The 55,271-nt window shown below is 64.5% G+C and carries 44 protein-coding genes (1 of these 44 cut by a window edge); 27 read left to right on the top strand and 17 right to left on the bottom strand.

From position 1 onward, the window contains the following. The first annotated feature begins 61 nt into the window (after positions 1-61). The 6 genes from B0E49_RS15945 (at position 62) to B0E49_RS15920 (ending at position 6,332) form a co-directional block, all read left to right on the top strand. Positions 62-973, top strand: a complete 912-nt coding sequence (locus tag B0E49_RS15945; protein ID WP_077563240.1) for an ABC transporter permease — start codon at positions 62-64, stop codon at positions 971-973. A 4-nt stretch (positions 974-977) separates the two neighbouring features. Next, complete coding sequence (locus tag B0E49_RS15940) at positions 978-1,955, top strand: ABC transporter ATP-binding protein (RefSeq protein ID WP_077563238.1); 978 nt, start codon at positions 978-980, stop codon at positions 1,953-1,955. Further along, the gene (locus B0E49_RS15935; protein ID WP_286138057.1) at positions 1,952-3,076 is read left to right on the top strand and encodes an ABC transporter ATP-binding protein; all 1,125 of its coding nucleotides are present in this window, start codon (positions 1,952-1,954) and stop codon (positions 3,074-3,076) included. The genes B0E49_RS15940 and B0E49_RS15935 overlap by 4 nt, the downstream gene beginning before the upstream one ends. Positions 3,077-3,400: 324 nt before the next feature. Continuing rightward, complete coding sequence (locus B0E49_RS15930) at positions 3,401-3,643, top strand: hypothetical protein (protein WP_077563236.1); 243 nt, start codon at positions 3,401-3,403, stop codon at positions 3,641-3,643. Further along, a complete protein-coding gene (locus B0E49_RS15925; protein ID WP_077563234.1) occupies positions 3,640-4,605 on the top strand; it encodes a c-type cytochrome in 966 nt (321 codons plus the stop codon). The genes B0E49_RS15930 and B0E49_RS15925 overlap by 4 nt, the downstream gene beginning before the upstream one ends. Next, positions 4,605-6,332: a cbb3-type cytochrome c oxidase subunit I gene (locus B0E49_RS15920; protein ID WP_077563232.1), complete on the top strand. Its 1,728-nt coding sequence runs from the start codon at positions 4,605-4,607 to the stop codon at positions 6,330-6,332. The genes B0E49_RS15925 and B0E49_RS15920 overlap by 1 nt, the downstream gene beginning before the upstream one ends. A gap of 87 nt (positions 6,333-6,419) precedes the next feature. Here the strand turns inward: B0E49_RS15920 and B0E49_RS20935 are convergent, their stop codons facing one another. The 6 genes from B0E49_RS20935 to zwf form a co-directional block, all read right to left on the bottom strand. Then, positions 6,420-6,908: a transposase gene (locus B0E49_RS20935; protein ID WP_077563231.1), complete on the bottom strand. Its 489-nt coding sequence runs from the start codon at positions 6,906-6,908 to the stop codon at positions 6,420-6,422. A 64-nt stretch (positions 6,909-6,972) separates the two neighbouring features. Beyond that, the gene (locus B0E49_RS20320; protein ID WP_144264593.1) at positions 6,973-7,335 is read right to left on the bottom strand and encodes a hypothetical protein; all 363 of its coding nucleotides are present in this window, start codon (positions 7,333-7,335) and stop codon (positions 6,973-6,975) included. Next, a complete protein-coding gene (locus B0E49_RS20315) occupies positions 7,332-15,494 on the bottom strand; it encodes a two-partner secretion domain-containing protein (RefSeq protein ID WP_144264592.1) in 8,163 nt (2,720 codons plus the stop codon). The genes B0E49_RS20320 and B0E49_RS20315 overlap by 4 nt, the downstream gene beginning before the upstream one ends. 50 nt (positions 15,495-15,544) lie before the next feature. Then, entirely contained in the window at positions 15,545-17,251 is a 1,707-nt protein-coding gene (locus B0E49_RS15875) for a ShlB/FhaC/HecB family hemolysin secretion/activation protein (protein WP_144264591.1), read from the bottom strand. 409 nt (positions 17,252-17,660) lie between these two features. Further along, positions 17,661-18,521 (bottom strand): MurR/RpiR family transcriptional regulator, encoded by an 861-nt coding sequence (locus B0E49_RS15870; protein ID WP_077563227.1) that lies wholly within the window; start codon positions 18,519-18,521, stop codon positions 17,661-17,663. A 157-nt stretch (positions 18,522-18,678) separates the two neighbouring features. Further along, positions 18,679-20,145, bottom strand: a complete 1,467-nt coding sequence (zwf, locus tag B0E49_RS15865; RefSeq protein WP_077563225.1) for a glucose-6-phosphate dehydrogenase — start codon at positions 20,143-20,145, stop codon at positions 18,679-18,681. Positions 20,146-20,207: 62 nt separating this feature from the next. Between zwf and tal the strand changes: the two genes are divergently transcribed. Both tal and pgi read left to right on the top strand, forming a co-directional pair. Further along, on the top strand, positions 20,208-21,155 hold the full coding sequence (tal, locus tag B0E49_RS15860) for a transaldolase (RefSeq protein WP_077563223.1): 948 nt from the start codon (positions 20,208-20,210) through the stop codon (positions 21,153-21,155). Between the two features lie 2 nt (positions 21,156-21,157). Next, entirely contained in the window at positions 21,158-22,753 is a 1,596-nt protein-coding gene (gene pgi, locus B0E49_RS15855; RefSeq protein WP_077563221.1) for a glucose-6-phosphate isomerase, read from the top strand. An 81-nt stretch (positions 22,754-22,834) separates the two neighbouring features. Here the strand turns inward: pgi and B0E49_RS15850 are convergent, their stop codons facing one another. The 3 genes from B0E49_RS15850 to B0E49_RS15840 all read right to left on the bottom strand — a co-directional run bounded on the left by B0E49_RS15850 (position 22,835) and on the right by B0E49_RS15840 (position 25,713). Next, on the bottom strand, positions 22,835-23,695 hold the full coding sequence (locus B0E49_RS15850) for an ABC transporter permease (protein WP_077563219.1): 861 nt from the start codon (positions 23,693-23,695) through the stop codon (positions 22,835-22,837). 198 nt (positions 23,696-23,893) lie between these two features. Further along, positions 23,894-24,700 (bottom strand): ABC transporter ATP-binding protein, encoded by an 807-nt coding sequence (locus B0E49_RS15845; RefSeq protein WP_077563217.1) that lies wholly within the window; start codon positions 24,698-24,700, stop codon positions 23,894-23,896. Between the two features lie 2 nt (positions 24,701-24,702). Next, positions 24,703-25,713 (bottom strand): ABC transporter substrate-binding protein, encoded by a 1,011-nt coding sequence (locus tag B0E49_RS15840; protein ID WP_077563215.1) that lies wholly within the window; start codon positions 25,711-25,713, stop codon positions 24,703-24,705. Positions 25,714-25,870: 157 nt separating this feature from the next. Here B0E49_RS15840 and B0E49_RS15835 point away from each other — a divergent pair, with 157 nt between their 5' ends. Further along, positions 25,871-26,545, top strand: coding sequence for a response regulator transcription factor (locus B0E49_RS15835; RefSeq protein WP_077563213.1), 675 nt, complete (start codon positions 25,871-25,873; stop codon positions 26,543-26,545). Continuing rightward, a complete protein-coding gene (locus B0E49_RS15830) occupies positions 26,538-27,956 on the top strand; it encodes a sensor histidine kinase (RefSeq protein WP_077563211.1) in 1,419 nt (472 codons plus the stop codon). Before B0E49_RS15835 ends, B0E49_RS15830 begins: the two co-directional genes overlap by 8 nt. Positions 27,957-28,037: 81 nt before the next feature. Here the strand turns inward: B0E49_RS15830 and groL are convergent, their stop codons facing one another. The 3 genes from groL to metK form a co-directional block, all read right to left on the bottom strand. Then, complete coding sequence (gene groL / locus B0E49_RS15825) at positions 28,038-29,693, bottom strand: chaperonin GroEL (RefSeq protein WP_077563209.1); 1,656 nt, start codon at positions 29,691-29,693, stop codon at positions 28,038-28,040. A gap of 49 nt (positions 29,694-29,742) precedes the next feature. After that, a complete protein-coding gene (gene groES, locus B0E49_RS15820; protein ID WP_077563207.1) occupies positions 29,743-30,033 on the bottom strand; it encodes a co-chaperone GroES in 291 nt (96 codons plus the stop codon). A 225-nt stretch (positions 30,034-30,258) separates the two neighbouring features. Beyond that, a complete protein-coding gene (gene metK, locus B0E49_RS15815; protein ID WP_077563206.1) occupies positions 30,259-31,440 on the bottom strand; it encodes a methionine adenosyltransferase in 1,182 nt (393 codons plus the stop codon). A 181-nt stretch (positions 31,441-31,621) separates the two neighbouring features. On the opposite strand from metK, the gene B0E49_RS15810 reads away from it, so the two are divergent. Both B0E49_RS15810 and B0E49_RS15805 read left to right on the top strand, forming a co-directional pair. After that, complete coding sequence (locus B0E49_RS15810; protein ID WP_077563204.1) at positions 31,622-32,461, top strand: lysophospholipid acyltransferase family protein; 840 nt, start codon at positions 31,622-31,624, stop codon at positions 32,459-32,461. Continuing rightward, a complete protein-coding gene (locus B0E49_RS15805) occupies positions 32,458-33,330 on the top strand; it encodes a lysophospholipid acyltransferase family protein (RefSeq protein WP_077563202.1) in 873 nt (290 codons plus the stop codon). Before B0E49_RS15810 ends, B0E49_RS15805 begins: the two co-directional genes overlap by 4 nt. Before the next feature lie 70 nt (positions 33,331-33,400). On the opposite strand, the gene B0E49_RS15800 is transcribed toward B0E49_RS15805, so the two are convergent. Both B0E49_RS15800 and yihA read right to left on the bottom strand, forming a co-directional pair. Further along, a complete protein-coding gene (locus B0E49_RS15800) occupies positions 33,401-34,336 on the bottom strand; it encodes an alpha/beta fold hydrolase (protein WP_077563200.1) in 936 nt (311 codons plus the stop codon). A 52-nt stretch (positions 34,337-34,388) separates the two neighbouring features. Beyond that, entirely contained in the window at positions 34,389-35,159 is a 771-nt protein-coding gene (yihA, locus tag B0E49_RS15795; protein ID WP_077563198.1) for a ribosome biogenesis GTP-binding protein YihA/YsxC, read from the bottom strand. A gap of 84 nt (positions 35,160-35,243) precedes the next feature. Between yihA and B0E49_RS15790 the strand changes: the two genes are divergently transcribed. From B0E49_RS15790 to msrQ, 5 genes are all read left to right on the top strand, one after another. Then, positions 35,244-35,897: a c-type cytochrome gene (locus tag B0E49_RS15790; RefSeq protein ID WP_077563197.1), complete on the top strand. Its 654-nt coding sequence runs from the start codon at positions 35,244-35,246 to the stop codon at positions 35,895-35,897. A gap of 167 nt (positions 35,898-36,064) precedes the next feature. Continuing rightward, complete coding sequence (locus tag B0E49_RS15785; RefSeq protein ID WP_077563196.1) at positions 36,065-38,191, top strand: cytochrome c biogenesis protein ResB; 2,127 nt, start codon at positions 36,065-36,067, stop codon at positions 38,189-38,191. 9 nt (positions 38,192-38,200) lie between these two features. Continuing rightward, positions 38,201-39,616, top strand: coding sequence for a c-type cytochrome biogenesis protein CcsB (gene ccsB, locus B0E49_RS15780; protein ID WP_077563195.1), 1,416 nt, complete (start codon positions 38,201-38,203; stop codon positions 39,614-39,616). 57 nt (positions 39,617-39,673) lie between these two features. Further along, positions 39,674-40,672, top strand: coding sequence for a protein-methionine-sulfoxide reductase catalytic subunit MsrP (msrP, locus tag B0E49_RS15775; RefSeq protein ID WP_077563193.1), 999 nt, complete (start codon positions 39,674-39,676; stop codon positions 40,670-40,672). Further along, positions 40,672-41,325, top strand: a complete 654-nt coding sequence (gene msrQ, locus B0E49_RS15770) for a protein-methionine-sulfoxide reductase heme-binding subunit MsrQ (RefSeq protein WP_174571108.1) — start codon at positions 40,672-40,674, stop codon at positions 41,323-41,325. The genes msrP and msrQ overlap by 1 nt, the downstream gene beginning before the upstream one ends. Positions 41,326-41,360: 35 nt before the next feature. On the opposite strand, the gene lysA is transcribed toward msrQ, so the two are convergent. Next, positions 41,361-42,659: a diaminopimelate decarboxylase gene (gene lysA, locus B0E49_RS15765; RefSeq protein ID WP_077563192.1), complete on the bottom strand. Its 1,299-nt coding sequence runs from the start codon at positions 42,657-42,659 to the stop codon at positions 41,361-41,363. After that, the gene (gene lptM / locus B0E49_RS20930) at positions 42,656-42,898 is read right to left on the bottom strand and encodes an LPS translocon maturation chaperone LptM (RefSeq protein ID WP_077563251.1); all 243 of its coding nucleotides are present in this window, start codon (positions 42,896-42,898) and stop codon (positions 42,656-42,658) included. The genes lysA and lptM overlap by 4 nt, the downstream gene beginning before the upstream one ends. Before the next feature lie 57 nt (positions 42,899-42,955). On the opposite strand from lptM, the gene cyaY reads away from it, so the two are divergent. Beyond that, on the top strand, positions 42,956-43,285 hold the full coding sequence (gene cyaY / locus B0E49_RS15755) for an iron donor protein CyaY (RefSeq protein WP_077563190.1): 330 nt from the start codon (positions 42,956-42,958) through the stop codon (positions 43,283-43,285). Between the two features lies 1 nt (position 43,286). Here cyaY and B0E49_RS15750 read toward each other — a convergent pair whose 3' ends face one another. Beyond that, positions 43,287-45,695 (bottom strand): penicillin-binding protein 1A, encoded by a 2,409-nt coding sequence (locus tag B0E49_RS15750; protein ID WP_077563188.1) that lies wholly within the window; start codon positions 45,693-45,695, stop codon positions 43,287-43,289. Between the two features lie 260 nt (positions 45,696-45,955). On the opposite strand from B0E49_RS15750, the gene B0E49_RS15745 reads away from it, so the two are divergent. The 9 genes from B0E49_RS15745 to B0E49_RS15705 all read left to right on the top strand — a co-directional run. Continuing rightward, positions 45,956-47,035, top strand: a complete 1,080-nt coding sequence (locus tag B0E49_RS15745; RefSeq protein WP_077563186.1) for a pilus assembly protein PilM — start codon at positions 45,956-45,958, stop codon at positions 47,033-47,035. Next, a complete protein-coding gene (locus B0E49_RS15740) occupies positions 47,032-47,673 on the top strand; it encodes a PilN domain-containing protein (protein WP_077563184.1) in 642 nt (213 codons plus the stop codon). Before B0E49_RS15745 ends, B0E49_RS15740 begins: the two co-directional genes overlap by 4 nt. A 12-nt stretch (positions 47,674-47,685) precedes the next feature. Next, positions 47,686-48,360 (top strand): type IV pilus inner membrane component PilO, encoded by a 675-nt coding sequence (locus B0E49_RS15735; protein WP_077563182.1) that lies wholly within the window; start codon positions 47,686-47,688, stop codon positions 48,358-48,360. Beyond that, the gene (locus B0E49_RS15730; RefSeq protein WP_077563180.1) at positions 48,357-48,899 is read left to right on the top strand and encodes a pilus assembly protein PilP; all 543 of its coding nucleotides are present in this window, start codon (positions 48,357-48,359) and stop codon (positions 48,897-48,899) included. The genes B0E49_RS15735 and B0E49_RS15730 overlap by 4 nt, the downstream gene beginning before the upstream one ends. After that, entirely contained in the window at positions 48,900-51,065 is a 2,166-nt protein-coding gene (locus B0E49_RS15725; protein WP_077563178.1) for a type IV pilus secretin PilQ, read from the top strand. Positions 51,066-51,100: 35 nt separating this feature from the next. Continuing rightward, complete coding sequence (locus B0E49_RS15720) at positions 51,101-52,699, top strand: Ig-like domain-containing protein (protein WP_077563177.1); 1,599 nt, start codon at positions 51,101-51,103, stop codon at positions 52,697-52,699. Between the two features lie 20 nt (positions 52,700-52,719). Beyond that, positions 52,720-53,244, top strand: coding sequence for a shikimate kinase (locus tag B0E49_RS20925; RefSeq protein ID WP_077563249.1), 525 nt, complete (start codon positions 52,720-52,722; stop codon positions 53,242-53,244). A gap of 57 nt (positions 53,245-53,301) precedes the next feature. Further along, positions 53,302-54,426 (top strand): 3-dehydroquinate synthase, encoded by a 1,125-nt coding sequence (gene aroB / locus B0E49_RS15710; RefSeq protein WP_077563175.1) that lies wholly within the window; start codon positions 53,302-53,304, stop codon positions 54,424-54,426. 70 nt (positions 54,427-54,496) lie between these two features. Continuing rightward, positions 54,497-55,271, top strand: partial view of a deoxyguanosinetriphosphate triphosphohydrolase gene (locus B0E49_RS15705; RefSeq protein ID WP_502688712.1) — the 5' portion only. 368 nt of this gene lie beyond the right edge of the window; only the first 775 of its 1,143 coding nucleotides appear in the window; its start codon is at positions 54,497-54,499; the stop codon falls past the right edge of the window.

Genomic DNA, 55,271 nt, shown 5'->3' with positions numbered 1-55,271 from the left:
CACCGCCCCCACCCCAACCCTCCCCCAAGGGGGGAGGGGGCAAACCCGGCCTTGTTAACGCATGATCAAAACTCTCCATCGCTGGTTCGACGGCGACGTTGGCTACAGCTTTCGCACTTCGCCCGTCGCGATCGCGGCGGCCGTGGTGGCCTTCCTGTGCGTTTTTTGCGCGACCTTTGCGGGCTGGGTGGCGCCGCACAACCCGTTCGACCTGAGCACGCTGGTGCTCTCCGACGCGCGGCTGCCGCCGGCCTGGAATGTGCACGGCACGGCCAAGTACCTGCTCGGCACCGACGACCAGGGGCGCGACATTCTGTCGGTCCTGTTTTACGGGGCGCGCATTTCGCTGGTGGTGGGCGTGGTGTCGGTCATTTTGTCCATGCTGGTGGGGGTTTTCCTGGGCTTGCTGGCGGGCTTTCGCGGCGGCTGGGTCGATTCGCTGCTGATGCGGCTGTGCGACGTCATGCTGTCGTTCCCGGCGATCCTGATTGCGCTCCTGATTGCCGGCGTTGGGCGCGCGCTGTTCCCTGATGCCCACGAATCTGTGGCGTTTGGTGTGTTGATTCTGTCGATCTCGCTGAGCGGGTGGGTCCAGTACGCGCGCACGGTGCGCGGCTCCACGCTGGTCGAGCGGCACAAGGAATATGTGCAGGCGGCGCGCGTCACGGGGGTGGCGCCGCTGCGCATCATGACCAAACACGTGCTGCCCAATGTGATGGGGCCGGTGCTGGTGCTGGCCACCATCCAGGTCGCGACCGCCATCATCACCGAGGCCACGCTGTCGTTTTTGGGGGTCGGCGCACCGCCGACCTCGCCCTCGCTGGGCACCCTGATCCGCGTCGGCAACGACTACATGTTCTCGGGCGAGTGGTGGATCGCCGTGTTTCCAGGCGTGATGCTGGTGGTGATTGCGCTGTCCGTGAACCTGCTGGGGGACTGGCTGCGCGACGCCATGAACCCCCGTCTTAGATAACCGCATGAGTCTTTTGCAAGTCAAGAATCTGGTGGTCGAGTTTCCCGGCCGTCGCGGTACGCTGCGCGCGCTGGACGATATCTCGTTCGACATCGCGCCCGGCGAAATCCTGGGCGTGGTGGGCGAGTCGGGGGCCGGCAAGTCGCTCACCGGGGCCGCCATCATCGGCCTGCTGGAGCCGCCCGGGCGCGTGGCGAGCGGGCAGATCCTGCTCGAAGGCCAGCGTATCGACCACTTGGGCTACGAGCAGATGCGGCATATTCGCGGGCGCCGGATCGGGGCCATTTTCCAGGACCCGCTGACCTCGCTGAACCCGCTCTACACCATCGGGCGGCAACTGGTGGAAACCATCCAGACCCATTTGCCGGTGACGGAGAAGGAGGCCAAGGCGCGCGCCATTTCGCTGCTCGACGACACCGGCATCCCGGCCGCCGCACAGCGCATCGACCACTACCCGCACCAGTTCTCGGGCGGCATGCGCCAGCGCGTGGTGATTGCGCTGGCGCTGGCTGCCGAGCCGAAACTGATCGTGGCCGACGAGCCGACCACCGCGCTCGACGTGTCGATCCAGGCGCAGATCATCACACTGCTCAAAAGCATCTGCAAGGAACGCGGCGCCGCCGTGATGCTGATCACCCACGACATGGGTGTGATTGCCGAGACCTGCGACCGCGTGGCCGTGATGTATGCGGGGCGCATCGCCGAAATCGGCCCGGTGCACGAGGTGATCAACCGGCCGGCGCACCCGTACACCGCGGGACTGATGGCGGCGATCCCTGACATCACGCTGGACCGTGAACGGCTGAACCAGATCGACGGCGCCATGCCGCGCCTGAACGCGATTCCGCGCGGCTGCGCCTTCAACCCGCGCTGCCCGCAAACCTTTGACCGCTGCACGCAGGAACGCCCTGATTTGATGAATGCCGGTGCCACGCGCGCGGCTTGCTGGCTGCACGATGCCCGCGCGGGAGTGCCTGCATGAGTGAGATGACCGTGCAAGGTGCGGACTCCTTCCCCGTTTGGGGGAAGGCAGGGATGGGGGTTACGGAGCATGACGTGGCGGCTGGCGCCGGCCCCCACCCCAGCCCTCCCCCAGCGGGGGAGGGAGCAGGCCAGCCGCTGGTGCAGGCCTACGACCTGGCGAAGACCTTCGACGTGTCCCCACCCTGGCTGAACCGCGTGCTCGAGCGCAAGCCGCGCCAGCTGCTGCGCGCCGTCGACGGTGTGAGCTTCGAGATCGAGAAGGGCAAGACGCTGGCGCTGGTCGGCGAGTCGGGCTGCGGCAAGAGCACCGTGGCGCGATTGCTGGTGGGGCTGTACGAGCCCACGCGCGGCGGCTTGACGTTTGACGGCCAGGATGCGCACGCGGCGTTCAAGACGCCCGCGGGGCGGCAGCTGCGCCGGCGCGTGCAGATGATCTTCCAGGACCCGTACGCCAGCCTGAATCCGCGCTGGCTGGTGGAAGACATTGTGGGCGAGCCGCTCAAGGAGCATGGCCTGATCACCAATGCGGCCGAGCTGAAGGCGCGCGTCGGCGCACTGCTGCAGTCGGTCGGCCTGTCGCCGCTCGACATGGTGAAGTACCCGCACCAGTTCTCGGGCGGGCAGCGCCAGCGCATCTCGATCGCGCGCGCGCTCGCCACCGAGCCCGAATTTCTGGTCTGTGACGAGCCGACCTCGGCGCTGGATGTGAGCGTGCAGGCGCAGGTCCTCAACATCATGAAGGACCTGCAGCGCACGCGCGGCCTGACCTATTTGTTCATCTCGCACAACCTCGCGGTGGTGCGCCATGTGAGCGACCAGGTCGGCGTGATGTACCTGGGCCGGCTGGTGGAGCTGGCCGACAAGCAGACGCTGTTCGCGACTCCAAGGCATCCCTACACGCGCATGCTGCTCGATGCGATCCCGAAGATGCACGACACCGGCCGCGCCCGCACGCCGGTGCAGGGCGAGGTGCCGAACCCCCTGAACCCGCCCACGGGCTGCACCTTCCACCCGCGCTGCCCGCACGTGAATGATCGCTGCCGGGCCGAGCGGCCCGCGCTGCTGGAGATCAAAGGCGTGAAGATTGCCTGCCACGCGGTGGAAGAGGGCCGCATCTAGTAGCTATCGTATCGATAGCGAATTGCGTAGATGTGGAGCCGACTACGGCCGTATTTCTTGCAGATTCCAGATCTGGAAATAGCCCGCGCCGTCCGCGCTGCAGCGTGAGTTGAATCCCGAAAATTGACGACATGACGGCCGGGCTGCGCCCGCCCGGCGTCGCCGCAGCAGCTTTGCGTGCGCTGCCGCCCTTGAGCCGTCAATGAAGGCACAACGTCATATGTCCCATGTTCCGATTCATTGATGGATATCAATTCTGACGACGAAACATTGCCGAAGACCACCGTAGACTTAAGTTGTGAGGGCAACTAGAGAGGTGATGACATGAAGCAGAGGACTATCGATCTGACGATCTCGGTGCTGGCTAGTGTGGCCGCATTCCTGTTGTCCTGGCCGTTTTGGCGCGACTTTGAATACTGGCCAGAGTCGCATGTCGCATGGTTGATCTATTTCGTGCTCGGCTTCGTGCTCGCCGTCTACGTGTTCTACGTTTTCATTGGCAGCCTGCATATTCTTTTTCTGCATGACACGCAGGGCGCCCCTGCTGACAAAGGGGATGCGTCATGAGCTGCGGAGTGGGCGGCAGCAGCTGCGAGACGCCACGGCGGCGCGGGGCGCTCGTCATGCTGGCAGCCATGACTGCGATCTTCATCGTCCTGTCGATTTTTTCGTTTCTGAAATCACGTGGCCAGACGACGCCCGACACGATCACCTATGGCAAGTACACCGCCGATCAAGGCAAGCGGGTGTTTCAGGCCTACAACTGCATGGGCTGCCACACCATGGTTGGCAACGGCGCCTATTTGGGGCCGGACCTTACCGAGGAATACAAGCACGCCGGGCCCGCATATCTGGCCGCGTTCCTGTCCTCGGCCGGCGGATGGCCGACGGCCGCCGCGGTACGCGCGCAGTTGCAGGATCCCAGCCAGGTGGCCGACACTGGTATTGACTCGATCGACGCGTATCTCAAGAAATTTCCCGGCGCAGCGGTACGGATTGAGCGCCGCGGCGGTGGTACGACCATGATGCCGAACCTGCCGTTCAGCAAGGACGAGATCGGCCAGCTGATTGCCTATCTCAAATACACCTCCGCCATGAATACCGAAGGCTGGCCGCCCAAGGTTGAAGTTGAAGGGCTCGACAAGCGCCTGCAGCTTGCACATGGTGTGGCCGCAACGACTCAGACGCTCGCCGTTGCTGCGTCACCGGCGCCTGCCAGCGCGGCGCCCGACCCTGTGGCACTTGGCGCGCAACTCGTCAAGGACAACGGCTGCATTGCGTGTCACGCGACGGACAAAAAGCGATTGGTCGGCCCGGGTTGGGGAGGCTTGTACCAGTCGAAGGTCGGCCTCGCCGACGGCAGCACGGTCACCGCCGATGATGCCTACCTGGCCGAATCGATCCGTGACCCCAACGCCAAGATCGTGGCAGGTTATCCGGCGAGCGTCATGCCCGTCTACAAGACCCTGCTCAAGGACGATGAAGTCAACGCCATCGTGGCCTACCTCCACACCCTGGGGAAGCAGTGATGCAGATTCAATACCAAACCCAGCGCCTTAGCCTGCGCTTTTTCATGCTGATGCTGGTGCTGTTCGTCATCCAGGTCATTGACGGCATGATCCTCGCGACGCAGCAGATCGACCCGACGGTGCTCTCCGGCGTGATGAACTTCAACGTCGTCCGCGCCGAGCATCTCAACTTGGGAATCATGTGGATCCTGTGCGGTTTCATTGGCGCAATCCTGTTTGTCGGGCCGTTGCTGTCCAAACGCGAGATGGTGTCGCCGTGGCTGATCAAGTTCCTGTTCTACGCGCTGATCGTCGTCGTGGTGTGGAACTTCTTCACGCAGTTTCTGGCGGAACGCGGTATTGCCGGCTGGTGGCTGGGGCAGCCATGGCTGCAGCAGGGGCTGGAGTATCTGGAGGCCGGGCGAATTGCCGGCATCGTGATTCTTGTTGGCTTTGCCATCCTCGCGTATGTCGTGTTGCGCACATTCCCGCCGATACGCGAATGGAACGAGGTCCACTGGGGGCTCGGTCTGGGTGTCGCCGCGTTGATGGCGGTATGGGTCTTCGGCTTGTTCTACGTGGAGCGGTTGGACCTGCAGGAATATTTCCGCTGGTTCGTGGTGCACTACTGGGTCGAGGGTGTGTGGGAGGTCATTCACATCACGCTGGTCGGTTTTCTTTTGGTGCTGATGTTCAAGGCGGACATCAAGTCGGTGGGCTTTGCGGTGTTCTGGGGTATCACGCTGGTGTGGCTGTCGGGCCTGATCGGCAACGCGCATCACTACTTCTGGATCGGCACGCCGGAGTTCTGGCAGTTCTGGGGATCGCTGTTCAGCGCACTCGAGCCGTTGCCACTGGTGTTCTGCTTCTGGCACATCTATCTGGATGCACACGCCAACAAACGTCCGCTGGAAAATGCCCCCGCGTTCTATTTCATCCTTGGCTCGATGGTGCTGGAACTGATCGGGGCCGGCATCCTCGGTTTCAGCATGACGTTTGCGCTCACCAACGTGTGGTCGCATGGCACCTGGGTTACGGCGGGACACGCCCATCTGGCACTGTTCGGCACGTTTGGCATGCTGGGTATCGCCGCGGCCTATTACGCCGTGCCGATCCTGCGCAAGGTGCCCAACTACGACCAGCGCCTGGGCAAGCTCGGCTTCTGGCTGGTCTTCATCGGCGTGCTGGGCATGGCGTTCGCCTTCGATATCGGTGGCACGGTGCAGATCTACATCTATCGCACCCTCGGGCTGCACTGGTTCGGGGGTGACGTCACGCACGCGATGGGTGTCTACAAACTGATGCTGCCGCTGTTTGGTCTGGTGTTGACCGCGGGTGCCGTCGTCCTGGGTTACGACCTGCTGACCCTCGGGCAACGGCTGCGCGCTCCGGCGAGCGCCAATCCGCGCGAGGCGGCGCACGGCGACTTCGCGGTTGCGCGCCCGGCCGTTGGCTGGAGCCGGCCGTTGAGCGGCTTCGAAGCGGGCATCTGGCTGATGATGATGTGGGTGTTTGGCGCGATCATCACGCTGGGCCTGCTCAGCTTCAATATGCCGCGGGTGCGCGTGGACGGCGATCCCACGCTGCCGTATCTACTGGCCGGCGTGGGTTATCCGGGGCTGCTGCTGGTGACTCTGCTGTTCGTGTGGCGCTTCCTCGCCTCGATGGAAGCGCGCGCGTCGACATCCCCAATAGAGACCGGCGGGGGCGTTTCCGTGGCCGGCATCCCCGCGCCGACGCGGACCTGAAAACAAGATGTTGCTCCGAAGTGGTCTGGGCACTTCATACGGATGTACTTGCAGGGCATGTGGTCATGACTCGCACGAGGCTTGATACTAATGTGCGTTCAATGATATAGAAGTTATCCATTTGAACCCGGTAAGGCTCTGCATTCGTGAGGGGTCCAATTCGAGGGAGAGCAGTCCGGCGCTGAGCGCCTTGTCGGCGGCATCGAGGTTGGCGAAGACGGTGTTGCCCACGCAGTCCTCACGCAGCGCCTCCCAGATGTGTTCTGCCGGATTGATCTCCGGACTCCAGGGCGGCAGCAAGACCAGACGCATGTTCTGGGGCACCTGCAGGTCTTGCGCGATGTGCCAGCCCGCCTGGTCCATCACCATGACAATGAATTCATTGGGGTGGCGCTGCGCCACGGTGCACAGGAACAGCGACATGGTGTGCGCGTTGACCCACGGCAGGATCAGGCTGTCCATCACACCGTCGTGCGGACTGACCGCGGCAAAGGCGTAGCTGAATTTGCGCACAAGCCGTGCGCCCACCACGGGCCGCACCCCAACGGGAGCCCAGCAGCGCTTGGGCTTGCCCAAGTCCTCAAAGTCTGGTCATGATCATGATAGCTAATTCATTGAACGCAAATTGGTATGAGTCTGATCAAGGTCCCGTATTTCGGTATTGGTAGCCTTCGGATTTCATGCAGGCATCAAGCTTTTCTCTCTCTTGTTCTTGTGACGCGAGAATCGTCTTTGTTGTTGCGCCTGTTGGCGCGTTGCCCGAATATTGCCCATTACTCATCCCCCCACACCGCACCCAATCTTGCCGCCAGCGCTCCACGCTCATGCCCGGCTTGACCCAGTACTGGCCGTAGGCTTTGGGGTGCGCCAGTTTTTCGTAAGCCGCGCGGTCACAGTAGGCAACTGGAGTTTGTGGTCCACAAATTCTCCCGTTGCCAATCGTGCAGGCTGTGAGCAATAGTCCGAGACTGATCGCTGTGCATGGTTTGATCAAAACCTTCATCTTGCCGCTCCCAAGAAAATACTGATGGCCTTCCACATTTCCGGCGACAAAAACTCTGCCATTGCAAAAGGCGAAGAGACCACAATTGCACCCGTTGCGCTCCATGTGTCTTGAGTTTTCTGCGTTGGATTGTCGCGATTTCTTGTTGCATTTCCCTGCCCGTCATACAAGCCGGAGAGCTTCCCGCCAATCATGTCGTGTGTCCCGGAGAATGCCTCGACGAGCTTGTCTTGCCAACTGCCTGCTGCATACGGCACGCCAAACAGCGTGCCTTGGGCGCCCTGAATGCCGCCTGTCGGGCCGACCATTCTTTGGCCTTCCGGAGATTGGAGGTATGCCGCTAAAGATGCTCCATTGGCGCCAGATGGATCGAACACAACTTGGCCTTGCTCGTTGAGTTTTAACTGGGTTTTTCCTTGCGCGTCAACGATGGGGGTACCGTCCGCATTTTTCTGTATCACGCATCGCTCATTCGCAACCCCGCACAGAAAATCCAAATCCACACGCGTGCCGCCTATCTTCAGGCCATCGCCCCGCACGCCTGCGCTCGGCCCGGAGACGTTGCTCAATACCGTCGTGCCATCGGTCACGCCCGCAAACTTCTTCGAGTCTTCAATCATGAGCTGGCGCATCTGTTCCGCTGCCGCCGAGAGGCCCTCTTTGGTCAGGGCCGCACCACCAAAGCCTGTGATTGCGCCAACAAGCACATTCATCACCCGCTCTTGTTTGTTCACATCGTTGATTTGGGTTTGTATCGCCTGTTTTTCTTCTTCAGTGCCTGCATTCTTGAGTTGATCCTGCAAACCTTTTCTTTGGCCTTGAGCGTAGTCATTGATCGCCTTGCCTGCCTGCAACCCGAAGGTCTGCGTGATCTGCACTTGCGCGTTGATGTCTTTTTGCACCTTGTCAGGGTCAAAGATTTTCTGGATACCGCTATCAGCGTCACCCGTGCGAGCACCCATGTTGCCGGCGATGCCGCTGATGCCCGCCTGGGTGATGCTGGCCGCATTGCCGCTGTCTTTGCCGACGCCGGCACCGGTGCCTTGCGGGGCGAGTTTACCGTCCACGCTGACGCCGCTGCCCAGGTTGACGCCGACGCTGCTGCCGTCGTAGCGGGCGGTGTTCAGGATATCGCTGGTGGTCAGGGTGCCGCCTGTTGCGAAGCTGTTCCGTCCATCATTGACCGCCTTGTCGGTGCTCGCGATCACGCCGCCCTTGAGATCGGTATTACCCTTGACATTGACATCGAAGCCGCCATCGCCGGCCTTGATGCCTGACTGCTCCGTCACACTGGCAAAGTCGCTGTCGACCCTGCTCTTGTTGAAGCTCAGGCTGCCCGACGCGCCCGCACCTACCGTGATGCTGCCGCCTATCGACTGATTTTTGCTGGCGTATCGGCTGCTCTCCTGCAGGCTCTCGATACTGAGGTTGCCACCGACATCGGCGATGACCTGCTGGCCGCTGGCGACGGCGCCCTTGAGCGTGGTGTCGCCGCCCGAGTTCAAGCTCAGCTGGTGGCCGGCCGCGACATGGGTGTTGGTCCAGCCCACATCGCTGCCATCGGCGTTGCCGCGCCCCTTGCTGGCGCTGGCGGTGACGCCGAAGCCATTGGTGCCAAAGCTCACTCCGAGGGAGCCCGAACTGCTGGTGTTGCTGCTGTCCTGGCTGGCGGTGTTCTGAGCGGCCAGCAGGGCGATAGCGTTGTTGGCATTCAAGCTGACGTTGTAGCCGGCTCGGATGTCGCCACCCTGCACGGTGAGGTTGCTGTCCAGGCCGGCTCCACTCGCCGTCAGGTTGACGTTGCCACCTGCGGAGATGGTCGATCCCTGGGCGCTGCTGGCGCTGCTGCTGGAGTTGCTTTGGCTTTTGGAGCCGCCTACGCTGATGCTGACATTGATGCCACCGGCCTTGTCCGCGGCACTGTGCTCGGTGGCGGCGCTGGGGTTGTTTCCGGTGCTGCTCTGGCCGGCCTGGAGGGCGTTATAGACATCCCTGGTAGCAAAGGCGCCATTGGCCACTGCCAGCGCCTGCATGCGTCCATTGCCGGTGTTGCCTGCCGCCTGCATCATTTGCTGGCCCGTTTGCAGGGCGCTGAGCACCGGACTGGTCAGCGCTACCGACAGGCCACTTTGCTTGAATTTTTGCTCAGCTTGCATGGCCTCGGTGTTCTGCACTTCGGTGATGGCAATGTTCTTCGCCAACACGTTGATGTCGCCGCCCGGTGCCAGCAGATCACTGCCTTTCTGCTGGTACTGATTGCCGGCGATGATGGTCACATCGCCATTGATCGCGCCTACGGTACTGGCCGTGTGGCCGATCGCCTGGTTCTTGCCGTCCATGCTCTGCTCGCGCGTGCCGATGGTGAAGCCGATACCGCCCGAGCCCAGCAGGCCGGACTTCTTCTGCGCGACCAGATGCTGTTCTTCACTGGTGTTGCCGGCGGCCTCGATGCTGATGTTGTTTTGGGCGAGCAGCGTCGTGGCGGTGTCGCTGACCACGCTGGAGCCCGACACCGCAAGGTCGCGTCCGGCCAAAGCCGTCACGGTGCTGCCGCTGAAGCTGCTGCCCACGCTGTCCGTGCGCTTGACCTGGTCCAGCGTGGTGTCGGTGCGGCTGGACAGGAAGCCCCGACTCGTGTGCTGATGGGCTTCATCGACGCTCTGGCTGCTCTGGCCGGCGCTGATGTTGAGGTCGCGCCCGGCGCTGGCGAACACTGCCCCGGCAGCTTCGACGTTGGCGGCACGGGCATTCAGTTCATTGCCAGCGGCCAGGCGCACCGTGCCGGCGCTCTGGATCTGGCTGCCCACTTCGGTGCTGGCGCCGTCGCTGCGGCGATTTTTGGCATCCCAGACGATCTGGTTGGCGCTGGATGTCGTGACGGTACCCAGGTTCAGGTTGTTGCCGGCAACGACGGTGGCGCCGCCGCCCTGGTCACTGCTGGCGATCACGCCGGCGATGATGTTGGCATCGCGGCCGGCGCTGGCCATCAGCGTGCCGTTTGGGCCTGTGACATACAGGCTGGCTACCCGGTCGATGCTGGTGCGGCTGAAACTGTTGCCGCCCACGGCACTGTCGGCGCTGCGCGTCGTGGTCACCACGTTCAGGTCGCGCCCGGCCGTGGCGCTCAGAGCGCTGGCGGCCTGGATCGTGCCGCCGATATTGTTCAGGTCCTGGCGCGCCGAGACGGAGACGGCGTCGCCCTGGATGCGCCCGCCCAGGTTCTGGATATTCTCTGCGGCGAGGTTGACGACTTGCCGGCCTGCGATGGTGCCGCTGTTGGTCAAATCACCCGAGAGGTTGAGGTTGATCTCACGCCCGGCCAGCAGCGCCCCGCTGGAGGCGAGGTCGCCGTCCTGTACGCGCGCGTAGACCTGTGGCACCAGGGCTGTCGTGATCTTGCCGTCCGGCAGCGTGACCTGCTGCTCGACCAGCCAGACGATGTCACTGGTGAGTTGCGCCATCTGTTCGGCTGTCAGGGCCACACCGGGACGCAGCTGCCATTGGCCGGCGTAAGTGATGCCGGCCTGCATCAAGGCCTGATATTGCTGTTCGTCGCTGCTGTAGTTGCCCAGGAAGCGCTGTCCTGTGAGTTGGGCCACCTGTTCGCGTACCAGGCGCTGCTCGTAAAAGCCGTCGCCCAGGCGCTTCTGGGTGATGGCAGGGTCAATGTTCAAGGCCTTCAGCAGGTAATCCGAACTGAGCCACTGGCGGTAGCTGGCAAAGCGCGGGTCGGTCTCCACCAGGTAGCTGCCCGCCGGGTTGGCGTTGACGTGGAACAGGCTGGTGCTGGGGATGCTGGTATTGACTTGCATGGCCCGCACGACCAGCGTACCGCCGCTGCTGGGGGCCACGTTGCCCACGCTGGCGTTGGCCTGAATGATGCTGCCGCCGCGCACCGCAGCGTTGACCGCGCCGGCGGCGCCGGTGGTGGCGTTGACACTGCCAAGAGCCGTGCCGGTCAGCGTGGTGCCGCTGCCCACGGAGGCGGTAAAGGCGTCGTACCGTGTAGGACTGAGCGTGATGCCCTCGAGGATAGTGGGCGGCCCATAGGGCGAATCGTCGGCGCCTTGTCCATCGGGGCCGCTGCGGAAGATGACGTAATAGTGCGTCGCCACCCCGTTGTCCTGGGTTTGCCGCGTACCCGGCACCGTGGTGTTTTCCAGGTTTGCGGCAGACACATTCAGCGCCGCGCCCGCGATGATGTGGCTCTTGTCGTTCTGCAGGCTTTGGGTGTTCAGCGTCATGCTGCCGCCCGCCAGCAGTTTTCCCGGATCGCTGGTGGCTTGTGCCGTTTCGGTGACGGTTCTGACATAGCTAAACCGGTTGAAGTCATAGGCGTCGCCTTCCGGGCTGATGAGGTGGATGTTTTCATCGGGGTAGTACAACCGGACCTGATTCTCGGCGTAGTGATTGGGTGAGCCGGTGGGGCTGTATTCGACGATCGACTGGCTCGAGACGAGCCTTTGCTCGGTGCTGAAATGGTTGTTGGTGTTGTTCACCTGCGCCGCGTTGATGGCAAGGTTGCCCAGCGCCTCGATGGTGGCCGAGGCGTTGTTGACGGCCACCGCCTGGCCGCTGGCCAGCCGGTTCGCGTCGAGGCTGCTGCCGATGGCCATGTTGCCGGCGCTGAAGATCAGCGCGCCTTCGCGGTTATTCACCGTTCCCGCGCCGATGTCCAGGCGCTGGCGCGCGGCGATCGTCGCGGCGCCGCCGCCTTCCACGTCGTTGTTGACCGTGCTGGCCACCATGCTCAGGTGGTCGCCGTAGATGCGGCCGGTACCCAGGTTGTTCAGCGTTGCGGCGTTGAGCTGCGTGTCCTGGCCATCAATCAGGCCGCGGTTGGTCAGGCTGCTCGTGGCCGTGAGCTGGGTGCTGGCGCCGGTGATTTCGCCGCTGGCGGCGTTGTCGATACTGGAGGCGGACACGCGCAGTGTGGCCCCCGCCTGCAGCTTGCCGCTGTTGGTCAGATTGCCGGTGGTGCCGAGGCTGACGTTGTGGTTGGCGGTGACCTCGCCGCTGTTGTTGAAATCGGTGGTCAACGCGATGGCGAGGTCGCCCCTGGACAGAACCTTGCCGTCGCCGGTGAGGCCTGCGGCATCGACGCTGGCGCCTTGCCCGGCAATGACGGTGCCGCCCGTGTTGCTGATGACCAGGGTCTTGGCGGCAGCGCTGTCGTGCACCGCCAGGGTGTTGCCCGCGCTGATGAGGCCGGCGCTGTTGTTGAGGCCGCCCGAGCTGGTCAGTGCAGCATTGCTGTCGGCGCGAATGGCGCCGCTGTCGTTGGCGATTGAATCCGCCGCGATGGCAACATAGTTACCTTCGATGCCCTGATTGGCGCCGCCGGTGTCGTTGTTGCGCACGGCGCCGGCGCTCAGCGTGGTGGTGCCGGCGCTGCGAATCAGGCTGGCGCTGTTGTCGATGGACCCCGTGCCCGCATGCAGGCTCACATCGCCCAGGGCCTGGACCTCGCCGCCCCGGTTGTCGAAGCCGGTACCCGATATCGCGATGCTGGATTCACCGACGACTTGGCCGCCCGCAGAGTTGCTGGCGTGGGCCGTGGCGGCGCTCAAGGCACCCCTGGCGCCGATGAAACCGGCCGTATTTTCGAGGTCGCCCGTGGCCAGTGTCAGCGTGCTTTGGCTGGTGATGCCGCCGGCGCCGCTGGCGTGGCTCGCAGCATGAGTATTGGCCAGGGTTGCGCCGTTGGTGTCGATGGCCAATGCGCCAGCTGCCTTAATCAGTCCGCCATCGTTGTCCAACGCGCCGGTTTGCAGGGCGGCGCTGCCGCCGGCCGCGACGGTGCCCAGGTGGTTGCTCAGGCCCGCAGTGTTTAGCGTCACGTCTTGCGCGGCTTGCAGCATGCCGCTGCTGTTGACGGTGGCGCCTCCGGTGGCAACGCTCAGGTTGTTCTGAACGGAGGCCACGGTGCCCTGGGTGTTGTTCAGGCTGGTAGCGGCGAGGTTGACGGCGCCGTTGGCGGCGACCAGGCCCTGGACGTTGCCAATGGCGGCGTCGGCCGATGCGCCCAGACTGCCGCCCGCCGTTATTTGGCCCTGGTTGTTGTTCAACGAAGCTGCGTGCAAGCTGACGTTGCCGCCCGCGGCGATGTGGCCACCGGCGCTGTTGTCCAGGGTGGCCGTGGTCGTGATGTCAAGGTTGGCTGCGCCGGTGGCCTGAACACTGCCGCCCTGGTTGAGCAGGCTTTGCGCGCTGAGCATGGTATCGCCATTGCTCGCGACCTTGCCGCCCATGTTGTCCAGCGTACCCATGACGCTGATGCGTGCTGCCTGCGTGCCGGTCTGGGTGATTTCGCCGCCGTGGTTGCTCAAATCGATGGCGGCGATGGCGACTTGTTGGGCCAGCGTACTGGCACCGTCGTGGTTGACGCTGCCCGCGGCGAGCAGGAGTGCGCCGTTGCTGGTGATCTGGCCGCGCTGGTCGTTCAACGTGCCAGCCTGGATGGCCAGCGTCCCCGTACCTGCATGTTCGATGCTGCCGTCGGTGTTGGTCAGGGTCTGGGCGGCCAGTGCCAGGTTCTGGCTGTTGGTGGCGATACGGCCCGCGGTGTTGTTCAAGTCGCCGGCCAGGCGAAGGGCGGTGTCGCCATTGCCAGTCTGCACGATCTCGCCGCCGACGTTGGACGCATCACGCGCCGAGAAGGTGAGTTGGCCCGCCGAGACGCTGGCGCCATCAGTGCGCAGGGTTTGCGCCGCGTTCGCGTTGAATGTGCCCTGGATGCCGACGCTGGCGCGGCTGGCGTTCACATCACCGCCGCGGGCGGTCAGGTTGAAATTCTGCGCGGCGACTTTGCCATCGGCCAGGCTGACCCGGGTTCCCGACACGCTGGCGTTGCCGGCGGCCAGCGTCTGGCCGTGCAGGGAGGCGGCATCGGCCGCCATGACCGACAGGTCGCCGCCTGACGCCAGGGTGTCGTCCGCGTTCAGGCCGGCGGCCACTACCGAGCCGGTACCCGCGTTGATGTACGAGCCGGCCTGCAGGCTGGTGTGGCCCAGCGCGGCGATCAGGCCCGTGGTGTCGATGCTGCCCTGGCTGGTCAGGCCGGTGTTGCCGCTGCCATAGACGGTGCCGCTGTTGCTGATGGCACCGGAGGTGTTGATCTGGGCATGGCCCGCCGCCTGGATGCTGCCACTGTTGCTCAGCCAGCCGTTGCCTTGCACGACGACATCGCCAGCGGTGGCGCCAATGACGCCGGCGTTGCGCACGCCCACGCCGGCCTCTGTCCCGATCAGGGTGATCTTGCCGGCATACATGCCACCCAATGCCGAGGCATCCAGTGCAAACGCCGGCGCAATGCCGGTGCCTGCAATCGGCGTGGCACTGATCTGGCCGGCATCGACCCGGTTGGCGCCGGTGGTGACCTTGAGTTCCTTGGCCCAGATGCCGGCGTTGACCTGCACGGCGCGCGCCAGGATGGCGGTGTAGTCCGCCGTGCTGGCGTCAAGGCCCAAGCCGCCCACGCTGACGTTGCCATCCTGTACTCGATAGCCGTCCAGGTTGCCGCCGTTCATCACCGGCGTGCCGGTGGTGAGCGTGACGCGGCTGGCGTTGATGAAGCCGCCGCCGTCGATGTTGATGCCCGCCGGGTTGGCGATGATGACTTCGGCGCGCTGGCCGGCCACCTCGACATAGCCGCGCAACTGGCTGGGGTTGCTGGAGTTGACCTCGTTCAGGATGACGCGGGCGCCGCCCGCGGCCAGCCACGGGTTGCCTTGCACCCAGCCGCCGGTCTGGGTCTGCACGTTGCTGCGGCTGTTGTTGAGGATGGCGCCCGGCTGGTTCACGTCGAACTGGCGGTAGGTGTTGCGGCTCACCCCGGCGGCGCTGGGAGTCTGGATGTTGACGACTGGCACGCCATTGGGGGCAGTCAGCACGGTGGGCTGCTGGGTGCGCGAGGCGCCGGGGTCGGCCACGATCTGCGCCTGGGCTGGCGGCTGCATCCAGAGTACCAGCCCCAGGGCTGCGTAGATTGCAAAGCTCGCCGGGCGCAGCGTGACGACCAGGCTGCCCGAAAACCTGCTCGCGGCGCCGCCGAGGGTTTGTCCGGCGGCGTTTTTCCCTTGTGACGCGGCGGTCTCCGCCACGGCCATGCGCTGGCCGCGCCCGGCGTTGAAGATGATGCGGTAGCAGTTTTTGTTCATATTGATCCCGGGTGGTTTCAGGTAATTTCACAAGCGAAGGCGGGGTCGGTTCAAAAGCTGAGGTTCAGGTTGAATCCGGCTACGCTGCCGGTGGTATGCAAGCCCGCGGGTTTGCGCACTGGCGCGCCGATGAACAGGTCGTACTGCAGATTCCGGATGCCGCCGCGCAGACCCAGCACGGCACCGGTCAGGCTTCGGCCCACCAGCCAGGCGCTGCTCGGGCCACTGACCTGACCATGGTCCAGCCCGACGTAGAACTCCTGCCCGCCGTCGCCCCAGGGAGCGCCGATTTCATTGCGGATCAGCCAGCCGCGCTCGCCGGAGAGAACCTGCTCGCCATCGAAGCCGCGCACGCTGTAGCGCCCGCCGATGGCAAAGCGGTCCTGCGGCGTCAGCGGCGTGCGGTCGAACTGGGCGCGCCAGTTGGCGCTGTAGCGCCAGCGCCGATCCGCGAGCTTGAATGGCAGGTTCAGGCCGGCATCGGCGCTGACCAATGCGAAGCGCGAACTGCCTTCGCCAAAGGCTTCCTCCGGGGCCTGCAGCGAGCCAAAGGCGCCGGTGCCGCGCTTGTAGGCCAGGTTGCCCTCCAGCACGGCAGCTCCGATGAACTCCTTGTGGCCGATGCCCAGTTCCCAGCCGCCCACCACGCGGCGCTGCACCTGCACCTCGGTGTCGTCGATGAAGTTGTTCGACCGGCGCTGGAACGCCTTGATGCTGGCCGTGGTTTTGCGGCTCGCGTCGCGATAGAGCAGGCGCGAGAGCTTGAGCTCGGCGTTGCGGCTGGTGCCGCTGAAGATGTAGTCCTGGCTGGCCCCGGCCACGGTCTGGAAGTAGCGGTTGCTGCTGACGGTGGCGCCCAGCAACCAGTAGCCGAGCGGCACGGAGTAATGCACCGTGCCTCCCTGGGTGCCGCGCGGGCCGGCGTCGCTGCCACCCAGGTTGCGGTCCAGGTCATGGTTCAGGCTGACATAGAACAGGTCGTTCAGCGTCCACCAGTTGTCATAGGACAGGGTGATGCCGCCCTGGTACTTGCCGGTGCCGCGAGTGCCGCTGTCGTCGGCAGACAGGGCCAACCTGAACGGCACGCCCTGCCGGTAGCTGATGAGCAGATCGCTCTCGCCGGGCCGCGCAGCGTCGCCCGTGGCCGGCGCGATCTGGATGTCGGCCTCGGCGCTGGGCACGCGCTTGAAGTTTTCCAGCGCCTGCTCGATATCGCGCAGGTTGAGGAGGTCGCCGGCTTGGGCCGGCACGGCATTCCACGCGGTGCCGCGGGGATCGACCGGTTCCACAAAGCGGATGGCATGGATGCGCCCCGGGATCAGGGTCAGGACCAGGCGGCCCGTGCTCAGGTCCTGCGGCTCGGCCAGCACCCGGCTGGTGACATAGCCTTTGGCGACCAGTGCATTCTGGGCACGTTCAAGTACCAGCTTGACGCCTCTGGCGCCGAGGCATTTGCCCCGTGGGGCGTCGTTGCCTTGCGGACCGGCCAACGCACCGGGCAACCAGCCGAAGTGGTCCGATGCATCGCCTCGCAGTTCAATCTGGTGGATGGTGAAGCAGGGCGCCTCCGATGCAGGCAGGCGTTGCGGCGGCGCCGCTGCCGGTACGGGCAAACGCACGTCGGGCGTGCGCTCCTGCTGATCGCGTAACTGGGTCTCGCGCTCCTGGGCACGGCGCTGCTCCGCGGCGTCGCGCTTGGCGTTCGTGGGACCCTGCGCCCATCCCAAGGTCCCGACGAATAAAAGGGTGCAACCCATCAGGATGGCTGCGATGAATGAATGTGCGTATGCGCCCGCCCGCGTCCTCGCCTGCATTGCGTTGTTTCCCCCCTGTCGCTGGCGAATCGATGTCGCCGTACGTTAATACGTTTTGTTACGCAGTTTAACGAACCCGCGACATAAAGGGCGCAGCGCTCCCGTCTGCATCGACACAGAGGGTCGATTTGTGTCAACTTCGTGAAATAGTTGGCAAGATAGCGCGTCACGCTATCGCCGTTTTCGCAGCGGATAAGAAACAACCGCCTGCAGGTGCTTGGCCCTCGCTGAGTTTGACCAAGGATCAACCCCGGCTGCCTCCCAGTGGCAGAAGATCGGACATGTGTGCTATCAAGTTGATAGCGGGTTGCGAATACTCCATATGGGCTGCAGCCCGATTTTCCTGTAAATCTCAGGTGTAGCGCTTGCTGCGCAGGTTGTCCTTCATGCCCTGCAGCAGCGGCTGCAGCTTGTCGCCGCCGATGCGCAGGGCCACGCAGGTCGCCAGCACGTCGATGATCATCAGGTGCAGCAGCCGCGACACCATGGGGCTGTAGCGGTCGTAGCCTTCCGGGTGGTCGGCCGCCAGGTGGATGTGCCCGGCCTGCTGGGTGATGCTGGCCAGCGGCGAGCCGCTGGCGGTGATCACGATGGTCATGGCGCCGTTTTTGCGCGCGATGTCGCAGGCGTCCATCAGGTCGCGCGTGCGCCCCGAGTTCGAGATCACCACCACGCAGTCGCCCGGGCCCAGGAGCGAGGCGCTCATGACCTGCATGTGGCCGTCGCTGTAGGCAATCGCGCTCACGCCCAGCCGGAAAAACTTGTGCTGCGCGTCCTGCGCCACGATGCCGGAATTGCCGACGCCGAAGAACTCGATGCGCTTGCCGCTCTGGCAGGTGTGGGCCAGGGCATCAACGGCCTTTTCAATGGCCACGCTGCTGGCATCGTTGCGGTACTTGAGGAACGCCGCCACCGTGTTGTCGATCACCTTGACCAGCACGTCGCCGGTCTTGTCGTCCACATCCACGCTGCGGTGGATGAAGGGCACGCCCTCGCTCACGCTGCCGGCCAGCTTGAGCTTGAAGTCGGACAGCCCGTCGTAGCCCATGCTGCGGCAAAAGCGGATCACCGTGGGCTTGCTCACATGCGAGCGGTCGGCCAGCTCGCTCACCGGCAGGTTGGCAAAGGCGCGCGGGTCGGCCAGCACCAGCTTGCCCACGCGCTGCTCGGCCGGCGCCAGCGAGGACAGGGAGGCCTTGATGCGATCCAGCATGCTCAACCCCTCTTTTCTTCCTGGCGCGACTCGCGCGGTATGAACCCGGAGTGCTCCAGGCCAGGAACACCGCGGAACCGGCTCCGCCGGGCCGCTGGTGTTGCCCCCTGCAAGGGGGGTGGCGCAGCGACACGCAGTGCGCGCAGCCTGGGGGTGTTCAACACTCCTCACTCCAGCAATAGCCGTCGCGCGCAATCATGGCGCTGGCGGCGCTCGGTCCCCAGGTGCCGGCGGCGTAGGGCCGCGGGCCCTGCGCGTCGGTCTGCCAGAAGTCCAGGATCGGCTCGACCCAGCGCCAGGCTTCCTCCTGCTCGTCGCTGCGCACGAACAGGTTGAGGCGCCCGTCGATCACGTCGAGCAGCAGGCGCTCGTAGGCGCCCACGCGCTCCGCGCCGAAGCGCGTGTCGAAGTCGAGGTCGAGCTGCACGGGCGCCAGCGATTGCGCCGACGCTCGTGTGTTCTGGCGGTGGTCCTGGCCTTGCGCGAGCAGGTGCAACTCCAGGCCATCCTTGGGCTGCAGGTTGATCACGAGACGGTTCGCCGCGCCCAGCGGCGCCTTGAAAATCGCGTGCGGCGTGGGCCGGAAGTTCACCTCGATGTGCGCATCGCGCGAGGCCAGCCGCTTGCCGGTGCGAATGTAGAACGGCACGCCGGCCCAGCGCCAGTTGGCGATCTCGGTGCGCAGCGCGACGAAGGTCTCGGTGCGGCTCTCATGGCTGACGCCCGCCTCGTCGCGGTAGCCGGGCACCGCCACGCCGCCCATGTTGCCGGCCGCGTACTGGCCGCGCACCACGTGCTGCGACAGGGTCTGCGGCGTCCAGGGCGCGAGCGAGCGCAGCACCTTGAGCTTTTCGTCGCGGATGGCATCGGCGTGCGCGTTGATGGGCGGCTCCATGCCGATGGCGCACAGCAGCTGCAGCGCGTGGTTCTGCACCATGTCGCGCAGCGTGCCGGTCGTCTCGTAAAAGGCGCCGCGCTTTTCGACGCCCAGGTCTTCGGCGATCGTGATCTGGATGTTGGCAATCGTTTCGCGCCGCCACAGCGGCTCGAACAGCGCGTTGCCAAAGCGCAGCGCAAACAGGTTCTGCACCGACGGCTTGCCCAGGTAGTGGTCGATGCGAAACACCTGGCGCTCGTTAAAGGCGCTGAGCACCGTGCGGTTGATGGCGCGGTTCGACGCCAGGTCATGGCCCAGCGGCTTTTCCAGCACGATCCGGGTGTTCGGCCAGTTCAGGCCGGCCGCGGCAATCTGCTCGCAAGTCGTGGCGAACAGCGCGGGCGCGGTGGCGACATACATCACCACGGTGTCGGCCTCGCGCTCGCCCAGGCGTTCGGCCAGGCGCGCGTAGTCCCCGGGCCTGGACAGGTCCATGCGCACGAACTGGAGCAGGTCGGCAAAGCGCGCAAACTCCTCGGCGTTCGGGCGTTTGGCGCCTTCCACGCTGTCGAAACGGGTCTGGATCAGGGTGCGGTACTGCGCATCGGTCAGATCGTCGCGTGCGACGCCGATGATGCGGCCGCCCTCGGGCAGCGTGCCGTGGCGAAAGGCCTGGAACAGCGCGGGCATCAGCTTGCGCCAGGCCAGGTCGCCAGTGCCGCCAAACAGGACAAGATCAAAGGACATTTTTTGAGGAGTTACATAAAAACGAATTTGTAATGTAACTTTATTTCAAAGATAATTCAACGATGAATCAACTCGATGCCCTCAAACAGTTCACCACCGTGGTCGCCGACTCCGGTGATTTCCGTCAGCTCGACGCCTTCAAGCCGCGCGATGCGACCACCAATCCGTCGCTGATTCTGAAGGCGGTGCAAAAGGCCGAGTACCGCTCGCTGCTGACCGACACGGTCACCCAATTCCGCGGCCGTGCGCTGGACGAAATCGTGGACCGGCTGCTGGTGCGCTTTGGTGCCGAGATCCTGGCCATCATTCCGGGGCGCGTGTCCACCGAGGTCGACGCCCGGCTGAGCTTTGACACGAACGCCAGCGTCACGCGGGCCGAGCGCATCGTCGAGCTGTACCAGGCCGAAGGCATTCACATCGACCGCGTGCTGATCAAGGTGGCCGCCACCTGGGAAGGCATCGCGGCCGCAGAGCAACTGGAGCGGCGCGGCATTCACACCAACCTCACGCTGCTGTTCTCGTTCTGCCAGGCGGTGGCCTGCGGCCAGGCCAGGGTGCAACTGATCTCGCCGTTTGTCGGCCGCATCTACGACTGGTACAAGAAATCCGCCGGGGCCGGCTGGGACGAGGCTGCCAACGCGGGCGCCAACGACCCTGGCGTCAAGTCGGTGCGGCAGATCTACAACCACTACAAGCACTTCGGCATCGCGACAGAGATCATGGGCGCGAGCTTTCGCAACGTGGGCCAGATCGTGGCGCTGGCCGGCTGCGACCTGCTGACCATCAGCCCCGAACTGCTGGCGCAGCTCGCCGCCAGCAAGGCCCCCCTGGAGCGCGCGCTGGACCCGCAGGCGGCGAAGGCGCTGGACCTGCCGGCCGTGAATTTCGACGAGGCGGGTTTTCGCTATGCGCTCAACGAAGACGCCATGGCCACCGACAAGCTGGCCGAGGGCATCCGCGCGTTCGCGGCCGATGCGGTGAAGTTAGAGCAACTCATCCTGGCGGCCTGAGCATGGCGGTGCCGGCGCGTCCACGTGGTGACCAGACTGCCGCCTGGTGGGCGTTGCAGGATGTGTATCGGTCCAGCGGCCGCGACTTCGATCTGCGCGACGCCTTTGCGGCCGACCCTCAAAGATTTACGACTTTCAGCCAGAGTGCGCCGCACGTCTTCGCCGACCTGTCGAAGAACCTGATCGACGCCGCCACGCAGGCGCTGCTGTTCGAGTTGGCGCGCCAGTGCGGCGTCGAGGCGCACCGCGATGCGATGTTCGCGGGCGAGAAGATCAACAGCACCGAGCAGCGCGCCGTGCTGCACTATTTGTTGAGAAAACAGGCTCCAGCCCATACTGGTTATGGACAATTAGCTATCAATAGTGAAGCAAACTGGTTGGCGCACGAACTCGCGCAGGTGCATGCCACGCTGGATGCGATGCTGGCCTACGCGCAGGCGGTACGAGGCGACGACGCCATCACCGACGTGGTCAACATCGGCATTGGCGGCTCCGACCTCGGGCCGCAGATGGCGGTGCTCGCGCTCGATGAATTCACGATACCGGGCAAGCGCTTTCACTTTGTCTCGAATGTGGATGGCCATGAACTGGCCGCGGTGCTCAAACACCTGCAGCCTTACAGCACGCTGTTCCTGGTCGCCTCCAAGACCTTCACCACGGCGGAGACCATGACCAATGCGCAGTCGGCTAGGTGCTGGTTCGAGCGCCAAGGCGGTACCGACATCGCGCGCCACTTTGCGGCGCTCACCACCAACGTGGCGGCGGCCCGCGAGTTTGGCATCACGACCACCTTCGGTTTCTGGGACTGGGTGGGCGGGCGCTATTCCCTGTGGTCGGCCATCGGTTTGCCGATTGCCATTGCCATTGGCGACGCCGGGTTTCGCGATTTTCTCGCGGGCGCGCATGCGATGGACGAGCACTTCCGCACGGCGCCGCTGCACCAGAACCTGCCGCTGCGCCTGGGCCTGCTCGACGTCTGGTACCGCAACTTCCTGGGCTTCACCAGCCGCAGCATCGCGCCTTATCACAGCGCGCTCAAGCACCTGCCGGCCTATTTGCAGCAGCTCGAGATGGAGAGCAACGGCAAGCGGGTCGACCTGCAGGGCCAGGCGCTGCCGTTCGGCACCTCGCCGGTGGTGTGGGGCGAGCCCGGCACCAATGGTCAGCACGCGTATTTCCAGATGCTGCACCAGGGCACTGACGTGGTGCCGGTCGAGTTTGTTGCGGTCAGGAAACCGATGCACGACCTGGCCGGCCATCACCAGCGGCTGCTGGCCAACGCCCTGGCGCAGGCGCAGGCGCTGATGCTGGGCCAAATGGACGCGGGCGGGCATCGCCACTTTCCCGGCAACCGCCCCAGCACCTTCCTGCTGTTAGAGGAGCTGACGCCGGCGAGTCTGGGCGCGCTGCTCGCGCTGCAGGAGCATCGCGTATTTGTTAGCGGCTCGGTCTGGGGCATCAACAGCTTCGACCAGTGGGGCGTCGAGCTCGGCAAGGTGCTGGCTCGGGACATCGAGCCGCGGCTGCAGTCGGGGGACAGCACGGGGCTGGACGGCTCCACGGCCGGCCTGCTTCAAAAGCTATTGAGCTTTCCATAACGACGTTTCGTCGTCCCCGTGAGTTTCGTCATTCCCGCCTGCGCGGGAATGACGAAACCTTGCGATTTCGTTTTTTGAATGTCAGAACGCCGCGGGCCGCCATTTGAGCAGGCGTTTTTCCAGCCGCGTCAGGATGAAGTCGGCCACCAGCGCGACCGCCGCGAGCACGATCATCGCGGCGAACACGCCACTGGCGTTGAACGCACCCTGCGCGGTGGAGATCAGCAGGCCCATGCCCTGCTTGGCACCGAGGAATTCGCCCACCACGGCACCCACCAGGGCAAAGCCGAAGCTCACATGCAGGCTCGCCAGAATCCACGACATCGCCGACGGAATCACCACCGAGGTGGTGAGCTGGCGCTTGGACGCGCCGAGGATGCGCGCGTTCGCGATCAGGTACTTGTCGGCCTCGCGCACGCCCTGGAAGGCGTTGCCGAACACGACGAAGAACACCATCACCACGGCCAGCGCCACCTTGGAGGCCATGCCCAGCCCGAGCGCGATGACGAACACCGAGCCGAGCACCACGCGCGGGATCGAGTTGGCGATCTGGATGTACAGGCTGAACACGTCGGCCAGCAGCTTGTTGCGGCCCAGCAGGATGCCGCAGATGATGCCGCCGATGCCGCCGATCAGGAAACCGATCACGGTCTCCTCCAGCGTCACGGCCACCTGCACCCACAGCGGGCCCTGCGAGGTGCCGTCGCGAATCCATTCGACGATCTGCGCCCAGATCAGCGAGGGCTGGGAGTAAAAGAAGGGGTCGATCCACTTCAGGTTGGCGCTCAGCTCCCAGCCGCCCAGCACCAGCACCAGCACCGCGATGCGCAGGCCGATGATCACGAAGCGGTGCCGGCGGATGGCCGCTTGCGCGACCACGGATTCGCGCGCCAGCGCCTCGTCGCTGAGGGAGGCGGGCAGGGCCTGGTGGCCCGGACTCATGGCAGATGTGGCAATGGCATTCATGAGAAGCCTTTCTTAAAATAATGCGCCGTGCTTCGCCGGTATCCCGCGCGTCACACCGGCAAGCGAAGCGAAGCCCGTTCGTGGGCTACCGCGGAACCGGCTTTGCCGGGCCGCTGGTAGCGCCCCCTTGAGGGGGGAGGCGGCTACACGAAGTGAGCAAGCAACGGGGGTGTATCAATGAATTACGACTTCTTCGCGCAAGTCGGCCCAGATGTGTTTGGAGAGCTCGATGAAGTGCGGGTCGTAGCGCACCTCGGACATGACGCGCGGGCGCGGCAGGTCGATCTCGTACACGCGCTTGAGCGTGGCCGGGCGCGCCGACAGCACAAACACGCGGTCGGCCAGCGCGATGGCTTCCTCCAGGTCGTGCGTGACGAACACCACCGAGCCGCCCGTGCCCGACCACAGCTGCAGCAACTCGTCCTGCATCAGCGTGCGGGTCTGCATGTCGAGCGCCGAAAAGGGCTCGTCCATCAGCAGGATCTCGGGGCTGTTGATGAAGGTCTGCGCCAGCGCCACGCGCTTGCGCATGCCGCCCGAGAGCTGGTGCGGGTAATGGTTGCCGAACGTGTCCAGGCCCACGCGTGCAATCCAGTCCGCGGCCAGCTCGTGAGCCTGTTTCTTCGGCATGCCGCGAAACAGCGGACCGGCCGCCACGTTGTCCGCCACGCTGCGCCACGGGAACACCGCGTCGGCCTGGAACACGAAGCCGATGCGCGGGTCGATGCCCTGCACCGGCTGGCCCATGACGGCCACCTCGCCCACGGTGGGGCGCAACAGGCCGGTGATCATGTTCAGCGTGGTCGACTTGCCGCAGCCGGTGGGGCCGACGATGGCGACAAATTCGCCGCGCGCCACCGACATGGTGAAGTTGCGCAATGCCACCGTGGCGTTGCCGTCCGCGGAGATGAAGCGCAGCGAGACATCGCGGAAGTCGATCGCCGGGGTGTTTCCGGCGCTGGCCGGCAGGTCGTTTTTCATGATTACTTGGGAGCTGCCAGATAGGCATTGGTGTAGGTCTTGGACAGGTCGATGTTCTTGCTCTTGACCAGCGGCTTGTAGGTGGCGAGCACCTTGAGCACCGTTTCCGGGCCGCCGGCCGGCATGCGCGCGTCGCTGGTGAACATCGGCAGCGAGGATTTCAGCGCCTGCACGTACAGCGCCTTGTCGCTGCCGTAGTAGTCGCGCGGCACCAGTTCGGCAATCTGCTCCGCCGTGTGCGTGTGGATATAGGCCATGGTGCGCGCGAAGGCCTGCGCCAGCCTGGAGGCCTGCTCCTTGTGCGCTTCGGCCCAGGTGTTTTGCACGTACAGGCTGGCCGCCGGGTACAGGCCGCCCAGCGCCGCCTTGGTGCCCTCTTCGGTGCGCAGGTCCACCAGCACCTGGGCGTCGCCGGTCTTGAGCATCTGCGACACGGTGGGCTCGGTCGTCATGCCGGCCTGGATGCGGTCCTGCTTGATGGCGGCGATGAAGGAGTTGCCCGCGCCCACCGGCAAGAGCGAATAATCCTTCGAGGCGACGCCCTGGCGGTCCGCCAGGTAGCGGGTCAGGAAATCGGTGGACGAGCCCAGTCCGGTCACGCCCAGCGTCTTGCCCTTGGCGTCGGCCATCGACTTGAAGGTGGGCGCTGCCTTGGTCGAGACCAGTTCCACCTCACCGGGCACCTTGCAGAACACCGCGATCGCCTGGACTTCCTTGCCCTTGCTCTGCAGGTCGATGGTGTGGTCGTAAAAGCCCACCACGCCCTGCACCGCGCCGGCGATCAGCTGGTTTTCGGCGTCTACGCCGGCGGGCTGCGACTGCAGCTCCACGTTCAGGCCGGCGTCCTTGAAGTAGCCCAGCGCCTCGGTCAGCTTGGCCGGCAGGTAGATGATCTTGTTGATGCCGCCCACCATGATGGTGATGGGCGCATCGGCGGCCTGGGCGAGGGGAGCGGCGGCGGCCAGGGCCGTGCAAAGGGCGGCGGTGAGCAGGGTACGGCGTGAAGGACGCATGGTGTGTAATCTCCTGAGTGATGAACAAGGACTGCGAGCACTGGCGCCGCAGGACCCTGCCAGTCTAGGAAATGCCATCTTTCGGGCAGCTTTCGCCCGCTGGTGAAATTTCTCATGGTTATCCCTAGTTTGTAAAATTGACCGAGCCGCCTTTCCCATGAAGCTCCTGCTCATCGAAGACAACCTGCAGCTGGCCCACTGGCTGGCCAGCCTGCTGCGCGAGCAGGATTTCGTGGTGGACCACATGGAGGACGGGGATGCGGCCGACCGCCAGCTGCAGCAGGCGCGCTACGACGTGGTGCTGCTGGACCTGAACATCCCGCGCCTGTCGGGCAAGGGCGTGCTGCGGCGGCTGCGCGAGCGGCGCGACGAGGTGCCGGTGCTGATCCTGACCGCGGCCGCCTCGCTCGACCAGAAGGTGCAGTGTCTGGAAATCGGCGCCGACGACTATCTGGTCAAGCCGTTTGAAGCCCGCGAGCTGGTGGCGCGCATCAAGGCGCTGGTGCGCCGCCAGGTGCCGGGCAAGGCCAATGACATGAGCTGCGGCGACCTGCGCTACGACCTGCGCACGCGCCAGTTCGCGCTGGCCGGGCGTGAACTGGCGCTGCCGCCGCGCGAGCGCACGCTGTTGGAGACGTTGATGCTCCGGAGCGGCAGCACGGTGCCCAAACAGACGCTGATCGACGGCCTGTTCGATCTGGACGACGAGCCCAGTGCCGACGCGCTGGAGCTCTACGTGCACCGCCTGCGCAAGAAACTCGAGGCCAGCCAGGCCACCATCATCACCCTGCGCGGCGTCGGCTACCTGCTGCGCACGCGTGACGATGGCTAGCCTGCGCCTGCGCCTGGCGGCGTGGCTGCTGCTGCCGCTGTCGGTGTTCGTGGCGGTCTGCGGCTATCTCAACTGGCAAAACGCGGCGGAGGTGGCCGATTACGTGCAGGACCACGACCTGCTGGCCTCGGCCAAGGTGTTGTCGGACCGGCTGATCTGGGAAGGCGACGACATCCGGGCCAGCGTGCCGCCGGCGGCGCTCAGTCTGTTCGTCTCGCCCGCCCGCGACCGGGTCTTCTTGAGTGTGACGGGTGCCGATGGCCGGCTGCTGGCAGGCTCGCCGGGTTTTCCCATGCCGCCGTCACGGCGACTCGAAGGGGTGGACCGGGCGCAGTGGTATGACGCCACGTTCGACGGCCTCCCGGTGCGCGCGGTGATCACCCAGCGCTCGATGTACGACGTGGGCGGCGCGCAGGATGTCACGATTGCGGTCGGCAAGACCACCGGCAGCCGCGACCAGATGCTGCGCACCTTGTGGTGGCCGTCCATGGAGTATTTGCTGGTCGCGCTGGTGCTGGCCATCGTGCTGACGACGCTGGCGCTGACCTGGGAGCTGCGCCCGGTCGTGCGGTTGAGCCGCCAGCTCGCGCAGCGCGACCCGCTGCACCTGGACTTCGTGGTGGATGCGCATGCGCTGCACACGGAGCTGCGCCCGGTGGCCGACACCATCAACCGGTTCGTGCGCCAGCTCAGGATGCACTCCGAGGCGCAGCGGCGCTTTATCGCCGATGCGGCGCACCAGCTGCGCACGCCGCTGGCGCTACAGGCCTCGCAGATCGAGTACGCGCGCTACACGCGAGCGCACCGGCAGAACTGGGAGACGCGCCGCGCCGACATGGATGCGCTGTGGCTCGCCATGCAGACCAGCAACCGCCGGCTGGTGGACGTGACGAACAAGCTGCTGCTGCTGGCGCAGGCCGAGCATGGCGATGCACACACACGGCTGCAGCAGGTCGATCTCGCCGCGGCGGCGCTGCGCAGCGTGGAGCAGCTGGCGGCGCTGGCGGACCGGCGCCATATCGACCTGGGGCTGGACGCGCCGCAGGCTGCGGGCAGTGCGGCGGTGCAGGCGCAACCCGCGCTGCTCGATGCGCTGGTGGGCAACCTGCTGGAGAACGCGCTGCGCTACACCCAGGACGGCGGGCGCGTGACGGTGGGGGTGCGCCTTGCCGGCGCGGTCGTCGAACTCACGGTGGAAGACAACGGGCCGGGCATCCCGGCCGAGGCGATGGAGCGCGTGTTCGAGCGCTTTTACCGCGTCTCGCAGGACACCGAGGGCACGGGGCTGGGACTGGCGATCGTGCAGGAGATCGCGCGCGCGTTCGGCGCCACGGTCCAGCTCGCCGCCAACCCGCACGAGGCGCACGGCCTGCTCGTGACGGTGCGCTTTCCCGCGGGCGTCCCCATGTAAAAAGCCCCCGCAGGTCGTGCAACCTGCGGGGGCTTCTGTGGCCTGCTTCGCTGGCCGGGCCAGCGAAGTCGGTCAGGGGGATTACATGCCCATGTCGCCCATGCCGCCCATGCCACCCATGCCGCCAGGCATGCCGCCGCCGCCAGCGCCAGACTCGTCCTTCGGCGCCTCGGCCACCATGGCTTCGGTCGTCAGCATCAGCGAGGCCACGGAGGCTGCGTTCTGCAGCGCGGTGCGCGTCACCTTGGTCGGGTCCAGAATGCCCATTTCGATCATGTCGCCATAGGTGTCGTTGGCCGCGTTGAAGCCATAGTTGCCCTTGCCGTTCAGCACGGCGTTGACCACCACGGAGGCTTCGCCACCGGCGTTGTAGACGATTTCGCGCAGCGGGGATTCGATGGCCTTGAGCACCAGCTTGATGCCGGCGTCCTGGTCGGCGTTGTCACCCTTGATGGTGCCTGCGGCCTGCTTGGCGCGCAGCAGCGCCACGCCGCCACCGGCCACGATGCCTTCTTCCACCGCAGCGCGCGTGGCGTGCAGGGCGTCTTCGACGCGGGCCTTCTTTTCCTTCATCTCGATCTCGGTGGTCGCACCGACCTTGATCACGGCCACGCCGCCGGCGAGTTTCGCAACACGCTCCTGCAGCTTTTCGCGGTCGTAGTCGGAGGTGGCTTCCTCGATCTGCACGCGCACCTGCTTGACGCGGGCTTCGATGTCCTTGGCTTCGCCGGCGCCATCGATGATGGTAGTGTTTTCCTTGCCCACTTCGATGCGCTTGGCCTGGCCCAGGTCAGCCAGCGTGACTTTTTCCAGCGTCATGCCGACTTCTTCGGCGATGACCTTGCCGCCGGTCAGGATCGCGATGTCTTCCAGCATGGCCTTGCGGCGATCGCCGAAGCCCGGGGCCTTGACAGCCACGACCTTCAGGATGCCACGCAGGGTGTTGACCACCAGCGTGGCCAGGGCTTCGCCCTCGACTTCTTCGGCAATGATGAGCAGCGGACGGCCGGCCTTGGCGACTTGCTCGAGCGTGGGCAGCAGGTCGCGGATGTTGCTGATCTTCTTGTCGAACAGCAGCACGAACGGGTTGTCCAGCAGCGCGGACTGCTTTTCGGGGTTGTTGATGAAGTAGGGCGACAGGTAGCCGCGGTCGAACTGCATGCCTTCAACGACGTCGAGTTCGTTGTCCAGGCTCTTGCCGTCTTCCACGGTGATCACGCCTTCCTTGCCAACCTTGTCCATCGCATCGGCAATGATCTTGCCGATGGATTCGTCGGAGTTGGCGGAAATCGAGCCGACCTGGGCAATTTCCTTGGAGGTGGTGGTGGCCTTGGAGGCCTTCTTCAGCTGTTCGACCAAAGCGACCACGGCCTTGTCGATACCGCGCTTGAGGTCCATCGGGTTCATGCCGGCGGCCACGTACTTCATGCCTTCGTGCACGATGGCCTGGGCCAGCACGGTGGCGGTGGTGGTGCCGTCGCCAGCATTGTCAGAGGTCTTGGACGCGACTTCCTTGACCATCTGCGCGCCCATGTTCTGCAGCTTGTCCTTCAGTTCGATTTCCTTGGCCACGGACACACCGTCCTTGGTCACGGTGGGGGCGCCGAACGAACGCTCAAGCACCACATTGCGACCTTTGGGGCCCAGGGTGACCTTGACCGCATTGGCCAGGATGTTCACACCCTCGACCATGCGCGCGCGGGCTTCGCCGCCGAAAATGACGTCTTTTGCTGCCATGTTGATTCTCCAGATTCAGTTGATTGATAACGTGTGAAAGAGCGAGAAATTACTTCTCGACGACCGCAAACAGGTCTTCTTCTTTCATGACAAGCAGTTCGTCGCCATCGACCTTGACGGTCTGGCCGCTGTATTTGCCAAACAGCACGCGGTCGCCGACCTTGACGGCCATCGGGCTCAGATCGCCCTTGTCGTTCTTTTTGCCCGGGCCCACGGCCAGCACTTCTCCCTGATCGGGTTTTTCGGCGGCGTTGTCGGGGATCACGATGCCCGAGGCGGTCTTGGTTTCGCTTTCAACGCGTTTGACGATCACGCGGTCGTGCAGAGGACGAAGTTTCATTGCATCTCCTTGTTTTGAAACAATAGGGTTGGAACATCAAAAGGCACCAGCCAGAAGTCAGTGCCCATGAATTTGTGGAGCCGGTGCAGGCCAGGATGGCTGTTAGCACTCATCTCCTACGAGTGCTAATGATACGGGCTTTTGTGCCGATTTCAAGTCCACAGGGCCCGCAAGCGCAAAAAGAAAGCCGCCCAAGGGGCGGCTTTCAAGGCAGCGCAGGAGCGGTTACAGGCCCGCGGCGGCCCGCAGCACCTTGGCCTTGTCAGTGCGTTCCCAGCTGAACTCGGGCTCCTCGCGGCCAAAGTGGCCATAGGCGGCGGTCTTTTCGTAGATCGGGCGCAGCAGATCCAGCATCTGGATGATGCCCTTGGGGCGCAGATCGAAGTGCTCGTTGATCAGCGCGGCGATTTTCTCGTCGGAGATGACCCCGGTGCCTTCGGTGTAGACCGTCACGTTCATGGGCTTGGCCACGCCGATCGCGTAGGCCACCTGGATCTGGCATTGCCGCGCCAGGCCGGCGGCCACGATGTTCTTGGCCACGTAACGGGCGGCATAGGCGGCCGAGCGGTCGACCTTCGTCGGGTCCTTGCCGGAGAACGCGCCGCCGCCGTGCGGGCAGGCGCCGCCATAGGTGTCGACGATGATCTTGCGCCCGGTCAGGCCGCAGTCGCCCTGCGGGCCGCCGATGACGAAGCGGCCGGTCGGGTTCACCAGGTAGCGGGTTTCCTTCAACCACTCCCTGGGCAGCACCGGCTTGATGATTTCCTCGATGATGGCTTCGGTGAACGAGGCCTTCATCTTCGTCGGGGTCTCGCTCTGGTCGGGGCTGTGCTGCGTCGACAGCACCACGGTGTCGATGGAGTGCGGCTTGCCGTCCACGTAGCGCATCGTCACCTGGCTCTTCGCGTCGGGCCGCAAAAAGGGCAGGCGGCCGTCCTTGCGCAACTGCGCCTGGCGCTCGACCAGGCGGTGCGCGTAATAGATCGGCGCGGGCATCAGCTCGGGGGTTTCGTTGCAGGCGTAGCCGAACATCAGGCCCTGGTCGCCGGCGCCGGTGTTCAGGTGATCGTCGCTGGCGCGGTCCACGCCCTGGGCGATGTCGTTGCTCTGCTTGTCGTAGGCGACCAGCACGGCGCAGCCACGATAGTCGATGCCGTACTCGGTGTTGTCGTAGCCGATGCGTTTGATGGTGTCGCGCGCGACCTGGATGTAGTCGACGTGCGCGTTGGTGGTGATCTCGCCGGCCAGCACCACCAGGCCGGTGTTGGTCAGCGTCTCGGCGGCCACACGCGACAGCGGGTCCTGTTTGAAGACCGCATCGAGGATGGCATCCGAGATCTGGTCGGCCACCTTGTCGGGGTGACCTTCGGAGACGGATTCGGAGGTGAAAAGGAAGTCGTTCGCCATTGTGTTTAAGCTCCTGTGTTGCGAGTGGCCATACGTTGTTGCGTTGCCTCTGGCTTTGGAGCCCCCTGGCGAACGCTTTAGCAGACTTATTTAACGGGCCCGCCGCTTCTCTATACTGGCTGGCCCTGGTCGCCCTGCAAGTTGTTCAGTAACTCAGCGACCCCCGCATTGTAGTCAACCCATGCTTTTCCTGTTCCGCGTCCTGTCCATATTGCCGCTATGGCTACTGCATCTCCTGGGTTGGTGGATGGGCTGGCTGACCTTCCTGGCCTCACCCACCTACCGCCGCCGCTTCCTGGCCAATCTGGCACAGGCCGGCTACCGTTTGCGCGACGTCCGCCAGGCGGTGGGCCACGCCGGCCGCATGGTGTCGGAGTTGCCGCGCCTGTGGCTGGGCGGCCCGGTGCGCCTGGAATGGGACAACGAGGCCTGTATCGAGGCGGCTTATCAGGCCGGGCACGGGATCGTGTTCCTGACCCCGCATATCGGCTGTTTTGAAGTTACGGCGCAGGCCGTGGCCGCGCGCTATGGCGCGCAATACGGCCTGTTGACCGTGATGTTCCGCCCGGCGCGCCAGCCCTGGCTGGCCGAGGTGGTGGCGTCCTCGCGCCATCGGCCGGGCCTGGATACCGCGCCCACCACGCTGGCGGGCGTGCGCAAGATGCTCAAGGCCATGCGCCGCGGCCAGGCCGTGGGACTGCTGCCCGACCAGGTGCCGCCCGAGGGCCAGGGCCTGTGGGCGCCATTTTTTGGCCGCGAGGCGTACACCATGACGCTGGCCGCACGGCTGGCGCAGCAGGGCGGCGCCACCGTGCTGCTGGCCTGGGGCGAGCGGCTGGCCTGGGGCCGGGGTTATCGTCTGCACTTTCGCGGCCTGGCCCGGCCGCTGGCGCCGGACCTGGCGCAGGCCGTGCTGCAGATCAACGGGGAGATGGAGCAGCTGGTACGCGAGTGCCCCCAGCAGTACCTGTGGGGTTACGCGCGCTACAAGCAGCCGCGCAAGGAAACTTTGGACGTATGAAGATTGCAAGTCATGGCGGAATATGGTTCATGCGCGGGCTCAGCCGGCTGCCGCTGGCGTGGATCCGTGCCCTGGGCTGGGGCATGGGCTGCGTGCTGTATGTGCTCGCGGTGCCGCGCCGGCGCGTTGCCAGCACCAACCTGATGCTCTGTTTTCCGGAGCATACTGCGCAGCAACGGCGGGCGCTGGTGCTGCAAAACTTCATTTATTTTGCGCAGACCTGGCTGGATCGCAGCTGGCTCTGGCACGCGAGCCCGCAGGTCACGCTCAGGCGGCTCAAGCTCACGGGGGAGGTGGCGCAGCTAGCCGGCGACGCGCCGACCCTGATCTTTGCACCGCATTTTCTGGGCATGGACGCCGGCGCCACGGCCCTGTCGCAGCAGGTGCCGCGCAATTTCAACACCATCGTCACGCCGCAGCGCAACGAGATCGTCGACGACTGGATCTCGCAAGGGCGCCGGCGCTTTGGCAACGCGCGGCTGTTCACCCGGTTCGACGGGACCAAGACCATCGTGGCCAGCCTGCGCGCGGGCGAGCCGCTGTATCTGCTGCCCGACATGAATTTCGGGCCGCAGGAGTCGATCTTCGTGCCCTTCTATGGCGTGCAGGCCGCCACCGTGCCCTCGCTGTCGCGCTTTGCCCGGCTCGGGCGCGCCAAGGTGGTGCCGGTCATCACGCGCATCACGGCGCAGGGCTACGAGACGCGGGTGCTGCCGGCCTGGCTGGACTTTCCGAGCGACGACGTGGTGGCCGACACGGCCCTGATGAACCGGCGCCTGCAGGACTACATCGACACCATGCCCGAGCAGTACTACTGGGTGCACAAGCGCTTCAAGACGCGCCCGCCGGGTGAGCCGTCAGTGTATTGACAGGTCGCGCCGGCTTTCTCAATTATTGAGCATTTAAGGCCTGTAGCCCTTACCCTGCCTGCGCACTTCGCTATCTATTTTGTAGTAAAAAGTCGTGCAGGTACTGAGCCACCCGATGCGGCTGCTCGTGCACGATCCAGTGCGTGGCCCCTGCCACGGTGTGCAGCGTCAGGTCTGCGACGTAGTCGCCGAGCCCGTCGATCAACTCGGGCGGCAGGGCGATGTCGTCCAGCGCCCAGACCACGAGGGTCGGCAGCGCGACGGTCAGCATCTCGCGCGGCAAGGTCACGCTGGCGGCGGCCGGGTCCCCGGGCCGGGGCGGGCGCAGCGGCGAGGCGCGGTAGTAGTTGCAGCCGCCCGTCAAGCCGCTGCCGCCATCGGCGCGCGGGCCCCAGACGGCGCGGTACTGATTCTTCACCGATTCGGTGAGCCAGGACGCGGCGCCGCCGCTGGGGCCATTGGTCAGGAAGGGCCACAGGCGCTCGAAGTCGTTCTCCGCTAGCCGCTGCTCCGCGTCGGGGCGAATCAGGAAGTTCATGTAGGCGCTGGCGGCCTGCTGTTTCGGATTGGTCTGCAGCTCGCGCAAAAACGTGCCGGGATGCGGCGAATTGACGATGGCCAGCGTTTTCGTGAGTTCGGGCCGCTGGTTCGCCAGGTTCCAGGCCACCGCGCCGCCCCAGTCGTGCGCCACCAGGCAGGCCAGCGCGCCGCCCGCGGTGGCGGTTTCCAGCGCGATCAGCGCCGCGATGTCCTGCACCAGGTGCTTGGGGCGGTAGGCGCTGACCTCCATGGGCGCGCTGGATTTCTCGAAGCCGCGCAGGTTCGGTGCCACGCAGCGGTAGCCGCCGTTCTCGGGCCGGGCGAAGTGCAGCAACAGTTCGTCCCAGACAAAGGCGGCTTCGGGAAAGCCGTGCAAAAACATCAGCACGGGGCGTCCGCGCAGGCCAGTGGCGCGGCAGCTCAGGGTGATGCCGTGCGGCAGGGGTTGCAGAAACGTGTCGATCATGGGGCTCGTCTTGCTATAAATCCAGTAGCTGCCAGTGCCCGTGGATCAAGGGCTAGGCGTCGGTTTCACCCTCAAGCGCAGGGTTTTTGGGCGGCGCGGGAGTCGCGGGTGTGGTGCCGGCCGGGTGCGCCCACTGCCACAGCAATTGGCTCGCCTCGTCCACGCCCTGCTTCTTGAGCGCGGAGAACAGTTTGACCTCGCCGCCGCCGGCCTGCAGTCGCACAATGGACAGCACCTTGGCACCTTCGGCGCGCGTGAGCTTGTCGGCCTTGGTCAGCAGCACCAGGAATTTCAGGCCGGCTTCGACGCGCGGGCGGATCACGTCGAGCAGGATCTCGTCGAGTTCGGTCAACCCGTGACGCGGATCGCACAAGAGCACGATGCCGACCAGGTTCTCGCGCGTCACCAGGTAGTTGGCCATCACCTGCTGCCAGCGGATCTTGTCCTGCTTGGGCACGGCCGCGTAGCCGTAGCCCGGCAGGTCGGCCAGCACGGCGTCGGTCACGCCCTGCTTGCCCAAGGAGAACAGGTTGATGTGCTGGGTGCGGCCCGGTTTTTTCGAGGCATAGGCCAGCTGCTTTTGCTGCGTCAGGGTGTTGATGCAGGTGGATTTGCCGGCATTGGAGCGCCCGACAAAGGCAATTTCTGGCACGTCCAGCGCCGGCAGGTGGTGCAGCTGCGGCGCGGTGGTCAGGAATTTGGCGGTGTGCAGCCAGCCCGACGCAATGACGGCGGGCGTTTTGCTGTCCGCCGGTAGCGGGGGAGGCGGGCCGGGGCGGCCCGCGGCGGCCTTGGGGGCGTGCGGTGTGGAGGTGATAGTCATCGATCTTGAGGGGCCGCCCGGAAGGACAGACGCACCCTCATTGTAGAATCAGCCAGTTTTGCGCAAATAAACAGACCTCCCCATATGAAGTTGCTCGCCTCCTTGTTGATGACTGCCGTGCTGGCAGCACCCGCTCTTTCCAGCTTCGCTGCGGACGACGCGTCTGCCGCTCCCGCGGCGGCCACCGCAGTGGTCGCCAAGCCCGACCTGGTCAAGGGCGCGGCCAGTTATGGGGCGGTGTGCGCGGCCTGCCACGGCGCCGACGGCAATTCGAGCATTGCCGCCAACCCCAAGCTGGCGCAGCAACACCCCGAGTACCTGATCAAACAGCTGCAGGATTTCAAGTCGGGCAAGCGCGCCAACCCCATCATGTCCGGCATGGCGGCCACCCTGTCCGATGACGACATGAAAAACATCGCCTACTGGCTCACCTCGAACAAGGAAAAGCCGGGATTTGCCAAGGACAAGGATCTGGTGGCGATCGGCGAGCACCTTTACCGCGGCGGCAATTCCGACCGCCATATCCCGGCGTGTGCCGGCTGCCACAGCCCCAACGGCGCCGGCATTCCCTCCCAGTATCCGCGCCTGAGCGGGCAGCAAGCCGAGTACACCGCGGCGCAGCTCACGGCGTTTCGCGATGGCGTGCGCAAGAACAGCCTGCCCATGTCCGAGGTGGCCGCCAAGCTCAATGACCGCGAAATCAAGGCGCTGGCCGACTATATTGCCGGCCTGCGTTGATTTTTTGAGGACGGGAGCGGGCGATTTGTTCTTGGGTTGAACAATTCGCTGATGTCGTGCTGGAACCTATGGCGGCCTGTCGCCATCCAATAACAAACCCTGACGGGGGCGGGCCTATCTGCGGATAGCCTCGCCCTTGCTGCTTGAGTCACCGACAATCCACCTCTATGTCAGTTTCCACCCACGGACTCCGTGTCAAGACCCGCTCGCCCGTGCTGCGCGCCGCCGTCGAGTTGCTGTCGTCGATGCGCTTTTCGATCTCGCTGCTGACAATCATCTGCATCGCGTCCGTCATCGGCACCGTGCTCAAGCAGCACGAACCCATCGGCAACTACGTCAATCAATTCGGCCCGTTCTGGGCCGAAGTCTTTGCTGCGGTCAACCTTTACTCGGTCTACAGCGCCTGGTGGTTCCTGCTGATCCTGGCCTTTCTGGTGATCAGCACTTCGCTGTGCATTGCCCGCAATACGCCCAAGATTCTGGCCGACCTCAAGGTCTACAAGGAAGACATCCGCGAGCAGAGCCTGCAGGCGTTCGGCCACCGGGCCGAAGCGGCGCTGGACGAGGGGGCCGAAGCAGCGGCCCAACGCGTCGGCAAGACACTGGCGGGCGGCGGCTGGAAGGTCAAGCTGCAACAGCGCAGCAATGGCTGGATGGTGGCGGCCAAGGCGGGCTCCATCAACAAGCTGGGCTACATCGCGGCCCACAGCGCCATCGTGCTGGTGTGCGTGGGCGGGCTGCTCGATGGCGACCTGGTCGTGCGGGCCCAGATGTGGATGGCCGGCAAGTCGCTCTACACCGGCGGCGGGCTGATTGCCGACGTGAAGCCGCAGCACCGGCTGCCCTCCAACAATCTGGCGTTCCGCGGCAATTTGCTGGTGGCCGAGGGCCAGCAGGCCAGCACCGCGGTCATCAACCAGGCCGACGGCATCGTGCTGCAGGACCTGCCGTTTGCGATCGAGCTGAAGAAATTCATCGTCGAGTACTACTCGACCGGCATGCCCAAGCTGTTTGCCAGCGATGTCGTGATTCGCGACAAGGCCACGGGCCAGACCACGCCTGCCCGCATCGAGGTGAATCACCCGTTCAAGTACGACGGGGTCGAGATCTACCAGTCCAGCTTTGACGATGGCGGCTCCAGCGTCAAGCTGCAGGCGCTGCCCATGAATGCGGCCACCAAGCCGTTCCAGATCGAGGGCGTGATCGGCGGCTCGTCCCAGCTCACGAAAGGCCAGGGCCAGGGCAACGACAAGCTCACGCTGGAGTACACCGGCCTGCGCGTGATCAACGTGGAGAATTTTGGCGACGGGGCGGCTGGCGGCACCGGCACCGACGTGCGCAAGGTGAATTTGCGCAGCTCCCTCGATTCGAGCCTGGGGGCGGCCAACAAGTCGGCCACCAACAAGGCGCTGCGCAACGTCGGCCCCAGCGTGACCTACCGGCTGCGCGATGCGTCCGGCCAGGCCCGGGAATTCCAGAACTACATGCTGCCGGTCGACATGGGCGACGGCGTGCCGGTCTTCCTGCTGGGCGTGCGTGACACGCCCGATGAACCCTACCGCTACCTGCGCGTGCCGGCCGATGACCACAGCAGCATGGACGGGTTCATGCAGTTGCGCGCCGCGCTGGCCGACCCGGTGCTGCGCGAGGAGGCCGTGCGGCGCTATGCGGCCCAGGCCGTGGACCCCTCCAAGCCGGAGCTGGCGCGTCAGCTGGCGGCGTCGGCCTCGCGCGCGCTCACCCTGTTCGCAGGCGCGGCCGACGTCAAGGGCGGCCCGGACGGCCACCGCGGCGGCCTGCAGGCGGTGTCCGACTTCATCGAGACCAATGTGCCCCAGGCGGAGCGCGCCCGCGCCGGCGAAGTGCTGATCCGGATTCTGAATGGCACCTTGTTCGAGCTGGAACAGATCACGCGCGAGCGCGCCGGCTTGCCGGCGCTGGTGCCTGGCGAGAAGACGCAGAGTTTCATGACGCAGGCGGTGCTTTCGTTGAGCGACGCGCAGCTGTATCCTGCGCCCATGGCGTTTGCGCTGAAGGATTTCAAGCAGGTGCAGGCCAGCGTGTTCCAGGTGGCCCGCGCGCCCGGCAAGAATATTGTGTATCTGGGCTGCGCCCTGCTGATTTTTGGCGTGTTCTCGATGCTCTACGTGCGCGAACGCCGGCTCTGGGTCTGGATCACGCCGCAGGGCGACAAGGCGCACGCGACCATGGCGCTGTCGACCAATCGCAAGACCATGGACGGCGATCGCGAGTTCGATCATTTGAAGCACAAACTGATTGGTGCAAAGGACTAAGGACATAGCATGAATACGGCGACCAGCAGCATCACCCTGACCTTGCATGAAGGTTTCTTTGCCCGGCGCAACTGGCTCGACTGGCTGTTCGCCGCACTGGTCGTGGCGGGCGGCCTGTTTGCCCTGTCGCGCTACGGCGCCTACATGGATGTGTACGAAAAAGGCATCCTGTTCGCCGCCATGCCGGCGGCCATCTGGCTGGGCTGGTTCTGGCGCCCGGTGCGCGTGCTGATGATGGTGGTGGTGGCGCTCTCGCTGCTGGCGATTGCGTCGTACCAGGTGGACGGGCAGGCGCATCTGTCGCAGGCCGAAAACGTGTTCTGGCTCAAGTATTTCCTGTCCAGTCAGTCGGCCATCCTGTGGATGAGCCTGCTGTTCTTCATGAGCACCACGTTCTACTGGCTCGGCATGTTCGGCGGCGGGCAAGGCAGTGAAGCGGGTGCCACGCACGGGGGCGCGAGCCACGCGCAGACGGGTGAGGCAGCGCTGAAGGTGCAAGGCGGCACGATGGAGCTGATCGGCTCGCGCATTGCCTGGGTGGCCATCACCATGGCGCTCACGGGCACCATGGTGCGCTGGTACGAGAGCTATCTGGTCGGCGCCGACGTCGGCCACATCCCGGTCAGCAATCTGTACGAAGTGTTCGTGCTGTTCTCCTGGCTCACGACGGCGTTCTACCTGTACTTCGAAGCGCAGTACAAGACGCGCGCGATGGGCGCCTTCGTGATGCTGGTGGTCAGCGCGGCCGTGGGCTTTCTGCTGTGGTATTCGGTGGTGCGTGGCGCGAGCGAAATCCAACCGCTGGTGCCCGCGCTCAAGAGCTGGTGGATGAAGCTGCATGTGCCGGCCAACTTCATCGGCTATGGCTCGTTCTCCCTGTCGGCCATGGTGGCGTTCGCCTACCTGATCAAGAAGCAGGCCACCGAGACCCGCTGGTACAAGCTGACGCCGATCTGGCTGCTGGGCATCGCGCTGTGCTTCGTGCCGATTGCCTTTCGCGAGCGCGGCGTGGCCCAGGCGGGCGGCAGCTACTGGGTCGGCTACGCGCTGGTCGCGGCGCTGATCGCCGCCGGCATTCTGTTCGGCCGCAAGCGGATTGCGCAGCGCCTGCCCCGCGTCGAGGTGCTGGATGACGTGATGTACAAGTCGATTGCCGTCGGCTTTGCCTTCTTCACCGTGGCCACCGTGCTCGGCGCCTTGTGGGCGGCCGAAGCCTGGGGCGGCTACTGGAGCTGGGACCCGAAGGAAACCTGGGCGCTGATCGTCTGGCTCAACTACGCCGCCTGGCTGCACATGCGCCTGGTGAAGGGCCTGCGCGGCACCGTGGCGGCCTGGTGGGCGCTGTCGGGGCTGGCGGTCACGTCGTTTGCCTTCCTGGGCGTCAACATGTTCCTGAGCGGGCTGCACAGCTACGGCACGCTGTAGGGAACTTTGTAAGAATGGCGGCTGTCCCACGACCCATGGGAACACAAGGACACTGCCATGTTGATCAAGACGCACAAAGACGGCTTTAGCCACGCGGCACCCGGCGAGATCACGCCGCGGCGCATCTACGAAGGGCGCCGTGATCTGATGAAGCTCATGGCCACCGGCGTGGCAGGGGCCGCCATGGCATCCCTGGCCGTGCGCGATGCGCGGGCCCAGACGGCGGCGCGCCCCGGCAAACTGGCGGCGCTGGCCGGCATCCCGTCGAGCGTGCCGGGCGCCGTGACCCTGGAAAAGCTCACCAGCTACAAAGACATCACCAGCTACAACAATTTCTACGAGTTCGGCACCGACAAGGGCGACCCGGCCGCAAACGCCCACACGCTGAAAACCACACCGTGGACGGTGGAGGTGGAAGGGCTGGTCAGGAAGCCCGACAGATACACGCTCGAAGACCTGCTCAAACTGAGTCCCCAGGAAGACCGCATTTACCGCCTGCGCTGCGTCGAAGGCTGGTCGATGGTGATTCCCTGGGTCGGCTACTCGCTGAGCGAACTCATCAAGAAGGTCGAGCCGCTGGGCAGCGCCAAATATGTGGAGTTCGTGACGCTGGCCGACCCCAAGACGATGCCTTTCGTCGGCTCGCGCGTGCTCGACTGGCCGTATGTGGAGGGCCTGCGCATGGACGAGGCCCTGCACCCGCTGGCGCTGCTGGCCTTCGGCCTGTACGGCGAAGTGCTGCCCAACCAGGACGGTGCGCCGGTGCGCATGGTCGTGCCCTGGAAATACGGCTTCAAGAGCGCCAAGAGCCTGGTGAAGATCCGCTTTACCGACAAGCAGCCGGCCACCGCCTGGAACAAGGCCGCGGCCAATGAATACGGGTTTTATTCCAACGTCAACCCCAACGTCGATCACCCGCGCTGGAGCCAGGCCACCGAGCGCCGCATCGGCGAGGATGGCCTGTTCGCCAAGCGGCGCAAGACGCTGATGTTCAACGGCTACGAGGCCCAGGTCGGGCAGTTGTACGCCGGCATGGACCTGAAGAAATACATCTGATGGCGGCGCTGCCCAGACTGTTGCTGCATCCTGCGGCCAAGCCATTGCTGTTTGCGCTGGCGCTGCTGCCGTTCGCATGGCTTGTGGTTGGCGCGTTCACCGACGGCTTGGGGGCGAATCCGGCGGAGTACCTGCTCCATGCCACGGGCGACTGGACGCTGCGTTTCCTGTGCCTCACGCTGGCCATCACGCCGCTGCGCGTGATGGCCCGTCTGCCTGCGCTGGCACGCTTTCGCCGCATGCTGGGACTGTTCGTCTATTTTTATGGGGTGCTGCACCTGCTGAGCTACAGCTGGTTCGACAAGGGCTTCGACGTCGCCGACATCACGAAGGACATCGGCAAGCGCCCGTTCATCCTGGTCGGTTTCTCGGCCTTTGTGCTGCTCACGCCGCTGGCGGCCACCTCGTTCAACCGCGCCATCCGCGCGCTGGGTGCGGGGCGCTGGCAGGCACTGCACCGGCTGGTGTATCTGATCGCGGGGCTGGGCATCCTGCATTTTTTCTGGATGCGCGCGGGCAAGCATAACTTTGCCGAGGTCGCGGTGTATGGCGCCATCGTGAGCGGGCTGCTGGGCTGGCGCCTGCTCCAGTTTTTGAAGAAAAAACGCCCCATGCCCTTGCTGTTCATGCGCAGGCAGCTATCAAAACAATAGTAGTCACCTGATTCCCAGGCGCCGGGTGGCTGGCGCTAGGACAGCAAAATTTCACCGCGCATCTGGTCTGCAGCGCTTTCGCGCCGGCGGATGAGCGCGGCCTGGTCGCCATCGACCAGCACCTCGGCGGCGCGCCCGCGCGTGTTGTAGTTGCTCGCCATGCTCATGCAATAGGCACCGGCCGACAGCACGGCCAGCAAGTCGCCCGGCTGCAGCGCCAGCGCCCGGTCACGGCCAATCCAGTCGCCGCTTTCGCACACCGGGCCCACCACGTCCCAGCTGGCCGGCGCAGGCGCGCCAGCGTCGCGCCGTGACAGGGGCACGATTTGTTGAAAGGCCTGGTACATGGCGGGGCGCGGCAGGTCGTTCATCGCGGCATCGATGATGCAGAAGTTTTTTTCTTCCCCGGGCTTGAGGTACAGCACCTCCGAGAGGCATACGCCGGCGTTGCCGACCAGCGAGCGGCCGGGCTCGATCATGAGCCGGCGCTGGCCAAAGCCGCGCGCGTCGAGCCGGGCCAGCAGCTGCGCCCACAGCACGTCCGCGGGCGGCGGAGTTTCTCCGTTGTAGTCGATGCCCAGGCCGCCGCCAAAGTCGAGGTGCTGAATGGGAATGCCCGCGGCCTCGATCGCCTCGACCAGGTCCAGCACCCGGTCCATCGCGTCCAGATAGGGCGTGGCCTCGGTGATCTGCGAGCCGATGTGGCAGTCAATGCCCACTACCTGCAGGCCCGCCAGCGCGGCGGCGCGCTGGTAGGCGCCGAGTGCCCGCTCATGGGCCACGCCAAACTTGTTGCCTTTGAGGCCGGTGGAAATGTAGGGGTGCGTCTTGGGGTCCACGTTCGGGTTCACGCGGATGCTCACGCGCGCGGGCTTGCCCGCGGCCAGCGCCACCTCGTTCAGCACCTCGAGCTCGGCCTCGCTCTCGACGTTGAAGCAGCCGATGCCCGCGTCAAGCGCCTGGCGCATCTCGGCGCGGGTCTTGCCCACGCCGGAAAAAATCACCCGTGCGGCGTCGCCGCCCGCCGCCAGCACGCGCTCGAGCTCGCCGCCCGAGACGATGTCGAAGCCGCAGCCGGCCTGCGCAAATACCTGCAGCACACCCAGCGACGAGTTGGCCTTCATGGCGTAGCAGATCTGCGCCTTGCGGCCCGCAAAGCCGCGCTGGTAGGCGGCCAGCGCCCCCAGCATGGCGGCCTTTGAATAGACGAACAGGGGCGTGCCGTGTTCGCGCGCGAGGTCGGCCAGGCGCACGTTTTCGGCATACAGCTCGCCGTCGCGGTAGGCAAAGTAGGGCTGGCCTGGCAGGGCCGCGGATGGTTTTGGTGAGGTCATGGAGTGGCGGCCGGCGAGGAGGCGCTAGAGGCGGGGGCAGAGGCTGCAGGGGCAGGCGCAGGGGCTTGGGCGGGTTGGCCGGGTCGCAGTGTCTGGATGAGCGTGGCACGCTGCGCGGCGGCAGGCTCCGTGGGCAAAAACAGGGCGCCTTTTTGGCCGCAGGCGGACAAAGTCAGCAATGCCGTTACAGTCAAGGCCGCCCAGGCGGTCAAGGCGACCGTGGCACGTGCAAGGCCCATCGCCGGGGCTAGAATTTTGGTAACGAACGACATCGCTAAATTGTAATGACCACTGTAATGACCGACTCCCAATTCATGGACCTGGCGGAAACGCTGCTCGCGCAGATCGAGTCGGGTTGCGACCGCATCAACGACGAAACCGAGGTTGACATCGACAACCAGCGCGTGGGCGGCATGATCACCATCACCTTTGCCAACCGCAGCCAGATCGTCGTGAACCTGCAAAAGCCGCTGCATGAGATCTGGCTGGCGGCCAGGTCGGGCGGCCACCACTACAAATTTGACGGCCAGCACTGGGTCGACACCAAGGGCAGCGGCGAGTTGCTCGCCAACCTGTCGCGCAGCGCCAGCGAGCAGGCGGGCACCGCGCTGCGCTTTGGCGCCTGACTCAGCTTTTGAACATATCGAGAATTCGCTGCCGCTCGCTGGGCGCAGGCGGTGACGCCGGCGTGGGTGGTGTGCCTGCCGGGTTCTGCGCCGGCTGGTTGGGCAGCCCCACGCTGCTCACGCCGGCTCCCTTGGCGTACTCGTCGTAATACCACTCGCCCGCGACGTTGACGACGCCTTCGGGCACCGGGGTCTCGGCCACCGGCACGCCCTTGAGCGCGCTTTGCATGAAGTTGATCCAGATCGGCAGCGCCACACCGCCGCCGGTTTCGCGGTCGCCGAGGCTGCGCGGCGTGTCGAAGCCCATCCAGGCGATGGCCGTCAGTGTCGGCTGGTAGCCCGCAAACCAGCCATCCAGGGAGTCATTCGTGGTCCCGGTCTTGCCGTAGATGTCGGGTCGCTTGAGGATGCGCTGCGCCGACGCGCCCGTGCCGGAACGCGTGACTTCCTGCAGCAGGCTTTGCATCACAAAGGCGTTGCGCGCGGGGATGACGCGGGCGGAGCGGTCGGCGACGGGCGGCACAGCCTCTGCCAGCGCTTTGCCCCGGTGGTCGGTCACCTTCGTCACCAGGTAGGGGTTCACGCGGTAGCCGCTGTTGGCAAACACCGAATAGGCCGTTGCCATCTGCAGCGGTGTGACCGAGCCGGCGCCCAGGGCCATGGTCAGATAGGCCGGGTGTTTGTCGGCATCGAAGCCAAAGCGCGTGATCCAGTCCTGGGCGTACTGCGGGCCCACGGCCTGCAGCACGCGGATGGAGACGGTATTGATGGACTTGGCCAGCGCGCGCCGCAGCGAGATCGGCCCCTCGAACGTGTTTTCGTAGTTCTTCGGCTCCCAGGGCTGGCCCCCTGTCACGCCGGCATCGAAAAACAGCGGCGCGTCGTTGATGATCGTCGCCGGGGTAAAGCCTTTTTCGAGGGCCGACGAGTAGATGAAGGGCTTGAAACTGGAGCCGGGCTGGCGCCACGCCTGGGTGACGTGGTTGAACTTGCTCTTGTTGAAATCAAAGCCGCCCACCAGCGCCTTGATGGCGCCGTTGCGCGGATCCATCGCCACGAGCGCGCCTTCCACTTCGGGCAGCTGGGTCACTTCCCAAGTGCCCTTGGGGGTCTGGATCACGCGGATGACGGCGCCGCGCCTGATCTTGACGTTGGACGGCGCCTTGTCGTAGAGCCCCGCCCGGGCCGGACGCAGGCCGTCGCCGGTGATCTCGATGGTGTCGCCGTTCTGGCGGATGGCCGTGATTTTCTTTGCGCTGGCCTGCAGCACCACGGCCGCCATCAGGTCATCGTTGTCGGGGTGGTCGACCAGCGCATCGTCGATCACGTCCTCGGCCTCCTTCGGGTCGGCCGGCAGATCGATGAACTCTTCCGGGCCGCGGTAAATCTGGCGCCGCTCGAAGTCCATGATGCCCTTGCGCAGCGCCTGATAGGCCGCGGTCTGGTCGGCCGCATTCAGCGTGGTGTAGACATCCAGGCCGCGCGTGTAGGTGGCGTCGCCATATTGCGCAAACATCAGTTGCCGCACCATTTCAGCCACGTATTCGGCATGCACGCGCCCCTCCTCGGGGCCGGATTTGACATCCAGTTCCTCTTTTTTGGCGGCATCGGCCTGCGCCTGCGTGATGTAGCCGTTTTCCTGCATGCGCTCGATGATGTAGAGCTGGCGCGAGCGCGCCCGGGCCGGGTTGTTGATCGGGTTGTAGGCCGATGGTGCCTTGGGCAGCCCGGCGAGCATGGCAGCCTCGGCAATGGTGATGTCCTTCAGCGGCTTGCCGAAATACGTTTCGCAGGCGGAGGCAAAACCATAGGCGCGGTTGCCCAGATAGATCTGGTTCATGTAGATCTCGAGGATCTGGTCTTTCGTCAGCCGGTGCTCGAGCTTGAACGTCAGCAGGATTTCATAAATCTTGCGGGTGTAGCTTTTCTCCGCCGACAGGTACACGTTGCGCGCGACCTGCATGGTGATGGTGGAGGCGCCCTGGCTCTTGGCATGCCCGAGGTTGGCCAGCGCGGCCCGGATCACGCCCGGGTAGTCGACGCCGCCGTGCTGGTAGAAGTGCGCGTCCTCGATGGACAGCACCGCGTCCTTCATGATCGCGGGAATGTCCTTGATCGGCGTCAGGTTGCGGCGCTCCTCGCCGTATTCGCCGATCAGCACGCCCTCCGAGGTAAATACCCGCAGCGGCAGCTTGGGCCGGTAGTCCGTGAGCGCGTCGATGTCGGGCAAGTTCGGATAGGCCACGGCCAGCGCCACGGCGATCACCATCAGCAGGGCCGCCGCGCCGGCAACGGCCAGACCCGCGCCCCACAAGGCCAGGCGCCAGAACCAGCGCAGCCAGGCGGGGCTTTGGCTTTCAATGACTTTCGGAGGTTTGGGGGCTTTGTCGGATTCGGGTCGGGCGGGCATAAAAGTCCAGGTGATGTCGCGTCCCCATTATAGAAATCGGAGCGTGGGTTGAAGGCTCCTCGTGGTCGTTACTCGTGTAAGGCCTTGTGCGCCCCAGATCCCCGGAGCAAGCGCCGCTACGCACGAAACGTCGGCTTTTGACAACGGTTGGAAGATGCCGATTTTGGGAATCTCTTGGTTGCACAGAGGTCTTGCTGATAGCATTCACAAGCATTCTTACGCTAGTTCAGTTGTTTTACAGCTGGTTACAGGGGACTTTCTTGATCTCACTGGGATCGTTATTTAGCCGCCAGCCCGCACCCTTGCTCGGTTTGGACATCAGCTCGTCCAGTGTCAAGCTGGTCGAATTGGGCCGTGACAAGGAGGGCAATCTGGTGCTCGAGCGCTGCGCGATGGAGCCGCTCGAGCGCGGCTGGATCACGGACGGCAATGTGGAAAAGTTCGACGAGGTCGCCGATGCGGTGCGCCGCGTCGTGAAGAAAAGCGGCACCCGCGCCAAGAATGTGGCGCTGGCCTTGCCGCCGTCCGCCGTCATCACCAAGAAAATCGTCCTGCCGGGCGGCATGTCCGAGCCGGAGCTGGAGATTCAGGTCGAATCCGAAGCCAATCAGTACATTCCTTTCTCCCTGGATGAGGTCAGCCTGGACTTCTGTGTGGTCGGGCCCAGTGCCTCATCGGCTGGCGACGTCGAGGTGTTGATTGCCGCCTCGCGCAAGGAAAAGGTCCAGGACCGGCAAGGCCTGGCCGAAGCGGCCGGCCTCAAGCCCGTCATCATCGATGTCGAGTCTTATGCCTCCCGCCTTGCGACCGGGCGGCTGATCGAGAACCTGCCCAACAAGGGGCTCGATACCATCGTGGCGCTGTTCGAAGTGGGGGCCTTCACCACCAGCATGCAGGTCATCCGCAACGACGAAGTGCTGTACGACCGCGACCAGGCCTTTGGCGGCGCCCAGCTGTCGCAACTGATCGTGCGCCAGTATGGTTTTTCGCCCGAAGAGGCCGAAGCCAAAAAACGCAATGGCGATCTGCCCGATGACTACATCGACGGGGTCCTGACGCCTTTCGTGGAGAGCATGGCGCAGGAGATCGGGCGCGCATTGCAGTTCTTCTTCACCAGCACGCCGCACAACCGGGTGGACTACATCATGCTGGCCGGCGGCTCGGCGGCCTTGCCCGGCCTGACCGAAGCCGTGACGCAACACACCTCATTTGCCTGCAGCGTGCTCAATCCCTTCGACGGCATGGAAATTGGCGACGGTGTGCGCGAGAAGAAAATGCTGCGCGAAGCGTCGTCCTATCTGACGTCGTGCGGGCTGGCGATGCGGAGGTTTCTGCAGTGATCCTGATCAACCTGCTGCCGCACCGGGAGGCGGCACGCAAACAGCGGCGCGATGCGTTTTATGCCTCACTGGGAGCCGCCGCACTGATCGGGGGGCTGCTGTCGGGCGGAATTTACCTCTGGTACCAGGCGCAAATTTCCAGCCAGGAAAGCAAGAACAACTACCTGCAGGCCGAAAACAAGCGGCTCGACAGCCAAATCAAGGACATTGCCAGCCTGCAGACCGAGATTGCCGCGCTGCGCGCGCGCCAGCAGGCCGTAGAAGATTTGCAATCGGACCGCAACCTGCCGGTGAACCTGCTCAACGAACTTGCCAAGCAGTTGCCGGATGGCGTGTACATCACCAGCATGGTCCAGGAAAAGCAGAAAGTGACGCTCAAGGGTGTGGCGCAATCCAACGAACGTGTTTCCGAACTGCTGCGCAACCTGTCCAACGCCAGCCCCTGGCTGGACCACCCCGAACTGGTGGAAATCGTGGCGGGCACGGTGGCGCTGAGCGCCAGAGACCAGCGTCGGGTATCGAATTTCACGCTGAGCGTGGCGCTGAAGCGACCCAGTGATCCTTCAAAACCTGCCTCCGGTGCCAGTGCTGCTGCGCCACATCCTGCTGCGCCCGCTGCAACGCCGGCGAAGCCGTAACGGACACGCGCCATGGCCACCAAATCCAAAATAAGCCCCGACCTGTCGGCTCATCTGGCCCGGCTGCAGTCGCAATTCAGCGGCCTGAATCCGAACGATCCCTCTTCATGGCCCGCCCTGCCGCGCAATCTGCTGGCGGCGGCGGTGGCGCTGCTGGTGGTGATTATTTTGTGGTTCGTCTGGCTCAACAACTCCGATGCCGAACTGGAGGCAGACCGTGCCCAGGAAGTCACGCTGCGCGCGGACTACCAGAAAAAGGTGGCGCAGGCCGTGAATCTGGATGCCTTGAAGAAGCAGCGTGAACAGGTTCTGCAGTATGTGACGCAGCTGGAAAAGCAGCTTCCCAGCAAGGCCGAGATGGATGCGCTGTTGTCAGACATCAACCAGGCGGGCCTCGGGCGCAGCCTGCAGTTCGACCTGTTCCGTCCCGGGCAGGTCGTGGTCAAGGATTACTACGCGGAACTGCCCATCGCGGTGCGGGTGACGGGCAGCTATCACGATATCGGCGCCTTTGCCTCCGACATCGCCAACCTGTCGCGGATCGTGACCCTGAACAACCTGAGCATCGTGCCGGGGAAAGATGGCGCGCTGTCCATGGATGCCACCGCCAAGACCTTCCGTTACCTTGACCAGGATGAGATTGAAGCCCAGCGCAAGGCCGCTGCGCCTAAGGGAGCCAAGAAATGACAGTCGCGCGCATGGCTCTGGTCTGCCTGGCCACGCTGGTGCTGGCGGGCTGTGGTGCCTCCGACCACGAAGAGTTGCAGGAGTGGATGACCGCGCAGCGCAACGCCGCGCATCCCCGCATCACCCCCATTTCCGAGCCCAAGCAGTTCATTCCGCAAAGTTACACCGAAGCCGGCGTGATAGACCCCTTCAGCCTGCAGAAGCTGACCCAGGCCCTGAAGCGCGAGTCTGGCCAGGGCGCCTCCAATGCAGCACTGGTGGCCCCCGAGCTGGCGCGCCGCAAGGAGCCGCTGGAGGCGTTTCCGCTGGACGCCATGGTCATGGTCGGAAGCCTGGACAAGGCGGGCAAGCCGGTGGCGCTGGTGCGGGTCGACAACCTGCTGTACCAGGTTCGCCCGGGCAACTACCTGGGGCAGAACTATGGCCGGATCACCAAGATCACCGAAACAGAAGTCACTTTGCGCGAAATTGTGCAGGACGCCGCTGGCGAATGGATTGAACGCCCTGCCACATTGCAGTTGCAAGAGAGGTCAAAATAAATGGATCACCAGAACACGACGGCATACCGGGCATGGCGCTACATCGGGGTGGCCCTTGGGGCCGCGCTGATATCGCTTTCCGCGTATGCGCAAAATGCGATCGAAGCCGTCAGCGGCTCGATCCAGGGGGGCTCCGAAGTGATCCGGATCGACTTGACGCAACCGCTGGCGGCGGTTCCCACCGGGTTTTCAATCCAGACGCCGGCCAGAATCGCGCTCGACTTTCCGGGGGTGACGAACGGCCTGGGCCGCTCCACCGTGGACATCAACCAGGGCAACCTGAAGTCCGTCAATGTCGTGCAGGCGGGAGAACGCACGCGGGTGGTGCTCAACCTCAAGCGGATCGCGGCCTACAAGACCGAAATTCAGGGCAAGTCGCTGCTGATCTCGCTGGAGTCGACCGCCGCTGCGGCGCCGGCCGTGGCCGCAACGTCCACTTTTGCCGAAAACGGCAATCGCGACACCGTACCCATCAAAAACCTCGATTTCCGGCGCGGCACAGGCGACACCGGCAAGGTCGTGGTGGACCTGGCAAATGACCAGGTGGGTGTCGACATTCGCCAGCAGGGGCAGACCCTGGTGGTGGAGTTCATGAAGTCATCGCTGCCCGAGGGGCTGCGCCGCCGCCTGGACGTGGCGGACTTCGGCACGCCGGTGCAGACCATCACCACGTTCCAGTCGGGCGACCGGGTGCGCATGGTGATTGAGCCCAAGGGCGCCTGGGAGCACAGCGCCTACCAGAGCGGCAACCAGTTCGTCATAGAAGTCCGGCCGCAAAAAATCGACCCGACCAAACTGACCCAGGGCCAAGGTTACAACGGCGAAAAGCTGTCGCTGAATTTCCAGAACATCGAGGTTCGATCGCTGTTGCAGGTGATCGCCGATTTCACCAACTTCAACGTGGTCACCTCCGACTCGGTGACGGGCTCACTGACGCTGCGGCTCAAGGACGTGCCGTGGGACCAGGCGCTGGACATCATTCTGCAGGCCAAGGGCCTGGGCATGCGCAAGAACGGCAGCGTGCTGTGGATCGCGCCCAAGGATGAGCTCGATGCCAAGGAAAAGCGTGATCTCGAAGCCAAGGCCGCACTGCAGGGGCTGGAGCCCTTGCGGACCCAGTCGTTCCAGCTCAACTACGCCAAGGCGGTCACCATTGCCGGGCAGTTGAACGGCGTTGGAGTCGCCGGTGCGGGCGGTGGTGGCGGTGCCGGCAGCACCGGCAGTGCACGTATTTTGAGCCCGCGCGGCAGTGTGATTGCCGAGCCGCGTACCAACCAGCTGTTCGTCTCCGACATTGCCTCCACGCTCGACCAGGTGCAGCAATTGATCAGCAAGCTCGACATTCCGGTGCGCCAGGTGCTGATCGAGGCGCGCATCGTGGAGGCGACCGACACCTTCAGCAAGTCGCTGGGTGTGAGGCTGGGCGGGGGCGTCATCGGGACCCGGTACTCTGCCGGCACCACGCCTTTCACGCCCGCCGGCGTTGCCGGGACGACCTACTCGGTGACCAATTCAGGCGGCGTCGTGACGTCCACGGCCACATCCACCAACCCGCTGTTCAACAACGGCAACTTCGTCAATTTGCCGGCCACCTCGACGGACAGCAATTCGCCCGCCTCGTTTGCACTGTCGCTGTTCACACCCAGCGTCTCGCGCATGCTGAACCTGGAGATTTCGGCATTAGAGGCCGATGGCAAGGGCAAGGTGGTGTCCAGCCCGCGCGTCGTCACGGCCGACCAGACCAAGGCCATCATCGAGCAGGGAACCCAGTTGCCCTACCAGACGGCAACGTCGAGCGGCGCCACCTCGATCGCCTTCCAGAAGGCCAACCTGTCGCTTGAAGTCACGCCACAAATCACGCCCGAAGGCAACATCATTCTGGACCTGGATGTGAGCAACGACTCCGTGGGCCAGGCCACCTCGGCCGGTTATGCGATCAACACCAAGCACGTCAAGACCCAGGTGCTGGTGGAAAACGGCGGCACCGTCGTCATCGGCGGCATTTACACGCTGACCGAGACCAACAACACCGACAAGGTGCCGCTGCTGGGCGACATTCCGGTGGTGGGCAATCTGTTCAAGACCAATTCGCGCGTCTCCAACAAACAGGAAATGCTGGTGTTCATCACACCAAAAATGATCACCGATCGGAACGCGGCGCGGTAAGAACTACAAATCAAGTTAAGGGAGGCGGGAGAGCTATGCGTTATTTGAAATATGTGTTGAGCCTTGTGATCGTCGGGGCTCTGGCCGCGTGTGGGGGGGGAAATCTTCCGGATACGACGACTGGTAGCGGGAGCTCAGGCACTACGCCAGCTATCAGCGTGGCAAGCCTTGCCTTTCAACTTGATAAAAATTCAATCAACAATTCTGGCACCGACAAAGCGGTATTGACCGTAACTGCCCTGAATAGCAGCAACAATCCGGTCAGTGGTGCAAGCTTGGCAGTCGCTGTTGACAGCGGCGTATACACCCCTGTGTCGGCAACAACTGACAGCAGCGGTCAGGCATCAGGAAACATCACAATAGGAAGCAGCAAGGCAAACCGGAATATCAATGCAACGGTAAGTCTGGGCGGAAAGAGCGTTGCGGTTGTAGTTGCCGTCGTTGGTGGCCAAGTTACCCTGACGCCTCTTCCCGCAACACCGAGTCCTGGTACTCCCGTAACTTTGTCAGTCAAGGTGGCCGACTCAAATGGCGCTGGGGTGCCCAATGTGCCCGTTCAACTGACCGGCACTTTGGGGTTCAATCAAACAGTGACTACGGACGTCAATGGCACCGCCTCCGCCAATCTTGGGGCTGCTCCCAATACTGCTGGGACCTATTCCATCATTGCAGCTGGCGTGGGGGTAACAGCCGAGCGTGATGTGCAAGTGGTGAGCACCACCGGTGGCGGCATCCCGGACGCGGTAGGGCCAATCAGCGCCCCCAGTTTGGCGATTACTCCAAATACGATCGCACCCAATACGGTTGGCTCAACAACCAATCGCGCTGGCTTACGCGCAGTTTTTCAGAATGCAGCAAATCAAGCCATACAAAACGTGCGTGTGCGGTTTGAGATCGTCCCGCCTGGGTTGGGCAGTGGCGAGCAAATTTCTACAGTCGGGGCTACTGTTTACAGCGATGTCAGTGGGGTAGCTATTGCTGACTATATTGCGGGTACTCGTTCCAGCCCGACGAATGGCGTTGTGATCCGTGCCTGTTATGGGTTAACAGATGCCTCCATTGCCAATGGAGCATGTCCTCAGTTTGTGACTGCGACGTTGACGGTTGCCGGTCAGCCCTTGTCCATTACCTTGGGTGACAATAATCTTTTGACTAGGGGAAACAACAGCCTCACTTACATCAAGCAGTTCGATGTCGCTGTAGCGGATTCTGCCGGCGTTGCCGTCGCAAATGCCATAGTGTCGGCCAGTGTCGATATTACGTATTATGGTAAAGGCTCTTATGCAGCGGCTCGTACTTGGTGTCTGAATGAAGACACCAATCGCAATGGTTTCCTCGATGTGGGCGAAGACGTTAACGGCAACGGCAAGCTTGATCCCCGCAAGGCGGATGTCATTTTGTCTTTCACTGGGTCTAATGTGACTGGCTCGAATGGCCGAACAACCATTCAAGTCGAATACCCGCAAAATGTGGCTACATGGATCGACTATACGGTCAAGGTAACGACCAGTGTTGCTGGATCAGAGGGCACAGATCAAAAGAGTTACATCACCAGCTTTATCCAGGGCGACGACACGAACGGCTCTTTTTTGACGCCACCCTATGGTGTCGGTGGGTGTACCAACCCTAATTGACGGTGCCTTCTGTTGAGAACATCCAAGTAGCCCTTGTCGGCCTTCCCGGCTCCGGCAAATCCACCGTCGGGCGACAACTCGCCCGGCGGCTTCAGCTTCCCTTTATCGACTCTGACCCGGTGATCGAGCGCCGTCTGGGCTGCTCGATCCGCGCGTATTTCGAGCGCGAGGGCGAAGAGAGCTTTCGCGACGTGGAGGAGGCCGTGCTCGACGAGCTGACGCAAACCCACGCCGGCGTGCTGTCCACCGGCGGCGGCGCGGTGCTGCGGGCCGCCAACCGCGAACGGCTGCACACGCGCAGCCACGTGGTGTACCTGCACTCGGCGCCCGAGGAGGTGTTCCGCCGCCTACGCCGCGATGTGAACCGGCCGCTGCTGCAGGTGGACGACCCCTTGAGCCGCCTGCGCGACCTGTATGCGGTGCGCGACCCTTTGTACCGCGAAGCGTCGCATTTCGTGATCGAAACCGGGCGCCCCTCGGTGGCCACGCTGGTCAACATGATCGTGATGCAGCTGGAGCTGGCCGGCATCGTTCCGCCACACTAGCGCTCGCTGCAGCTCGCCACGCCGGGGCGATCGCACCGGTCGCTAAACTCGGGGTCTATGCAAGCCACCACCGTTACCGCCGCCGCGCCCCTTGCGCAGGTGCAAATCCGCCTGGGCGAGCGCAGCTACCCGATTGCGATTGGCACCGCCCTGCTGGACAACCCCGCCACCTGGGCGGCGCTGCCGCGCGCTGCTACGGCCCTGATCGTGACCAACGCCACCGTTGCGCCCCTGTATGCACAGCGTTTGCAGGCCGCCCTGGCGGGCCGCTATGGCGCGATTCATACCGTGGTGCTGCCCGACGGCGAGGAATTCAAGACCTGGGCCACGTTGAACCTGATTTTCGACGCGCTGCTGCAGCATGCCAGCGACCGCAAGACCGTGCTGTTCGCGCTGGGCGGCGGCGTGGTGGGCGACATGACGGGCTTTGCCGCGGCCAGCTACATGCGCGGCGTGCCCTTTGTGCAGGTGCCGACCACGCTGCTGGCGCAGGTCGATTCATCGGTCGGCGGCAAGACCGCCATCAACCACCCGCTGGGCAAGAACATGATCGGCGCGTTCTACCAGCCGCAGCTCGTCGTGTGCGACCTCGACACGCTGCAGACCTTGCCGGCGCGCGAGCTCAGCGCCGGACTGGCCGAGATCATCAAGTACGGGCCGATTGCCGACATGGCGTTTTTCGGCTGGATCGAGGCGAACCTGCCGGCGCTGCTGGCGCGCGAACCCGCAAAGCTGGCGCATGCCGTCAAGCGCAGCTGCGAGATCAAGGCGCGCGTGGTCGCCCAGGACGAGCGCGACGTGGGCCTGCGCGCCATGCTCAATTTTGGCCACACGTTTGGCCATGCCATCGAGGCCGGCCTGGGCTACGGCGCGTGGCTGCACGGCGAGGGCGTCGGCTGCGGCATGGTGATGGCGGCGACGCTGTCGCAGCGGCTCGGTCTGGTGGACGAGGCGTTCGTGCAGCGGCTGACCGCGCTGATTCGCAGCGCCGGTTTGCCCGTGCAGGGGCCGAAGCTGGCGAGCACCGATAACGCGGGCCGCTATCTGGAATTGATGCGCGTGGACAAAAAAGCCGAGGCCGGCGAGATCAAGTTCGTGGTGATTGACGCCCCCGGCAGCGCCGCGCTGCGCAGTGCGCCCGACGCGCTGGTGCGCGCCGTGGTGGACGCCTGCTGCGCCTGATGATGCCGGCCCATGGTTGCTATTAAAAATGGAGCTGTCTGCGAAGATGTGGCAAGGGCTAGAGGCTGATTTGACTCAAAAATTTGAGCGGCCGCCGTATGCCTGCGACCCGGCCCGCTCGCGCGGGCGCCGTCACGCGGAAGCGGCCGCGCCCACGCGCACCGAATACCAGCGCGACCGCGACCGCATCGTGCACTCCACGGCGTTTCGCCGGCTGGTTTACAAGACCCAGGTGTTCCTGAACCACGAGGGCGACCTGTTCCGCACGCGGCTCACGCATTCGCTCGAAGTGGCGCAGTTGGGGCGCTCGATTGCGCGCTCGCTTGGCCTCGATGAAGACCTGGTCGAGGCGATCGCGCTGGCGCACGACCTCGGCCACACGCCGTTCGGCCACGCCGGGCAGGACGCGCTGAACGACTGCATGGTCGATCATGGCGGCTTCGAGCACAACCTGCAAAGCCTGCGCGTGGTCGATCAGCTCGAGGAGCGCTACCCGGCCTTCGACGGACTCAACCTGACGTTCGAGACGCGCGAGGGCATCCTCAAGCACTGTTCGCGCGCGAATGCGCAGCGGCTCGAGGCGCAGGAGCCGGGCGGCGTCGCGCGACGCTTTCTGGAGCACACCCAGCCCAGCCTGGAGGCGCAGCTGTGCAACCTGGCCGACGAGATCGCCTACAACGCGCACGACATCGACGACGGCGTGCGCTCGGGGTTGATCACGCTCGAGCAATTGCAGGAGGTTGCGCTGTTCGACGGCTACCGCGTGCAAACGCTGCGCGAATACCCGCAGCTGCAGGGCCGGCGCCTGCTGTACGAGGCCATCCGGCGCATGCTGAGCGCACAGG

The sequence above is a fragment of the Polaromonas sp. C04 genome (assembly GCF_002002705.1).
Taxonomy (GTDB): Bacteria; Pseudomonadota; Gammaproteobacteria; order Burkholderiales; family Burkholderiaceae_C; genus Rhodoferax_A.
The sequence above is the reverse complement of the archived record's forward strand: the minus strand, read 5'-3'. Positions and strand labels throughout refer to the sequence as shown.

What these genes read in the sequence shown, in the direction of transcription:
- B0E49_RS15945 (WP_077563240.1), top strand. Translation starts at nt 62, where the DNA reads ATGATCAAAACTCTCCATCGCTGGTTCGACGGCGACGTTGGCTACAGC.
- B0E49_RS15940 (WP_077563238.1), top strand. Translation starts at nt 978, where the DNA reads ATGAGTCTTTTGCAAGTCAAGAATCTGGTGGTCGAGTTTCCCGGCCGT.
- B0E49_RS15935 (WP_286138057.1), top strand. Translation starts at nt 1,952, where the DNA reads ATGAGTGAGATGACCGTGCAAGGTGCGGACTCCTTCCCCGTTTGGGGG.
- B0E49_RS15930 (WP_077563236.1), top strand. Translation starts at nt 3,401, where the DNA reads ATGAAGCAGAGGACTATCGATCTGACGATCTCGGTGCTGGCTAGTGTG.
- B0E49_RS15925 (WP_077563234.1), top strand. Translation starts at nt 3,640, where the DNA reads ATGAGCTGCGGAGTGGGCGGCAGCAGCTGCGAGACGCCACGGCGGCGC.
- B0E49_RS15920 (WP_077563232.1), top strand. Translation starts at nt 4,605, where the DNA reads ATGCAGATTCAATACCAAACCCAGCGCCTTAGCCTGCGCTTTTTCATG.
- B0E49_RS20320 (WP_144264593.1), bottom strand. Translation starts at nt 7,335, where the DNA reads ATGAAGGTTTTGATCAAACCATGCACAGCGATCAGTCTCGGACTATTG.
- B0E49_RS20315 (WP_144264592.1), bottom strand. Translation starts at nt 15,494, where the DNA reads ATGAACAAAAACTGCTACCGCATCATCTTCAACGCCGGGCGCGGCCAG.
- B0E49_RS15875 (WP_144264591.1), bottom strand. Translation starts at nt 17,251, where the DNA reads ATGGGTTGCACCCTTTTATTCGTCGGGACCTTGGGATGGGCGCAGGGT.
- B0E49_RS15870 (WP_077563227.1), bottom strand. Translation starts at nt 18,521, where the DNA reads ATGCTGGATCGCATCAAGGCCTCCCTGTCCTCGCTGGCGCCGGCCGAG.
- zwf (WP_077563225.1), bottom strand. Translation starts at nt 20,145, where the DNA reads ATGTCCTTTGATCTTGTCCTGTTTGGCGGCACTGGCGACCTGGCCTGG.
- tal (WP_077563223.1), top strand. Translation starts at nt 20,208, where the DNA reads ATGAATCAACTCGATGCCCTCAAACAGTTCACCACCGTGGTCGCCGAC.
- pgi (WP_077563221.1), top strand. Translation starts at nt 21,158, where the DNA reads ATGGCGGTGCCGGCGCGTCCACGTGGTGACCAGACTGCCGCCTGGTGG.
- B0E49_RS15850 (WP_077563219.1), bottom strand. Translation starts at nt 23,695, where the DNA reads ATGAGTCCGGGCCACCAGGCCCTGCCCGCCTCCCTCAGCGACGAGGCG.
- B0E49_RS15845 (WP_077563217.1), bottom strand. Translation starts at nt 24,700, where the DNA reads ATGAAAAACGACCTGCCGGCCAGCGCCGGAAACACCCCGGCGATCGAC.
- B0E49_RS15840 (WP_077563215.1), bottom strand. Translation starts at nt 25,713, where the DNA reads ATGCGTCCTTCACGCCGTACCCTGCTCACCGCCGCCCTTTGCACGGCC.
- B0E49_RS15835 (WP_077563213.1), top strand. Translation starts at nt 25,871, where the DNA reads ATGAAGCTCCTGCTCATCGAAGACAACCTGCAGCTGGCCCACTGGCTG.
- B0E49_RS15830 (WP_077563211.1), top strand. Translation starts at nt 26,538, where the DNA reads ATGGCTAGCCTGCGCCTGCGCCTGGCGGCGTGGCTGCTGCTGCCGCTG.
- groL (WP_077563209.1), bottom strand. Translation starts at nt 29,693, where the DNA reads ATGGCAGCAAAAGACGTCATTTTCGGCGGCGAAGCCCGCGCGCGCATG.
- groES (WP_077563207.1), bottom strand. Translation starts at nt 30,033, where the DNA reads ATGAAACTTCGTCCTCTGCACGACCGCGTGATCGTCAAACGCGTTGAA.
- metK (WP_077563206.1), bottom strand. Translation starts at nt 31,440, where the DNA reads ATGGCGAACGACTTCCTTTTCACCTCCGAATCCGTCTCCGAAGGTCAC.
- B0E49_RS15810 (WP_077563204.1), top strand. Translation starts at nt 31,622, where the DNA reads ATGCTTTTCCTGTTCCGCGTCCTGTCCATATTGCCGCTATGGCTACTG.
- B0E49_RS15805 (WP_077563202.1), top strand. Translation starts at nt 32,458, where the DNA reads ATGAAGATTGCAAGTCATGGCGGAATATGGTTCATGCGCGGGCTCAGC.
- B0E49_RS15800 (WP_077563200.1), bottom strand. Translation starts at nt 34,336, where the DNA reads ATGATCGACACGTTTCTGCAACCCCTGCCGCACGGCATCACCCTGAGC.
- yihA (WP_077563198.1), bottom strand. Translation starts at nt 35,159, where the DNA reads ATGACTATCACCTCCACACCGCACGCCCCCAAGGCCGCCGCGGGCCGC.
- B0E49_RS15790 (WP_077563197.1), top strand. Translation starts at nt 35,244, where the DNA reads ATGAAGTTGCTCGCCTCCTTGTTGATGACTGCCGTGCTGGCAGCACCC.
- B0E49_RS15785 (WP_077563196.1), top strand. Translation starts at nt 36,065, where the DNA reads ATGTCAGTTTCCACCCACGGACTCCGTGTCAAGACCCGCTCGCCCGTG.
- ccsB (WP_077563195.1), top strand. Translation starts at nt 38,201, where the DNA reads ATGAATACGGCGACCAGCAGCATCACCCTGACCTTGCATGAAGGTTTC.
- msrP (WP_077563193.1), top strand. Translation starts at nt 39,674, where the DNA reads ATGTTGATCAAGACGCACAAAGACGGCTTTAGCCACGCGGCACCCGGC.
- msrQ (WP_174571108.1), top strand. Translation starts at nt 40,672, where the DNA reads ATGGCGGCGCTGCCCAGACTGTTGCTGCATCCTGCGGCCAAGCCATTG.
- lysA (WP_077563192.1), bottom strand. Translation starts at nt 42,659, where the DNA reads ATGACCTCACCAAAACCATCCGCGGCCCTGCCAGGCCAGCCCTACTTT.
- lptM (WP_077563251.1), bottom strand. Translation starts at nt 42,898, where the DNA reads ATGGGCCTTGCACGTGCCACGGTCGCCTTGACCGCCTGGGCGGCCTTG.
- cyaY (WP_077563190.1), top strand. Translation starts at nt 42,956, where the DNA reads ATGACCGACTCCCAATTCATGGACCTGGCGGAAACGCTGCTCGCGCAG.
- B0E49_RS15750 (WP_077563188.1), bottom strand. Translation starts at nt 45,695, where the DNA reads ATGCCCGCCCGACCCGAATCCGACAAAGCCCCCAAACCTCCGAAAGTC.
- B0E49_RS15735 (WP_077563182.1), top strand. Translation starts at nt 47,686, where the DNA reads ATGGCCACCAAATCCAAAATAAGCCCCGACCTGTCGGCTCATCTGGCC.
- B0E49_RS15730 (WP_077563180.1), top strand. Translation starts at nt 48,357, where the DNA reads ATGACAGTCGCGCGCATGGCTCTGGTCTGCCTGGCCACGCTGGTGCTG.
- B0E49_RS15725 (WP_077563178.1), top strand. Translation starts at nt 48,900, where the DNA reads ATGGATCACCAGAACACGACGGCATACCGGGCATGGCGCTACATCGGG.
- B0E49_RS15720 (WP_077563177.1), top strand. Translation starts at nt 51,101, where the DNA reads ATGCGTTATTTGAAATATGTGTTGAGCCTTGTGATCGTCGGGGCTCTG.
- aroB (WP_077563175.1), top strand. Translation starts at nt 53,302, where the DNA reads ATGCAAGCCACCACCGTTACCGCCGCCGCGCCCCTTGCGCAGGTGCAA.